The organism is Marinifilum caeruleilacunae, from assembly GCF_013141825.1.
Lineage (GTDB): Bacteria > Bacteroidota > Bacteroidia > Bacteroidales > Marinifilaceae > Marinifilum > Marinifilum caeruleilacunae.
In genome coordinates this window covers 1-51,098 of the sequence record NZ_RZNH01000039.1, presented here as the reverse complement: position 1 = coordinate 51,098, position 51,098 = coordinate 1, and the positions used below count along the sequence as shown (strand labels likewise).

General features: G+C 37.1%; 42 protein-coding genes. 17 read left to right on the top strand and 25 right to left on the bottom strand.

Annotated elements, in window-relative coordinates; all coding sequences use genetic code 11:
- Positions 1-908: 908 nt before the first annotated feature.
- The 5 genes from ELS83_RS18205 to ELS83_RS18185 form a co-directional block, all read right to left on the bottom strand.
- The gene (locus ELS83_RS18205) at positions 909-1,337 is read right to left on the bottom strand and encodes an endonuclease domain-containing protein (RefSeq protein ID WP_216616675.1); all 429 of its coding nucleotides are present in this window, start codon (positions 1,335-1,337) and stop codon (positions 909-911) included.
- A gap of 302 nt (positions 1,338-1,639) precedes the next feature.
- Positions 1,640-4,093: a helix-turn-helix domain-containing protein gene (locus tag ELS83_RS22485; protein WP_171596974.1), complete on the bottom strand. Its 2,454-nt coding sequence runs from the start codon at positions 4,091-4,093 to the stop codon at positions 1,640-1,642.
- Positions 4,094-4,258: 165 nt separating this feature from the next.
- On the bottom strand, positions 4,259-4,903 hold the full coding sequence (locus tag ELS83_RS18195; protein WP_171596973.1) for a response regulator transcription factor: 645 nt from the start codon (positions 4,901-4,903) through the stop codon (positions 4,259-4,261).
- 6 nt (positions 4,904-4,909) lie between these two features.
- Entirely contained in the window at positions 4,910-7,633 is a 2,724-nt protein-coding gene (locus ELS83_RS18190; RefSeq protein WP_171596972.1) for a sensor histidine kinase, read from the bottom strand.
- A gap of 164 nt (positions 7,634-7,797) precedes the next feature.
- Complete coding sequence (locus ELS83_RS18185; RefSeq protein ID WP_171596971.1) at positions 7,798-9,438, bottom strand: dipeptidyl-peptidase 3 family protein; 1,641 nt, start codon at positions 9,436-9,438, stop codon at positions 7,798-7,800.
- Positions 9,439-9,626: 188 nt separating this feature from the next.
- On the opposite strand from ELS83_RS18185, the gene ELS83_RS18180 reads away from it, so the two are divergent.
- On the top strand, positions 9,627-10,820 hold the full coding sequence (locus tag ELS83_RS18180; RefSeq protein WP_171596970.1) for a C1 family peptidase: 1,194 nt from the start codon (positions 9,627-9,629) through the stop codon (positions 10,818-10,820).
- 149 nt (positions 10,821-10,969) lie between these two features.
- On the opposite strand, the gene ELS83_RS18175 is transcribed toward ELS83_RS18180, so the two are convergent.
- A complete protein-coding gene (locus tag ELS83_RS18175) occupies positions 10,970-12,580 on the bottom strand; it encodes a SulP family inorganic anion transporter (RefSeq protein ID WP_171596969.1) in 1,611 nt (536 codons plus the stop codon).
- Positions 12,581-12,863: 283 nt separating this feature from the next.
- Between ELS83_RS18175 and ELS83_RS18170 the strand changes: the two genes are divergently transcribed.
- On the top strand, positions 12,864-13,130 hold the full coding sequence (locus ELS83_RS18170) for a hypothetical protein (RefSeq protein ID WP_171596968.1): 267 nt from the start codon (positions 12,864-12,866) through the stop codon (positions 13,128-13,130).
- Here ELS83_RS18170 and dxs read toward each other — a convergent pair.
- Complete coding sequence (gene dxs, locus ELS83_RS18165; protein ID WP_171596967.1) at positions 13,127-15,040, bottom strand: 1-deoxy-D-xylulose-5-phosphate synthase; 1,914 nt, start codon at positions 15,038-15,040, stop codon at positions 13,127-13,129. The two genes, ELS83_RS18170 and dxs, sit on opposite strands and share 4 nt — an antisense overlap.
- 321 nt (positions 15,041-15,361) lie before the next feature.
- Between dxs and ELS83_RS18160 the strand changes: the two genes are divergently transcribed.
- The 7 genes from ELS83_RS18160 to ELS83_RS18130 all read left to right on the top strand — a co-directional run bounded on the left by ELS83_RS18160 (position 15,362) and on the right by ELS83_RS18130 (position 22,157).
- The gene (locus tag ELS83_RS18160) at positions 15,362-16,372 is read left to right on the top strand and encodes an OmpA family protein (RefSeq protein ID WP_171596966.1); all 1,011 of its coding nucleotides are present in this window, start codon (positions 15,362-15,364) and stop codon (positions 16,370-16,372) included.
- Between the two features lie 58 nt (positions 16,373-16,430).
- Positions 16,431-16,778, top strand: coding sequence for a four helix bundle protein (locus ELS83_RS18155; protein ID WP_171596965.1), 348 nt, complete (start codon positions 16,431-16,433; stop codon positions 16,776-16,778).
- A 200-nt stretch (positions 16,779-16,978) separates the two neighbouring features.
- On the top strand, positions 16,979-17,767 hold the full coding sequence (locus tag ELS83_RS18150; RefSeq protein WP_171596964.1) for a BtpA/SgcQ family protein: 789 nt from the start codon (positions 16,979-16,981) through the stop codon (positions 17,765-17,767).
- Positions 17,768-17,999: 232 nt separating this feature from the next.
- Entirely contained in the window at positions 18,000-18,374 is a 375-nt protein-coding gene (locus ELS83_RS18145) for a BlaI/MecI/CopY family transcriptional regulator (protein WP_171596963.1), read from the top strand.
- 3 nt (positions 18,375-18,377) lie between these two features.
- A complete protein-coding gene (locus ELS83_RS18140) occupies positions 18,378-19,661 on the top strand; it encodes a M56 family metallopeptidase (RefSeq protein WP_171596962.1) in 1,284 nt (427 codons plus the stop codon).
- Between the two features lie 224 nt (positions 19,662-19,885).
- Positions 19,886-20,584, top strand: a complete 699-nt coding sequence (locus tag ELS83_RS18135) for a hypothetical protein (protein ID WP_171596961.1) — start codon at positions 19,886-19,888, stop codon at positions 20,582-20,584.
- 1,240 nt (positions 20,585-21,824) lie between these two features.
- Positions 21,825-22,157: a hypothetical protein gene (locus ELS83_RS18130; RefSeq protein ID WP_171596960.1), complete on the top strand. Its 333-nt coding sequence runs from the start codon at positions 21,825-21,827 to the stop codon at positions 22,155-22,157.
- A gap of 107 nt (positions 22,158-22,264) precedes the next feature.
- Here ELS83_RS18130 and frr read toward each other — a convergent pair whose 3' ends face one another.
- From frr to rplM, 6 genes are all read right to left on the bottom strand, one after another.
- Positions 22,265-22,828 (bottom strand): ribosome recycling factor, encoded by a 564-nt coding sequence (gene frr, locus ELS83_RS18125; protein WP_171596959.1) that lies wholly within the window; start codon positions 22,826-22,828, stop codon positions 22,265-22,267.
- A 171-nt stretch (positions 22,829-22,999) separates the two neighbouring features.
- Complete coding sequence (gene pyrH, locus ELS83_RS18120) at positions 23,000-23,710, bottom strand: UMP kinase (protein WP_171596958.1); 711 nt, start codon at positions 23,708-23,710, stop codon at positions 23,000-23,002.
- Between the two features lie 174 nt (positions 23,711-23,884).
- Complete coding sequence (tsf, locus tag ELS83_RS18115; RefSeq protein WP_171596957.1) at positions 23,885-24,709, bottom strand: translation elongation factor Ts; 825 nt, start codon at positions 24,707-24,709, stop codon at positions 23,885-23,887.
- Positions 24,710-24,742: 33 nt separating this feature from the next.
- Positions 24,743-25,558, bottom strand: coding sequence for a 30S ribosomal protein S2 (rpsB, locus tag ELS83_RS18110; RefSeq protein ID WP_171596956.1), 816 nt, complete (start codon positions 25,556-25,558; stop codon positions 24,743-24,745).
- A gap of 102 nt (positions 25,559-25,660) precedes the next feature.
- Complete coding sequence (rpsI, locus tag ELS83_RS18105) at positions 25,661-26,047, bottom strand: 30S ribosomal protein S9 (protein WP_171596955.1); 387 nt, start codon at positions 26,045-26,047, stop codon at positions 25,661-25,663.
- Between the two features lie 5 nt (positions 26,048-26,052).
- Positions 26,053-26,508, bottom strand: coding sequence for a 50S ribosomal protein L13 (gene rplM, locus ELS83_RS18100; protein WP_171596954.1), 456 nt, complete (start codon positions 26,506-26,508; stop codon positions 26,053-26,055).
- Positions 26,509-26,934: 426 nt separating this feature from the next.
- On the opposite strand from rplM, the gene ELS83_RS18095 reads away from it, so the two are divergent.
- Positions 26,935-27,447 carry a DNA-3-methyladenine glycosylase gene (locus ELS83_RS18095; protein ID WP_171596953.1) on the top strand — a complete coding sequence of 171 codons (513 nt, stop codon included), beginning with the start codon at positions 26,935-26,937 and terminating at the stop codon, positions 27,445-27,447.
- 3 nt (positions 27,448-27,450) lie between these two features.
- On the opposite strand, the gene ELS83_RS18090 is transcribed toward ELS83_RS18095, so the two are convergent.
- Complete coding sequence (locus tag ELS83_RS18090; RefSeq protein WP_171596952.1) at positions 27,451-28,584, bottom strand: hypothetical protein; 1,134 nt, start codon at positions 28,582-28,584, stop codon at positions 27,451-27,453.
- A gap of 307 nt (positions 28,585-28,891) precedes the next feature.
- On the opposite strand from ELS83_RS18090, the gene ELS83_RS18085 reads away from it, so the two are divergent.
- A complete protein-coding gene (locus ELS83_RS18085; protein WP_171596951.1) occupies positions 28,892-31,828 on the top strand; it encodes a M16 family metallopeptidase in 2,937 nt (978 codons plus the stop codon).
- A 109-nt stretch (positions 31,829-31,937) separates the two neighbouring features.
- Here ELS83_RS18085 and ELS83_RS18080 read toward each other — a convergent pair whose 3' ends face one another.
- The 6 genes from ELS83_RS18080 to ELS83_RS18055 form a co-directional block, all read right to left on the bottom strand.
- Positions 31,938-32,834 carry an alpha/beta hydrolase family protein gene (locus ELS83_RS18080; protein ID WP_171596950.1) on the bottom strand — a complete coding sequence of 299 codons (897 nt, stop codon included), beginning with the start codon at positions 32,832-32,834 and terminating at the stop codon, positions 31,938-31,940.
- Positions 32,835-32,981: 147 nt separating this feature from the next.
- The gene (locus ELS83_RS18075) at positions 32,982-33,179 is read right to left on the bottom strand and encodes a PspC domain-containing protein (protein ID WP_171596949.1); all 198 of its coding nucleotides are present in this window, start codon (positions 33,177-33,179) and stop codon (positions 32,982-32,984) included.
- Positions 33,180-33,193: 14 nt separating this feature from the next.
- Positions 33,194-33,688: a DUF4252 domain-containing protein gene (locus ELS83_RS18070; protein WP_171596948.1), complete on the bottom strand. Its 495-nt coding sequence runs from the start codon at positions 33,686-33,688 to the stop codon at positions 33,194-33,196.
- Between the two features lie 91 nt (positions 33,689-33,779).
- Complete coding sequence (locus ELS83_RS18065) at positions 33,780-35,357, bottom strand: PspC domain-containing protein (protein ID WP_171596947.1); 1,578 nt, start codon at positions 35,355-35,357, stop codon at positions 33,780-33,782.
- A 20-nt stretch (positions 35,358-35,377) separates the two neighbouring features.
- Positions 35,378-35,701, bottom strand: a complete 324-nt coding sequence (locus tag ELS83_RS18060; protein WP_110363638.1) for a PadR family transcriptional regulator — start codon at positions 35,699-35,701, stop codon at positions 35,378-35,380.
- Positions 35,702-35,722: 21 nt separating this feature from the next.
- Positions 35,723-36,145, bottom strand: a complete 423-nt coding sequence (locus tag ELS83_RS18055; protein WP_171596946.1) for a hypothetical protein — start codon at positions 36,143-36,145, stop codon at positions 35,723-35,725.
- Between the two features lie 207 nt (positions 36,146-36,352).
- Between ELS83_RS18055 and ELS83_RS18050 the strand changes: the two genes are divergently transcribed.
- The gene (locus tag ELS83_RS18050; RefSeq protein ID WP_171596945.1) at positions 36,353-36,574 is read left to right on the top strand and encodes a ferredoxin; all 222 of its coding nucleotides are present in this window, start codon (positions 36,353-36,355) and stop codon (positions 36,572-36,574) included.
- Between the two features lie 80 nt (positions 36,575-36,654).
- Here ELS83_RS18050 and typA read toward each other — a convergent pair whose 3' ends face one another.
- A complete protein-coding gene (gene typA, locus ELS83_RS18045; RefSeq protein ID WP_171596944.1) occupies positions 36,655-38,454 on the bottom strand; it encodes a translational GTPase TypA in 1,800 nt (599 codons plus the stop codon).
- 745 nt (positions 38,455-39,199) lie between these two features.
- On the opposite strand from typA, the gene ELS83_RS18040 reads away from it, so the two are divergent.
- Together ELS83_RS18040 and ELS83_RS18035 are read left to right on the top strand one after the other, a co-directional pair.
- The gene (locus ELS83_RS18040) at positions 39,200-41,752 is read left to right on the top strand and encodes a TonB-dependent receptor (protein WP_249414495.1); all 2,553 of its coding nucleotides are present in this window, start codon (positions 39,200-39,202) and stop codon (positions 41,750-41,752) included.
- A 32-nt stretch (positions 41,753-41,784) separates the two neighbouring features.
- On the top strand, positions 41,785-43,029 hold the full coding sequence (locus tag ELS83_RS18035; protein WP_171596943.1) for a hypothetical protein: 1,245 nt from the start codon (positions 41,785-41,787) through the stop codon (positions 43,027-43,029).
- A gap of 431 nt (positions 43,030-43,460) precedes the next feature.
- Here the strand turns inward: ELS83_RS18035 and ELS83_RS18030 are convergent, their stop codons facing one another.
- The 4 genes from ELS83_RS18030 to ELS83_RS18015 form a co-directional block, all read right to left on the bottom strand.
- On the bottom strand, positions 43,461-45,176 hold the full coding sequence (locus ELS83_RS18030) for an endonuclease (RefSeq protein ID WP_171596942.1): 1,716 nt from the start codon (positions 45,174-45,176) through the stop codon (positions 43,461-43,463).
- 230 nt (positions 45,177-45,406) lie between these two features.
- A complete protein-coding gene (locus ELS83_RS18025; protein ID WP_171596941.1) occupies positions 45,407-46,846 on the bottom strand; it encodes an MFS transporter in 1,440 nt (479 codons plus the stop codon).
- 30 nt (positions 46,847-46,876) lie between these two features.
- Positions 46,877-47,620: a phosphatase PAP2 family protein gene (locus tag ELS83_RS22600; RefSeq protein WP_171596940.1), complete on the bottom strand. Its 744-nt coding sequence runs from the start codon at positions 47,618-47,620 to the stop codon at positions 46,877-46,879.
- Between the two features lie 112 nt (positions 47,621-47,732).
- Positions 47,733-48,653: a helix-turn-helix domain-containing protein gene (locus ELS83_RS18015; RefSeq protein WP_171596939.1), complete on the bottom strand. Its 921-nt coding sequence runs from the start codon at positions 48,651-48,653 to the stop codon at positions 47,733-47,735.
- Between the two features lie 298 nt (positions 48,654-48,951).
- Here ELS83_RS18015 and ELS83_RS18010 point away from each other — a divergent pair, with 298 nt between their 5' ends.
- From ELS83_RS18010 to ELS83_RS18000, 3 genes are all read left to right on the top strand, one after another.
- Positions 48,952-49,479, top strand: coding sequence for a DJ-1/PfpI family protein (locus ELS83_RS18010; protein WP_171596938.1), 528 nt, complete (start codon positions 48,952-48,954; stop codon positions 49,477-49,479).
- A gap of 8 nt (positions 49,480-49,487) precedes the next feature.
- Entirely contained in the window at positions 49,488-50,024 is a 537-nt protein-coding gene (locus ELS83_RS18005) for a nuclear transport factor 2 family protein (RefSeq protein WP_171596937.1), read from the top strand.
- Positions 50,025-50,155: 131 nt separating this feature from the next.
- The gene (locus tag ELS83_RS18000) at positions 50,156-50,929 is read left to right on the top strand and encodes an SPL family radical SAM protein (protein WP_171596936.1); all 774 of its coding nucleotides are present in this window, start codon (positions 50,156-50,158) and stop codon (positions 50,927-50,929) included.
- Positions 50,930-51,098: the final 169 nt, after the last annotated feature.

Sequence of the window (51,098 nt, the reverse complement as noted above, 5' to 3'; positions counted from 1 at the left end):
TTTTGGTACTATTTTATATCACCCCTTCGCCTGTCGGCACTTCCCCTAAAAGGGGAAGTATAAATGTTTAATTTTGCGGAAAATTACGGGTTGTTTCCCTTGAAGGGAAACTGTCGATAGACTAAAGGGTGGTTTTGTATCCATCGTTATCGATGCGGTGAAGACTGGTTTTGGAAACTTAAATGACTTAAACAATTCATACTTCGGTGCTCTGTACCTCATTAAAAAAAATTGGCCTATGTTTCTATAAATACTTCGCAGCTCTGCTGCTTCGCCAGGGAAGAGTTAAGGTGCGTAGCACCACAGTATTTATAGCAAGATTAATTGAAGAGAAGCGAGGTACAGCGTACCGAAGGATAAGACGGTATAAATGCCCCAGGTTAAAATCCAAGGCACAAGAAAAATTCTGCACAAAGCATTTCCTTTTCGCACAGCTAAAGCTTATAACGGATTATAAGAAAAGAAAAATCCCGAACTCAAAAGCTCGGGATTTTCTTCTAACCACTATTTACTAACCTAAATCTAATTCTATGAAACGAGAAAGAAAATTGAATTTTAAAAAATGAATAATTGAAAATTTAATTTTCTTTCGGCTTCCATATCACCTTGATATGATAATCATTTCGATATGAAAAAACTTTTTCTGTTTTGTACATTACAAATGTAGCTTAGAAATGTGCAAAATGGTCTGAACAAAAGTTAAGGAAGCTTAAAAGGTGGGGTTTTGGTACTATTTTATATCACCCTTTCGCCTGTCGGCACTTCCCCTTGGAGGGGAAGCCTTTGAATTAAGGTATGCAGAAAAATATGAGTTGTTTCCCTTAAAGGGAAACTGTCGAAAGACTAAAGGGTGAATTGGATAATTCATTTTTCTAAACCTAAAATTAAGCTTAGCGAAAATAAGTTTTCTATTTTCGTATCTCTCTTTTGAAAATAGGATCATTGTCTTCGCGCTTGAAATGACTTGTAATTTTTTCCAGTACTTTATTAAGCTCTTTTAGTTCTTTATTTTTAATTCTTAGTACTGTGATTCCCATATTCTTTAGAATTTCATCGCGATTATGATCTTTTGCTTTTTGAAAATCATGGATTTTTCCATCTAATTCAATGGCTAGTTGTTCGTCTTTGCAGTAAAAATCAGGTATAAAGAAAAAGTATTCATTGACATTCGAATCATAAACAATTGCATGTTGCCTCAGAAACTTCCGTCCTTTTAGTTGTCGCCTTCTAATATGTCTCCAAAGTACTTGTTCCGCAGGGGTAACTCTTTTTCTAAGTTTTTGCTTAATTTTTTTAATTTCTGCGTACTTCATAATGGAAGAAACTGTATTCATCATTCTTAATGATTCGAATATTTTCAGGTTGATTTTTCCCTGTGAGTGAAACTGCCGACAAACTATATGGTGATTAATCAGCCAATGACATTAAAGAAATGAAGAAAAATTAATAGAATTATTATGAAACCAAAACCTAGAAATCCATTATCTGATCTCTTCGATATTTCTATGTAAGAAGGTAATTTCTCTTTACGAAATATTGAGCGAATAACTTCCACGCTATATCTTATGATTCCTCCTAATAATTTTTTTAAAAAATAATCCATAATATTGCTTTCAACCCTATTTGAAAAATCACTCACTTACTCTTTCGAATTCCTCAAAAAAGCCTGCACATATCTCAGTTCTGCATAAGTGTATTTGCTTCCTAAGGCTTCCTTAACGGGATTTATGGTGTCGGTACCATGAACTTTAAATTGTTTTTTGATGTTTTCAATTTTATCAGATTCAACAAAATCTTTTAAATCGAGCATGCCCAGGCCAACGTAATGTGCCAGATGCGATTCTATAGTAGTTTGCGAAAGATTACGAAGTGCGGAAATTTCCCTTACATTTTTTCCTTCCTTAAACATATCGTAAGTCACTTCTTTTGTATTGGGCTTTTTGACTTTTACTTCGGGTTCTGGTGCAAAATTAAGCATGCCCAAACCTTTTTCCTGCCTATATTCCATTACTAACTTTATTACATCAGCTCCATATCGTTCTATTTTCTTTTTACCAAATCCTTTTACCGATTTAAGCTGTTCAGCTGAGCATGGCAACATGTTGGCAATATCGACCAAACTTCGTTGCGATGCAATCATGTATGCAGGGGCACTCATCTTTTCCGAAAGTTCTTTTCTCCAGTTTTTTAGTTTTCGAAGTAAGGCGGCATGTTCCACGTTTTCATCTACCACATCGCGTTTTCTTTTTGCTCTGAACGAGTATTTTTCGAGATGTGCCTTGGCCCTGATATCCAAATAGGAATCCAGCTTGAAGCCTTCGAAACAGGCTTTTATACAAGTAAGTTTTACCGATGTTAGTTCGTACAATTGTTTGATGTATTCAGCAATGACTTTTTCAATGGCTTGATTATCGGTATCCAGTGAATAATCATTAAGAACTGAAAATACGTGTTTGTCTAATTTATCAGCAAAATACTTACATCCTTTGCTGATTCTTTCCTGTGCTTCCTTATTATCATCTAATTTTTCGTTGCCAAAGCAGTAATTTTTTAAGCTTGGCACAAACTTATCGCCAACAGTAAGAATATCGGTTTGGAAATCGGCAAAACCGGTTTTGATCTTTTCTGGCAGATTTCCCTGGAAAGCTTTCAGGTTATCCTGCAGTTGCCTGTTTAAATTTCGGTAAATCCTATTGATATCGGAATAGGAAAACAACTCCTCCAGCAGCTGAAATTGGAATTGTCTTCTTGCAATTTCCAACTGTTCCTGTTTGGGAGGATTATTCTCGATATATTGGGTAAACTGAGAAACAGAACGATCGCAAATCATTCCACTTTCGCTTAATTTTGATTTGAGTACCAATCCTTCCAAAGACTTGCAGCGGCTTAAGGCGACATAAACCTGGCCGTGGGCAAAGGCGGCATTGGCATCGATAATCGCCTTCTCGAAAGTTAAACCCTGACTTTTATGAATGGTAATGGCCCAGGCCAATTTTAAGGGATATTGGGTAAATTGGCCAACAACATCTTCCTGAATTTCTTTCGAATCCTGGTTGATGCTGTATTTTATACTTTGCCACTCTTCCGGGTGAACTTCAATCTCGGAATCGCTGCCATCGCATTGTACCAAAATGGCATCTTCATTGAAACCTGTTACGCTTCCAATTTTACCATTGTAAAATAGCTTTTCAGGCGAACTGTCGTTTTTTACAAACATTACCTGGGCTCCAACTTTCAGTTTCAAATCCTGATCGGTAGGATAGGAATACTCTGGAAATTGTCCGTCGATTATCGCACTAAAGGATTCTGTTTTACTATTGAGTTTCCCCAACTTTTCATCATTAATTTTTTGTGCCCTGGCATTGTGTGTAGTCAGTGTTATGTAACCCTCTTCCTGATTTGGGTCAAAATTGGGGAGGTATCTTTTTTCCAACTCCATGAATGAAGAGCGGGATAGTTGGTTGTTTCTGATTTCATTAAGAATTTTGATAAAATCCTGATCTTTTTGGCGGTATACATGCTTTAATTCGATACTAATGTGTTGGCAGGATCGAAAAGCACGACTGCTGAAGAAAAACGCAGTTTCGTAATGCTGACTCAATAAACTCCACTCTTCGTTTTTAACAACAGGAGGGAGCTGCTGCAAGTCACCAATCATTAAAACCTGCACTCCTCCAAATGGCAAGTTCCGATTTTTGAATTTGCGCAAAACTTCATCAATTCCGTCCAATAAATCGGCTCGAACCATACTAATTTCATCAATAATCAGGAGGTCTAGAGATTTAATCAGGTTGATTTTTTCCTTCCTGTACTTTCGTACCGAGGCTTCATTAGCATTTGCTTTTTCGTTTAGGATCTGCCCGGGTAGAATTGGACCAAATGGCAACTGAAAAAAGGAATGAATGGTTACTCCACCAGCATTTATGGCAGCAACACCAGTTGGTGCAACTACTACCATTCGTTTAGGCAATTCGGTCTGAAGCTGTCTAAGAAATGTTGTTTTACCAGTACCAGCCTTTCCGGTCAGGAAAATGGTTGTATTGGTATTTCTTACAAATTGGTGCGCGAGTTTGAGTTGTGAATTTGATTCCATTTGATACAATTCTTTAGAACAGGAAGATACCATATCCCGCAAGGAAAATTACGGTATGATCCTTTTATGCATTTTTAAAATGGTTAAGAAGAGAAGTGTTTTGAATGGTAATTGCTTTTAAAAATACAAAACATAATTCACTTTAAGCCACGAATTGTCCTTTATTTAATCAATTTCAACAATTTTATTTTTAACGGCGTACATTACCAGCGAAGTAGAGTTTTTACAACCCGTTTTACTCAATAGGTTCGCACGGTGGCGATCTACTGTTCTATGGCTGATAAAAAGTTGTTCGGCAATTTCTGCATTGCTGAATCCATCGCAAATCAATTTTAAGACTTCCAGTTCACGTGTGGAAAGTTTTACGGCATCGGTTCTTAATTTTTGTAGCCTCTTTTGATCTAGTATATCTACCAATAGCTCTTGCGAAAAGTACGATTTTCCGGCAATTACAGCTTCGATGGCAGCGATCAGCTCATCGGCATCCGAATTTTTCAGGAGAAAACCTTTTACACCGGCGTCCAGCATTTGGTCGTAATATTCTTCTTCACCGTGCATCGAAAGAACAATCACCTTTAGGTCGGGATATTTTTCCATGGCAATTCGAGTGGCTTCAATGCCATTCATTTCGGGCATGTTGATATCCATTAAGGCAATATCGATGGGCTCATTTTCTGCCATTTCCAGAAACTCTTTTCCGTTCGAGGCTTCATCAATTACTTGGATATTTGGGATATTGCTTAACAGGAAGCGCAATCCGCTTCGAAACATCTTGTGATCATCAACAATTATTACCTTATTATCTTCCATTTCGAATTATAAATTTATTTCAACAACGGCCATCATGCCACCGCGTTCTGGATTACTTTTAATTTTATGCGTTCCGTTTAAGGATCTAATGCGACTTAAAACATTGTAAAGTCCCATTCCACTAGAGGTTCCTGCATTAATTTTTTTCGAATCAAAGCCAATGCCATCATCAATGTAAATTAATGATAATAAATTGCCTTCGAGTGCAAGGTTAATTTCAATATTAGTGGCTTTGGCATGTTTAATCGTATTGTTGATTAACTCGGTTACCACTCTAAAAATAACAACTTCTACCTGGTGATTCAAGCGCACGTTCATGTTTTCGGCATAAAAACTAATGTTTATGGCCTGCGAAACATTAATCTTATTGGTAAATGATTGAATTGCTTTTTCCAGGCCAAAATCATTTAAAATATGAGGGCTCAGGTTGTTCGATATTTCTTTAATGCTTACCAACGCCTCGTTTACGGCATCTAATGATGCGGTAATGATATTCTCTTTATCGTTGTCTGTTTTTACTTTTCCCAAAGAAGAAAGGTAGAGATTAATGCTCGATAGTAATGGACCAATGGAATCGTGCAGATCGGTAGCAAATCGTTTACGTTCGCTCTCTTCGGTATTAATTACTGCATTTAGAATTTTACGTTCGGTTTCCTGTCTTTTACTGATATCGGTACCAACCGAAAGAATTAATTTACTATCCTGAAGTTCAATTAAGCTCAGGTGAATTTCTACAGGAAATGTGCTTCCATCTTTTCTTCTTTGCACCGACTCGAAAGAAATCGAAGGGTTGGAAGAACTTAATTTTTTACGATAAGAGTGCAGTTCTGAACTACTGTGATTCATATCGATTTCACTGTAATTTAGCTCAAGCAATTCACTTTGCTTATAGCCCAACCATTTGCATGCGGCCGAGTTGGCATCAAGTATGGTGCCATCGGTATTGTAAATCAGGATTTCGTCTGATGCCTGTTCAATTAATGAGCGCCAGCGTTTTTCCGATACCCTGAGTTTTTGCTCTTCTTCCCTGATTTTTTCTTCGGCAATTTTACGCTGATTGATATCGATAAGCGTTCCAACCATATTTAATGGACTACCATCTTCTGCATAATCCAGAATTTTTCCTTTGGCTTTAAACCACATCCACGATTTTTCTTTATCGCAAATTCTAAATTCAATGACAAACATTTCGCTTTTGCCCATTCGGTTTTGTTTGTCTTTTTGTTTGATGATAATAAGATCTTCAGGGTGAATAAGTTTACAAAGTAAATCTCGCGTATCTTTTGCGGTAATGGAATGGTATCCAAGTTTGTCCCAAATGATTTTACTGATAAAAATTTTACCGGTTTTAAAATTGTGTTCCCAAACTCCATCCGAATTGGAATCGAGCATGTGCAATAACCTGTCGCGGCTGCTTTTTAGCTCTTCGTTGGCATGTTCAAGGTTTTCGGTTCTTTCTTTTACCAGTTCCAAAAGGTTATGCCTGTGATGCTCAAGCTCCCTGTTTTGTTTCACAATTTGCTCGGTTTGCAATTCCAGTTTTTCATTGGCGAAAATAATTTCCTTGGTACGCTCGGCTACTCTTCGGTCAAGTTCTTCATTAATTTTCTTCAATCGCCTTTCGTTACGTTCGCGTTTAATAGTGGTGTAGCGAAGAATAAAAACAATTACAATAATGAAAATCCCAATAACAACCAGTGAAGTTTGGTATTGCTTAATAATAGAAGGTGGCTGATTGCTGATAAAACTACCGCTAGGCAATTGTTTTGGCAAGATTTTGAAGCGTTTCATCTGCTCAAAATCGAACTTGAATTGATTGTATCCCCGGCGAATAATCGGAATTTGTGAAGCATTCTTTCCACTTAAAATTCGCAAGGCCGATTTGGCAGATAGTTCTCCTTGTTTATAGCCACTCGTTATCATTCCACCTACAATGCCTTCGTTAAAGTAAAACTCCCAGCTACTGTAAATGGGCAAATCGGTGGCTTCACGAATAATTTCGATATTCTCCTGGTAAGAGATGTAATTCCCTTCTTTGTCGCGACTAAAATTAATCAGGTAGATGATACTTTCCGAATCGAGGTTTTCCACCTGGAAAATCAATTCATCAATGGATAAATTTTCCAGGAAAATGAGCTTGGCATTTGTCTCGATCTCCGACCAAAAATCACGAATGTTATTTCGATTTAGTATGGCCGATTTGGTCTGATTGTCGTTAATTACCACCAATTGTTTTGTATTGGGATGCAATTCAAGCGCAATTTCGATGGTTTTTCTGGAGTCAATCTCTTCGGTAACACCTGTGATCTGATCAATCCCTTGAATTAACTTGTTCTCAAACTGATCGATCCCACAAAAAACAATTGGAATTTTGTTGAAATATTCCTGGTAATAGGTTCTTGCAAAATCCAGGGCATTGTTATCGCAAACAATGATCACATCGAAAAGGTTTTTCTGGTGTTTTAAATCGTAAAGTTTTGCGAACTCAGCCAAATATTCAGCTTCCGAATGCCTTTTGGTATCCATGTATTCAAAGATGATTTCCACATCATCGTGCTTATCGAAAACGGATAAAATTCCGGCACTTACATTATCGGTCCAATTTAAGCCCTGGTGATAGGAGTGAAGAACCAGAACCTGCTTTTTCCTGGCAGAAGTTTTAAAACTGCATAAAATGATGGAAACACTAACGAGTAGTATTCCTAGTGATATTTTTCTTAACAAGTTCATTTTCTTCTGGTAATGTAGGCTTTAATTTAGCTGAATGTTTGGAAAGATACAAAGCTTAATCATGATTTACTATGCTGTAAAATACCCATTTTTAAGATCGATTATAAAAACAAAAGGCTGAATCAAATTTGATTCAGCCTTTTTGATGTATTTTTTTGTTTGGATTACAATCCTAACACTTGAGTTCCTTGTTTAAAGATCACATCTTTAGGAATACCAGCAGAGTTTACACGATCCAAATCGTTTTGAAGATCTTCACGGATAAATCCTCTCTCAGCAATCATTTGTTTTGCCAATTCGTAGTTGCCATCACCCTGAACAATAAGGATTTGTCTTCCCAATTCGTTCATAGCTGCTTTCATTTTTTCGAAATCAACCTTGTAAGTTCCGGTTTCTGGGTTTCTGGTGAAAGCACCTTGTTCTTCGAAGAAATAGAAACGCATCATGTTTGCTTTCCCGTGAGCACTTGCAGCTCCGAAACGAACCGAACGGAAAATACCAGCCATGAAAGTTACATAGTTATCCATTAGCTTGCTCTTGTCCATTTCGCCCCACTCAGCCATCTGAGTAATCATGTACAATCCTAAAATATCAGCTTTTCCTTCTTCAATAGAAGTATAGGTATCTTTTAGAGCCTTACGTACGCTTACTTTATCTTTTAAAGTGTAGTTAATGCCCAATCCGTGAGCTACTTCGTGGAACATTACATTTTCGAAGAAAGCATCGAAAGTAACGTTTTTACGCTGACTTTCGTCGATCAGTAAATCAGAAATTGGAAGTAAGATTTTGTCGAATTTTGCTTTCATAGCATTTTTCAACTGAAGCTTTCTACTTCCTTTTGCAGCGTGTACACGTGGATCGTTTGGTAGGTTAATAGCAATGTTCTTGCTACCTGCATTACAGTCACCTGCGTAATAAATTACGTCATAAGCATTCATATCTGCATTGGCATTTGCTTTTTCAGCTTTGTACTCAGCCGGTACAGGAAGACCTTCTTGTAAGCGTGGAAGTAAAGCAGCAAATTTCGATAATTTTTCGCTCCATGCTTTGTCTTTCACCAAAATCTGGCCAGAGTGAGAAGCTTTGTAACCATACAATGCATCTTCGTAGGTTTCGATTGGACCAACAACAAAATCAATGGTATTCGATTTCATGTCCATCCAAGCCAAATCAGAAGCCAAATAGTCATCTGTCAATAATGCTTCGGCACGTAGTTCAAGGTAGTTTTTCAAGCCAGCATCTTCGGCCAATTCAGCTGCTTTTCTTAGCAATTCAGCAGCTTTCTTAGTTTGTTCAGGATATACCTGGTGGTAGGGAGCAACTTTTAGTTTGCCATTTTCATCGCGAACAATCTTTGTATACCAGTCGGTTTTCATTTCATCCTCGATTGCCTCAAACTCCTCAGGAGTCATGTCTTTTGGATAAAAATTAGCACCTTTTGGTTTTGCATTAAATCCGTTAAGGAATGGCTTGTTGTCATCTAATCTGTCCCAAGGGCCATAGTTAATTTTTGAGTATGCAATTTCAGCAGGATCAGTTAGCTGAGAAAGAAATTCTGTTTTGTCTCCAATGGCATCTTTCCAGAATAATTCTTCCATGATATCAGCAACCTCAATTAAGATTGGAAGCATTTGCTTCTCTTTTTCGGTAAGGAGATTTAAGTCGGTGGTTAACTCGAATTCAGCATACTGATCTACCAGCTTCTGAGTAGGAGAAACCACAACTTCTTTCTTTTCTTTTTGATTACAAGCTGCAAGGCCAATAATAAGCCCCAATAGCAATGTAATAGATGCGATTTTTTTCATTTTTACAATGATATTTAGTTAGAAAATGTTGTTTTGGTTTTTGAAATAAGGGTAAAAGTCAATCGATTATATTTACCTTGCATGATCTTTCAAAACACTCAAAAATACAAGCAAAGAATTGTATTATCAAGATTTATGTATCTAAAGCATATAGTTTTGATTTTTTATAAACAACAAACAAAGCAATCATGAATGTAAAATTCGTAATTACCAGTTTGCTTGCAGTAAGCTTTATGCTGCCTGTAAGTGCAAAAAAGAAAAAGGAAGAGAAAAAGTCATACCAGTTTAGCATTGAAAAACAGTTGGATGCAACTCCGGTAAAAGATCAGCACCGTTCAGGTACTTGTTGGTCTTTTGCAACGGTTTCCTTTATCGAATCGGAATTGTTGAGAATGGGCAAGGGAGAGTTCGATTTGTCAGAAATGTTCATTGTGAACAGAAATTATCACCTAAGAGCAAAAGACTATGTACGTTTCCATGGCAAGAAAAGCTTTTCGGCCGGAGCCGAAGGATGGGATGCCATGAATGTGGTGAAACAATTTGGAATGATTCCTCAAGAGGCTTATACCGGAAACACCTTTGATGAAACTTTGCCGGTTCATGGAGAGATGGATGCAGTGCTGAAAGCCTACGTAGATGCTGTGGTAAAAAACAGGAACAGGAAACTCACACCGGTGTGGATGAAGGGATTCGATGGGATTTTGGATGCTTACCTGGGGAAAATTCCTGAGACTTTTACATACAAAGGAAAAGAGTACAGTCCAAAATCATTTGGTGCAGAATTGGGAATCAATCCCGATGATTACATCACCATTACATCTTATAATCATCATCCATTCTATGAGTCTTTTATTTTCGAAGGTCCTGATAACTGGTCTTTAGGAGAGGTTTACAACCTGCCAATGGATGAAATGATGGAATGCGTAGATCGAGCTATCGAAAATGGCTACAGCATTGCCTGGGGAAGCGATGTAAGCGAGAAAGGTTTTGCTTTTAGAAAAGGAGTTGCTGTGGTTCCTGATACTGAAGTAAAAAATATGGCTGGTTCGGAAATTTCGAAGTGGCAGAATATGAGCAGAGACGAAAAATCGGCATACGGAACCGAATATCCTGTAAAGGAGAAAGAAATTACGCAGGAAATGCGCCAAAAGGCTTTCGATAACTATCAATCGACCGAAGATCACCTGATGCACATGACTGGGATTGCAAAAGATCAAAACGGAACAAAATACTACCTGGTTAAAAATTCATGGGGAACCGATATGAACTCTTACGAAGGATATTTTTATGCTTCGAAGGCATTTGTACAGTACAAAACTGTTGGTTTACTGATGCACAAAGATGCAATACCTGCCGAGATTAAAAAGAAATTAGGATTATAGCCTTTTTGTAAATAAAATGAATTGAATGCGTTCCATTGGAGCGCATTTTTTGATACAAAAACACCTCCTCCCAGCGTGGGAAGGAGGTGAAAAAAAAGTCTGAGGAAAAAGACTTCCTCAAACAGGTATCTTTAATCGAACTTAGCTTATTACTCAATTTTTACTTTATCGGTAACAACGTAGTAACGAGGATCATCAATATCGCGTATGATTACTGTTCTTAAATGGTCATCGGCACGATGAAGCAATTTAATACAGTCTTCACTCAAATGTTTTAGCTTAATGGTTTTACCAGCATTTTCGTATTTCTTTACCAAATTGCTGATCGCCTCAATTCCTGAATGATCAGAAACTCTCGATTCAATAAAATCAATTTCAACTGATTCAGGATCGTTGGCAACATCGAACTTGTTCATAAAGGTAGTAATTGATCCGAAAAACAGAGGACCCCAAATTTCGTAAACTTTGGTTCCATCTTCTTTCATGGATTTACGAGCACGAATCCTTCTTGCATTTTCCCACGAGAATACCAATGCACTCACAATAACACCTACAAGTACGGCAATAGCCAAATCAAAAATCACGGTTAAACCGGATACCAAAATCAAAACAAATGCATCCGATTTTGGAATTTTATTTAAAATGCGGAAGCTCGACCAGGCGAAAGTTCCAATTACCACCATAAACATTACACCCACCAGGGCTGCAATAGGTACCATTTCGATATAGGAAGCTGCAAATAAAATAAATGCCAATAGAGTTAGGGCAGCAACGATTCCTGACAATCTACCTCGACCACCAGATTTCACGTTAATTAGTGATTGTCCGATCATTGCACATCCACCCATACCACCGAAAAATCCGGTTACGATATTGGCCGCACCCTGCGCCATACACTCACGGTTACCATTCCCACGACTGTTGGTAATCTCATCAAGCAAGTTCAAGGTCATCAGCGATTCAATCAAACCAATTGCAGCCAAAATACAGGCATAAGGAAGAACAAATGTAATGGTTTCCCAGTTTAAGGGAACCATATTAAACAGTTGAGACTGGAAAGTAGGCAAACCTCCTTTTAAGCCAGATCCACCACCATCTCTAATGAATGACCCTACCGTACTTACATCCAATCCACCAAAAATTACAATGGCCGAAACCACAACAATACCCGTTAAGGCTGCCGGAATTTTAGATGTTAATTTTGGCAGGAAGAACATAATTGCCATGGTTAGCATTACCAGGCCAATCATGGTATAAAGTTCGGTACCATGTAACCATACCGCTTCACCAGCTATTTTTTCGGTAAACATTCCCAATTGAGAAAGGAAAATAACAATTGCAAGACCATTTACGAATCCCATCATTACAGGATGAGGAATCAGACGAACGAACTTACCAAATTTGAATACACCGGCAAGAAACTGAATAACACCCGTAAGAACAATGGTTGCAAACAGGTAATTTAATCCCATATTTTCGACAGGAGTAGCCATGGCCATTCCCATTTCGTTACCTTCTTTTACAAGGCTAACCAATACTACGGCCATTGCACCGGTTGCACCCGAAATCATACCAGGACGACCACCAAATACCGAAGTAATTAATCCGATCATAAAGGCTGCATATAAACCTACCAAAGGATCTACACCTGCTACAAATGCAAACGCAACTGCCTCTGGCACCAAAGCCAAAGCAACGGTTAAACCGGATAAAATATCATCTTTAGAATTCTTAGCTTTCTTTTTGAAAAAATCTACCATGTTTTAAAACCTAAAATTTTGATTAAGGGCGCGAAATTAGGCTTTTTGTTTGAACTGGCATGCACTTTATATCAATAAATTGTAAATAATTTGAGCGAAAACGATGGAGAGACAATGAATTAAGATTTGAAGAGGCTAAGATTCAAAGCTTGTAGAAAATATTTTTTTCTGCTATTCCGAATTTCCTTAAATTGATATCAACAAAACAATCCTGATTTAAACACTCTTGCCCGTAAGGGAATATTGGATTTTAGATTGATAAAAATTGATTTATCAGTAAGAGATGAAAAGAGTAATTAAGGACTATAAAAGCATTGGAATGGATTTGTTACAATTGTTAATCAATTCTTTTCCTGATGGAATTTATGAAGACGATTTAATAAGCATTACAAAGCCAGACGGCAAGAAAATTAATGTGGTAGAATTGCGCACCGATGATACGGTTTATCTAATTAAAATGGACAAGGAAATGCAGTCGCAAATGGATTCATTTACAGGTGATTTTGAAGGTTTGGATCCTTATTCAGACGGATATAGGGATAATCCTTAGCTGCTCTGTTTGGCCAAAACCTGCTGTACAGTTGCAATAATGCCATTCTTGTCGTAACCGCATTCTTTGTAAAGCTCTTGTTGAGTTCCTTGCTCTACCCACTTGTCAGGAACTCCAAGACGTTTTATACTGCTTTGGTAGCCGTGATCGCTCATAAATTCCAATACTGCCGATCCCAATCCGCCTACAATACAACCATCTTCGAGTGTAATGATTTGTTTGTGCTTGGCAAATACTTCGTGAAGCAGATCTTCATCAATTGGCTTCAGATATCTCATGTCGTAATGCGCAATCGACATGCCTTCTTTTTCCAGTTCTTCGATGGCATCCATCGCCTCGGTACCAATGGCACCTATCGATAGGATGGCCAAATCTTCACCATCTTTAAGCTTTTGACCTTTACCAGGCGGCAAAATCTCAAAATCTTTTTTCCAATCGATATTTCGACCTTTTCCGCGAGGATAACGAATGGAAAACGCACCCATATTTTCCTGTTGAGCGGTAAACATGAGGTTACGCAACTCTATTTCGTTTAATGGAGCAGCAATGGTAAGGTTTGGAATGCAACGCATAAATGCAAGATCGTACACCCCATGATGGGTTGCACCATCGGCTCCAACCAATCCACCTCTATCCAAACAGAATACCACATTTACACCTTGTAAAGCCACATCGTGAATTACCTGGTCGTAAGCGCGTTGCATGAATGAAGAATAGATGGCACAGAAAGGTATTTTTCCCTGGGCAGCCAAACCGCCCGAGAATGTTACTGCATGCTGTTCTGCAATTCCCACATCGAATGCTCTTTCGGGCATGGCTTCCATCAACATATTCATTGAGCTACCGGTAGGCATTGCTGGGGTTATCCCAACAATTTTATCGTTGGATTTTGCCAGTTCTACCAAGCTTTCCCCAAAAACATCCTGAAATTTTGGAGGCTGGGGACCATTGTTTTTGGACTGGATAATCTCACCCGTTTCTTTATCGAATTTGCCCGGTGCATGCCAATAGGTCTGATCAATTTCGGCTTGTTTAAAACCTTTTCCTTTTTTTGTAATGCAATGCAGGATTTTTGGTCCTGGAATTTTTTGTAGGTCGTTTAAGACTTTCACCATGTGATTTACATCATGACCATCTACCGGACCAAAATATCTAAAGTTTAATGCTTCGAAAAGGTTACTTTGCTTTAGTAAAATGGTTTTAATTCCATTTTCTACCTTTTGAAACAGTTTTTGAGTGTTTGGATTAATTCTGTTGAACTTTCCAAGTATTCTCCATACATCGTTTTTAACCTTGTTATAGGTTTGCGATGTGGTGATATCCAAAAGATAATCGTTTAAACCACCTGTATTCGGATCGATGGCCATATTATTATCGTTCAGGATCACCAAAAGATCGGCATTGTTACAGGCAGCATTGTTCAATCCTTCGAATGCCAATCCTGCTGTCATAGATCCATCGCCAATAACTGCTACAGTTTTTCGATCAGTTTCACCTTTTAACTGGGCTGCAACTGCCATTCCTAAGGCAGCCGAAATAGAAGTTGATGAGTGTCCAACGGTAAAAGCATCATATTCACTTTCCTGTCTGTTTGGAAATCCACTAATTCCTTTGTACTGACGATTGGTGTGGAATGCATCTTTTCTTCCCGTAAGGATTTTATGACCATAAGCCTGGTGACCAACATCCCAAATTAGGTTATCGTATGGAGTATTTAAGACATAGTGGAGAGCAACGGTAAGTTCAATTACACCTAAGCTGGCTCCAAAGTGTCCAGGGTTATTCGATACTTGTTCGATAATCTCTTGTCGCAGTTCAGAACATACCTGAATCAAATCATCTTCAGAGATTTTTTTCAAATCTTCCGGATAATTAATCTGATCCAATAATTTTTTATCTGACTGCCCCATGTATGAATTTCCCCCTTTTTGTCGTTCTTAAATATTGCACGAAGATAGTAAGAAACTGTTTAAATTTTAATACATCATTTAATTATGCATGTTTTTCGTTCAAACAGCCTTAAATTTTCTCAATTTCATGATGCACATAGCTCTTGAAATTACATCGAATAGTTCAAAAGCCATCATAATTCTTTTTTTTGAATAAAATCTGAACTGTTTCTATCCAAAATTCCCGTGTATTCTTGGCATGGTATTCGTGTATAAAACGCTGTATTCTTATATTTGTTTACAGAAGCTATAGTTCCATTACTAATTAAAGTACAATTTATAATGTTCAAAAAATTAAGCCCATCAATATTCGCCTTACTACTGGCGATAAGTCTATTTTCTTGTGTGCCAACCCGTCAGTTTCAGGAATTGCAAAACAAACAGGCCAATTGCATGGAAGAATTGGAAATGCAAAAAGAAAAGAATTTGGAGTTGAGCGAAATGAATAACGAGCTCAATGGAAAGTTGGAAGTGCTAAATGGAAAATACGATCAAATTTTATCAGACACTGTCGCACTTTCGAGACGCTTGCAATCGGCTCGTGAACGATTAAGCAGGGCAGAAAGAAGCAATCGCGATTTATTGGATCAATTGGCAGGCATGCAGGCAGGTAATGCCAGGGAAACAAAAGCCTTGTTGGAACAGATTCGTAAAGCACAAAACGATTTACAATTGAGAGAGGATGAGGTTTTGACCCTTGAGAAGGAGATGGATGCCCGAAAAAGAAAACTGGATGCTTTGCATGCAGAACTGGGCAGGAGAGACCAGCGACTTCGTGAATTGGAATCGGCACTAAGAAGGAAAGATGAGGCTGTAAAAGCTCTAAAAGATAAGGTGATGAGTGCTTTAACTGGTTTTGAAGGCAATGGCTTGTCGATCAGTACCAGGAATGGAAAAGTATATGTTTCGATGGATGAGAAATTGTTGTTCAAATCGGGTTCGTACCAGGTTGATCAGCGTGGAGTTCAGGCTTTGGGACAATTGTCGAAAGTGCTGGCTCAAAACAAAGATATCAATGTAATGATTGAAGGACATACCGATAATGTTCCTTATAATGGCAGCGGTGTATTAAAAGACAATTGGGACCTGAGTGTGAAACGAGCCACTTCCATTGTCAGAATCATCATTCAAAACAAAGGAGTTGCACCCAAAAGACTTACTGTTGCAGGTCGCAGCAAATACATTCCGGTCGAAAGTAATTCTACTTCGCTTGGCAGAAGCAAAAATCGCCGAACAGAAATTATTCTGACACCAAAATTGGACGAGTTGTTTAAGATTTTGGAGAGTAATTAAATTGTAGCTTCAAGGCTCAAGCTTCTAGCTTCAATTGGGAAGTGCAAAAAGTTTAAGTATGAAGAATTTTAAGAAATTAACGGTTTGGCAAAAAAGTATGATTTTGGTGAAAAATGTTTATTCACTGGTAAACGTTTTGCCTAAAGAAGAGAAGTACGGATTAAAAAGTCAAATCACAAGATCTGCAATTTCTATCCCAAGTAATATTGCCGAAGGAAGTAGCAGATCAACTGATAAAGATTTTAAAAGATTCCTCGAAATTGCTCTCGGTTCTTCCTTTGAATTGGAAACGCAATTGTTGTTGGTGAAAGACTTAAAGTTATCTGATAAAGAAGTAGATGGCATTATAGAACTTGTTCTTGAAGTACAGAAAATGTTACAATCTTTAATAAAGAAACTCTATTAATAGAAAAGATCTTTGAAATAGCTGTGGGCTGTATGTTGACAGCTTTAAAAATGCATATAACTGATCAAACCAGTGAAGTTCAAAAAATGCTTCAGGCATTGATTGGTAAATTGAAATAATAAGCCAGATATTAGTTGCACAAGCGTTGCAAGCATGTTCTTGAAACTTGTAACTTGAGGCTTGAAGCTAAATTTAATATTATGAGTCTAAATAAATCCATCATCGGCATGGTGCATGTGCAAGCCTTGCCCGGAACACCAAATAGCAAGCACGATATTAGTGAAATTTGTGATATGGCAGTGCAGGAAGCCAAAACTTATGCCCAAGCAGGCCTTGATGCCATCATGATTGAGAACATGCACGATGTTCCTTATTTAAAAGGAGCGGTTGGACCCGAAATTACTGCAAGTATGGCTGTGGTGGCTAAAGCCATTCGTGAAGCGGTTGATTTGCCATTGGGGATACAAATTCTTGCCGGAGCAAACAAAGAAGCCCTGGCTGTGGCAAAAGCGGCAAATTTTCAATTTATCAGGGCCGAAGGATTCGTATTTGGTCATGTAGCTGATGAGGGCTACATTGACTCGTGCGCAGGTGAATTATTGCGTTACCGTAAGGCAATAGGGGCCGAAGAGGTTAAAATTTATACTGATATTAAAAAGAAACACAGTTCGCATGCCATTACTTCCGATGTGGATATTGACGAGACAGCAAAGGCAGCAGAATTCTTTTTGAGCGATGGTGTAATTGTAACGGGCTCTTCTACCGGCAAGGCGGTATATTTGCACGAACTGAAAAGTTTAAAGGACAAAGTAAACTTACCTGTTTTAATAGGATCGGGCGTTACCGCTGATAACCTGGCTGAATATTGGGAATATGCTTCGGGATTTATAGTAGGTTCGCATTTTAAGGAAGATGGATTTTGGAAGAATCCGATATCTGAAGAACGACTCAAATTGTTTATGGAACAGGTGAAGCACTTAAGAAAGTAAATCCATAGCACTTGATGATATGATAAAAAGTCTGAGGGAGAGATCTCTTGGACTTTTTGTTTTTTAGGTAGTGAATGTTTCTGATTTAGAGGGGATATATCTATTGTAACGAGAAAATTCGTTGAACAACGAGAAAAATAGTTAAGCAACGAGAAAAATAGTTGGCCGAACGAAAAAAATAGTTATATTTGATTTGTCAACTAGATTCATGGTAAATAAAAAAGGCAATGTAATGCATACAAAACGACTAACGAAACGGGAAGAGGATGTGATGAAAATATTGTGGAATGCCGGTAAGGGTTTCGTAAAGGACTTATTGAAAGAGCATCCGGAACCAAGGCCACATTACAATACTTTTAGCACCCTAATTCGCGGATTAGAGGAAAAAGGATTTGTAGCGCACAACTCCTATGGGAATACACACGAATATTATCCCGTGATCACTAGAGAGGAATATCGGAAGTTATTCATTAAAAATGTGGTATCGGACTATTTTGAGTCTTCCTACAAAAGTGTGGTTTCCTACTTTGTAAAGGAAGAAAAACTAAATGTTGATGACCTTAAGGAGCTCATTGATCTGATTGAAAAAAAAGAAGATAAAGAGTAAGCTATGATCGAAATGTTTTGGGAATATCAAATTAAAGGTGGAATTGTTCTGGCCATATCAGTTCTTTTATATGTGCTGGTATTATCGAACGACCATTTTTACAAACGCAACAGGTATTGGCTAATTGGTAGCCTTTTATTGCCATGGATTGTGCCATTGCTTGCCATGCCTGTATGGGTTAAAAAACTAATCTTTGCGAACGAAAGCGAATTTGCACCCGTGCAAAACCTGGTATTTGGAGCCCAAAACAATTCTGATGCACCTATGGTCGTAAATCAATTTTCCTTTTCAGCAGAACTATTGGGATTTGCTTTGTACGGATTGATTAGTTTAGTTTTCCTGCTTCGGCTTTTATATGGCTATCGGTCCATTTGGAGTCTGAAAAAGAAAGCTAAATCAAAATCCTATAAAGGCTTTTCGTTGGCTGTTTTGCCAGATTCAAATCTGGGGCCGTTCTCATTTTTCAGGACCATATTTATTTCTGAAGACTTAGAGGAAAGTAAAGACAGGCAACTGATTTTAGAGCACGAAAAAACCCATTGCGCCGATTGGCACTCTGTTGACCTTAGTTTAGTTGAATGCATGCTGATTTTTCAGTGGTGGAACCCTTTTGCATGGTGGTTACGAAGTTTAATTGCCAATAATCATGAATTTTGTGTTGACAACATCATGCTAAAGAGTGTGCCCGATCCGAAAGATTATCAATACTCCTTACTGCAGCTTGTGCGACAGCAGGGACAAAGTCACTTGGTTAATAATTACAATCAAAGTCTAACTAAAAAAAGAATTATAATGATGAACAAATTAGATAATCATAGAACCATAGATCGATTTAAAATTTTACTGCTACTGCCAATTTTGGCCTTTAGCATGTTGGCATTTACCAATCCAGAGCCAAAAGCTACGGATTCGATGGAAAAGAAAGCTGAAAAGACCATTTCGAGTAAATTGGATTTGCAAAAATATATTGCCAGAAGAGTGAAATATCCGCTAGTAGCGCAAGAGAGCCACACAGAAGCAAAAGTAATTGCTCTTGTTAAGGTGGGTGACGATGGAAAAGTAAAGGATGTGGTAATTGCAAAACGAAAGAAAAAGAGTGCGGTGAAAATTGAAGAGGTAGTAATTACCTCATACAAAACTGCGGGAACTAAACTGGCCGATAAGCAGAAAGGGATAAAAAGTCTGGAGAAAGAAACACTTCGAATTCTAAATGCCTTGCCGCAATTGACCAAGCAGGAATGGATTGGGCAGGAACTTCAGTTTCAACTTCAATTCAGATTGCAATAGAATAATTTAGAGATCAAATAGATTAAAAAGAGCTGCCAATAGGTAGCTCTTTTTTTGTGCATTTTTTTTCCAGGCTCAATCGGTCATTTTCAACAAAAAACTATTCACATGTCGATGCCAGCACCAGCTTTGTCGATGCTCAGCTATCGTTTGTCGATATCGCTTGTGAATCAGAATTGTACGATATAAATTATGAAACAATAATAATATTAAAGTCGAGAAATATGAAAAAGTTAAATTTATTACTCTTTTGTTTTGCATTGTTTTATGCTTGTGATGATCGTCAAACTGAAATAGAAAAGAAAGAAGATAATTCTTTGATAGAATATAAAGTAGTTGATTCATTTAAATTAAATAATGATGCTTTGCTAAAAGCAATTAGGCAAAAAGCTGATATGAATAATTGTATGTTTGTTTCATTAAATGAATATAGCACGAAATCTACTGAAGAGATTGTAACTTGGGATTTTGAGGATGCTACAATTTATGAATATGACAATTCGGATGTAAAAGCAATTTTGGTAGAAGGATGTGGAAGTTCTGCAAATAAATATACACTTGCCTCTTTAATAAATTCAGATAATAAGATTTCTGAAGAAAGTATTTTCATATCACAAGAATTTATTTCAAATCAGGAAGTTATAACGGGGATTTATAATGATAACTATGACCTCCTTTTTAAAATTCATATAAAAGATGAGGAGATACTTTCATTGACAACTTTTAATGATATTGAGAATTTGTCCAATACAAAAGGTTGGTTTGGAAGGTGGGGAAAATGTATTGGAAGAGCAATGGATAGAATGTCTAGTGGTACAGTTGCTGGTAGTGTTGAGGCAATGTTTTGTGTTGCATTTGGACCATCATGTGCGATCGGAACAAGTATAGGTTGTGCTGGAAGAGCAACTTTTTATAATTATTAAAATAAAGATCATGAACAATTACCTTTTTATCATTTTAACAGTATTGCCATTCGTATTAATAAATATGTTTGCAGGGATTATTCCTGTATATACAATGCTCTACTTTATTGTTCCTTATTTGATAATAATATTAGTTATAAGATTAAGGTTTTTAAAAATGAGTTGGAAAGATTTTTTTAAATGTTTCATACCCTTTACAGGTCTTACATATCTAAAAAAAATCTATTTGGATTAAGCTTTAGTCAGGAGATAGAATAAATCAAACAATGCAAGATACCTACGCTATTTGAATAAGTCGTGTAATGGTTTTAATTTCTTCATACAATTTGTACAGTGGTATTGAAAAGACGATTTCAAATTGCAAATATGCATACTCTCTCATTGTTGTGGTCTTATTTTTGGTTTGATATATTTTGAGTTAAAAGATAAACTAAAGTAGAAAACCATTTTTATGACCAGTATTCCTTGTACTTTGGTGTTGTCTTGTCTTCAGAAAAAATAATTAGGAGAGAAGGGGGCTGCTGCAGCTGTTTATTTTGCTTGTGCAGTCTCTTGTTTATAAAAATCTACATATTATGAAATACTTGTTTAACTATCGTCTAATAATTACTTTATTTCTGATAGGTTTCCTGTTGAAAATTTCAGCTATAATGGTTATTGCTCCAGAAAATATACACTATAAAATTTTAATTTCTATAGGATCTGCCTTTGATATTGTTGGATTGATTGTATTGTTCTCAAGAGAACAAAAGAAAAGTCTAGAAAGACAGTAAGTAAATATCCTAATGCCATTTTTATTAATAAAAAAAGCTGCCCTCTGGCAGCTTTTCCTCTATTATATGGTCATAATATCTTTCTCTTTTTCTGAGAGCATGGCGTCAATTTTTTACCGTAGTTGTCGGTCATATTTTGCATTTTTTTTTTGGACTAAAGTTAAACAAATGTCGATTCTGGCATCAGTTCTGTCCATATCGCTTGTGAATTGGATTTATTCCGTACAGTTTATTAACCCAATAGTATTTATTACTTTTAATAAAGATTACAAGATGCATGAAACGTATTTAAAAATTTGGCATTACTTATCGTTTGGATTGATTCTTTGGCTTCTAGGTGCATTTCATTTAAAATCCTACTTGTCGATTGGATGCTTGGTTTTCTATTTTCTGGGATTAATTGCCATGCTCTATAATCGGTTTTTTAAAAAAAGATGATAAGACTATAATAAAATAAATAATAGAAAATGATTGGATTCGAATTGAAATTAAATGGGGAAAAAACCTCTGCTTCAATAGAAGATGGTGTTTTGTCTTTAATAATTACCAAGCTAACAAACGAGCATGAAGATGCGATAAACCTTGATTTTTCGGGCTTGAATACAAAAGACCACGAACATATTTATTGGCTAAGTAAGCAGCTAAAAGATGGGGATGAACTCACCATTAAAATTAAAAACATTGAAGAGCTTTCAACTCCTGTAAAAATGAAGAAAATCCATAAGAAGTTAGAAAAGGATAGGAAGTTGGAAAACTACTACTCTTTAAAGAAATCATTAGAAGCAGAAGGTCTGATTTAATGGTTGGAATTACTTCCCATTATTCAATGATAGGAAACTAAGTTTAGGAAAGATAAAAGCCAATATAAAGCAAAAAAAAAAGCTGCCTACTGGCAGCTTTTTCTCTATTATATGGTCATAATATCTTTCTCTTTTTCTGAGAGCATAGCGTCAATTTTTTTACCGTAGTTGTCGGTCATATTTTGCACTTCTGCTTCAGCGTCTTTTTCAAGGTCTTCAGATAAACCTTCTTTAATCAATTTCTTCAACTCAACGTTGGTATCGCGGCGAGCATTACGAATACTTACTTTTGCATTTTCGCATTCTGCTTTCGATTGTTTTACCAAATCGCCACGGCGTTCCTCTGTTAAGGCAGGAATATTGATACGGATAATTTCACCGTTGTTATCAGGGTTGAAACCCAGGTTGGCATTCATAATGGCCTTTTCAATAGGAGAAATCATCGCTTTTTCCCAAGGCTGAACAGCAATTGTTCTTGGGTCTGGTACACTAACATTAGCAACCTGTGCCAATGGAGTCATACTACCATAGTAGTCTACCATAACACCGTTTAACATGCTTGGACTAGCTTTTCCAGCACGAATTTTAAGTAACTCTTTTTCAAGATGGTCAACTGCAGCTTCCATCTTTTCCTTTGCATCATCCAGATACATTTGAACTTCTTCGGTCATAGGAGAAAGATTTTATTGTAATTATTGATCAATGTATGTGTTTACAAAAATATAAATTTTTAGCTATTGGCTTTATGTGTTTCGCTCATAGTGCTCCATAAAACATGCTAAACGAATTTAACTTCTCTTAAAGATACTATTTTTATTTGCTAAGAGCCAATAGCTAAAAGCTTAATTATGAACTACAGTTCCAATGTTTTCTCCTTCGATTACTTTCTTTAGGTTACCTTTGGTATCCATATCAAATACAACAATGTTCAAGTCATTTTCTTTACACATGGTTGTGGCTGTAAGGTCCATAATACGCAGATTTTTGTTGTAAATCTCATCGAAAGTAATGCTTTCAAATTTGGTTGCTGTCGGATCTTTCTCAGGATCTGCAGTGTAAATACCATCTACACGAGTTCCTTTTAGCATGGCATCGGCTTCAATTTCGATACCTCGTAGCGATGAGCCTGTGTCGGTTGTGAAATATGGGTTTCCTGTTCCTGCCGAGAAAATGGTTACGTAACCTTCTTCCAGGTAATCAACAGCTTTTTGTTTCGAATAAAACTCTCCAATTGGTTCCATTCTAATGGCTGTAAGTACTCTCGATTTACATCCGATTGCATCCAGGGCAGAATTTAGGGCCAGACTGTTGATAACGGTTGCCATCATTCCCATTTGGTCTCCTTTTACACGATCGAAACCTTTGGCTGCTCCGCTTAAACCGCGAAAAATGTTACCACCGCCAATTACAATACCTACCTGGACGCCAAGTTCTGTAATTTCTTTAATTTGCTCTGCATAATCGTTTAATCGTTGCGAATCGATTCCGTATTGTTGTTCTCCCATTAACGATTCGCCGCTTAATTTTAAAAGTACTCTTTTGTATTTAGCCATTTTTTTATCAGCTGTAAGCTTCAGATTTCAATCCTCAAGCTTTGGTTATCTATTTATAGCTGTAAGCGTCAAGCCATCAGCTTCAAGCATTCTAAAGTTGTGAAAAATTATTGAAAAAGACACAAAAAAAGAGTTCCGAAATAGGAACTCTTTTTATATGTAATAATAATTGTATTAAGCATTTAGGGTGAAGCGCTTCATTTCAACCACAGTTAAATCTTTGTCAGCTTCAGTAAGGTACTGCTTAACAGTTTTCTTACCGTCCTTAACGAAGTCCTGGTTTAATAAAGTAACTTCTTTGAAGAATTTACCTAAACGACCTTGAGCAATTTTGTCAAGGATCTGCTCTGGCTTACCTTCAAGACGAGCTTTTTCTTTACCAATCTCTAGCTCTTTAGCTACAACGTCAGCAGGAACTGCATCTTCGTTAATCGCGATAGGAGCCATAGCTGCTGCTTGCATTGCAACGTCACGACCCATTTGATCTTCAACATCTTTGTTGAAACCGATCAAAGTAGCCAATTTGTTACCTGCGTGGATATAAGCAACTGCTGCTTCAGCTTCGATTTTATCGAAGAAGCTCAAATCAATTTTTTCACCGATCACACCTGTTTGTTCAGTAACTTGATCAGCGATAGTTCTACCATCCATTTCGATAGCTTTCAAAGCTTCAAGGTCAGCTGGCATGTTTGCCAATGCAAGATCAAGGATTTTACCTGCGAACTCAACGAAACCATCGTTCTTAGCAACGAAGTCAGTTTCACAGTTCAAAGTAATGATAGCACCTTTTTTCTTGTCTTCAGAAACTCTTGCTAATACAACACCTTCAGTTGCTTCTCTGTCGGCACGTTTGTTAGCAATTGCCATACCTTTTTTACGAATGATTTCTACTGCTGCGTCAAAATCTCCTTCTGCTTCAGTAAGAGCTTTTTTACAATCCATCATTCCTGCGCCAGTTGCTTTACGCAATTTGGCTACGTCTGCTGCTTTAATAGACATGATATTTAGAATTTTTTTATGTGAATAAATTAATTACTCCTTATCATTCTTTTCTGCTTCAGTAGCTGGAGCTTCTGGTGCAGCTGGAGCTTTTTCTTCTTTGGCTGCTGCCTTTTTGATTTTTGCTGATTTCTTATCTGCAGATTCTTTATCTTTCTCTACTTTTCTTTCAGCTAAACCGTCTTTAATTGCTCCGGTAACTTTATCAAGGATAATAGAAATTGAGTTAGAAGCATCATCGTTCGCTGGAATTACGAAATCAACACCTTCTGGGCTTGAGTTAGTATCTACCATAGCAAATACAGGAATACCCAAACGGTTAGCTTCTCTCACTGCGATGTATTCTTTCATTACATCAACTACAAACAAAGCTGCTGGTAATCTGGTCAGATCAGCAATAGAACCTAAGTTCTTTTCTAGCTTCGCTCTCTGACGAGAGATTTGTAGTTTTTCTCTTTTAGAAAGGTGGTTGAAAGTTCCATCAGCTTCCATTTTGTCAATAGAAGTCATTTTCTTTACTGCCTTTCTGATGGTAGGGAAGTTAGTTAACATACCACCTGGCCAACGCTCAGTTACATATGGCATGTTTACAGCACTTACTTTTTCTGAAACGATAGCTTTTGCTTGCTTTTTCGTTGCAACAAAAAGAATTTTTCTACCTGATTTAGCAATTTGTCTCAATGCTGCTGCAGCATCGTCAACTTTAACCGCTGTTTTGTGTAGGTCTATAATGTGAATTCCGTTACGCTCCATGAAAATGTAAGGAGCCATTTTAGGATTCCATTTTCTTGTTAAGTGACCGAAATGACATCCGGCTTCTAACAATTCTTCAAATGTAGTATTTGACATTTTTTTGTTTTTTTAATCGTTTACATTCATTTTATGGCAATTGTCAAGTAGTTCGAAAAACGAAGTCTCAACAATTTAGATACTAAACCTGCCACAAAAACATTAACGTTTACTAAATTGAAATCTTTTACGTGCTTTAGGCTGACCTGGCTTCTTACGCTCAACCTCACGAGGATCACGAGTCATGAAACCTGCAGCTCTTAGAGCTGGTTTCGATTCTTCATCAATTTTAACTAGAGCTCTAGCGATAGCCAAACGAAGTGCTTCTGCCTGACCTTTTACACCACCACCATCAAGGTTTACTTTGATGTCATACTTATCAGCAACCTCAAGAAGGTTTAATGGCTGAGTAACGATGTACTGTAGAGTTCCGGTAGTAAAGTACTCTTTAAGCTCTTTTTTATTGATGGTAATCTGACCCTTACCTTCGCTAACGTATACACGAGCAACTGCTGCTTTTCTACGTCCGATAGCATTAATTACTTCCATACCTCTTATTTAATAGTGTTTAAATCTAATTTCTTTGGCTGTTGTGCTTCGTGCTTGTGCTCACCACCTACATAAACATATAAGTTAGTGTAAAGCTTTCTACCTAAACGGTTTTTAGGAAGCATACCTTTAACAGCTTTTTCAATCAATCTCTCTGGGTGCTTAGCCATAAGGTCAGCAGGAGATTTAATTCTTTGTCCACCTGGATGTCCGGTGTAAGAGAAGAACTGACGGTCTGTCATCTTGTTTCCAGTCAAACGAACCTTTTCAGCATTAATAATAACCACGTTGTCTCCACAATCAACATGAGGAGTGTAGTTCGGCTTGTATTTACCTCTAAGTAGCTTAGCTACCTTAGAAGCAAGTCTACCCAACACTTCGTTTTCTGCATCGATAACAACCCACTCTTTGTTAGCGGTTGCTTCGTTAGCAGAAACAGTTTTGTAACTTAATGTATCCACTTCTAAAACTTTTAATAATTAATACTTTAATACAATTATTCCAATTTGGCTTGCAAAAGTACAAGAATCTCCCAAATACACCAATTTTTTTCTTGATTAATTGATGGATACTTAATCAGTTGTGGATAATCGGGATGATGTGGAGTGATTAAGTGTATCAAAAAATCAAAATTGATATATTACCCATTATTGAATTTGGTACTTGCTAAGGGTAGTCAAATCAACTTGTTGGGGAGGGATTCGTTCTCAAGAAAGCCCATCGTCACAATTTCACTGCAAAAGTATGAAATAATTTTTGCATCACCTGTAAGTTTTCGCCTTTTTTTGTGACAATTTCATTTCGTATGGCCTGATATGCAATTGCTAACCTGTTTTTAAATTGGATTTTTTTATTTTGCCGATGCTAATCCGAAGAATTCGATAAGTATGAGTACAAAATTAAAGGCAGATTTTTTTCAAAGAGACATTATGCTTGTGGCCGAAGAACTTCCTGGGAAGTTATTGGTGCGCAAAACTGATGATGGAAAAACCGAGACATACAGAATTACTGATATTGAAATGTATATTGGTGAAGAAGACCTGGCTTGTCATGCCTCTAAAGGCAGAACTGCAAGAACCGAGGTAATGTACGAAAGGGGTGGGTTGGTGTATGTGTATTTGATTTATGGGATGTATTGGTTACTGAATATTGTAACCGGTCTCAAAAATCAGCCTCAGGCCATTTTAATTCGCGGTGTAGAAAAGATTGATGGTCCTGGAAGAGTGGGACGTTCTTTACAATTGGACAAAAGCTTTTATGGCGAGGACTTAAGCAAATCCAATCGAATATGGATAGAGGATGATGGGAGCCCATCGGACTTTACCTGTCATCCTCGGATCAATATCGATTATGCTGGTGAAATCTGGAAAAAGAAACTTTTCAGGTATGTGCTGAAATGAGTACTACTTGTTCCACTTAACTTTCTTCAGGAAGAAATCGCCGTTTATTCTTAGATAAATGGCAGCCGCAAAATTTTCTTTGGAGTTTTTCAAATCGTAGTATACATCTAGTTTGCCACCAAAATGAATGCCATTGGCTACTTTATGCTCGTGGTAGTAATTTAATGTTGCTAATTCTCTTCTATTCTCAAAATAGCCAGGAGTATCGATGGCTACTGATTGAAATAGTTTTGACCCACGCGATGAAGCAAAATGATATCCGTTCCAGTAACCGAAATTCAGTTTTGATTTTTTGGTAGTGAAACCAACTTGCGGATAAATAGCATGTCCTTTATCAAACATGAATTCTTTTTCAGATGAGTTATCGACAAAGTAGTAGGCCATTGCTTTTGCATACCAGGATGTAATTCTTGAACCTTCCACCTGCTTTTTAAATGCAAGTCCAGAAGCATAGTTCCCAACGGTTTGAACCGATCCATCAGAACTGTCAATTTCCCCACCTCGATGGGTAAGGATTGCTTCCATCGGAATGGAAAGACTGTACTTGTCTGATGTATTTAGTTTCCAATCTCCAGATAGTCCGAAGGTAAATCTCTCCTGAAATGGATCATTTTCCAAGATGAACTGTTCCCAGTCGATCCAGGTTTGGAACTGTAATTTTTTGCTCTTGTAAAGAAACTGAAAACCATTTTCAGCAGTATTCATAAAATATCGTTCCGGCTCAAACATGGGTTCCGATAAGTCATGATTGTTATCCTGATTTAAGCTTCCCATGATAAATTCCATCTTGTCGGATGGTTTATAGATGGCAGAAAAGATAGCTTCGGTTTCGGTAAAATCTTCTCTTCCCGAATATTTTTGAAGGCGAACACCAGCTTCAATTCTAAAATTTGAAGAAGGGTAGTATACCAATTTCGGGGTAGCTACATATCCAATCCAGGTAGCACCATCAGAAAACTCTCCGTTGTATTCATTGTTTTTAACAAAGTTCAAATTCTCAAATCGAAGAAATAGCTTATTGCTGTCTGCTTTGCTAAACTCCTTGTAGTGTTGATAGGGAGTATCGATTTGGGCAAAAGAGAGATTGATGAATGCTGTAAGAAACAATATCAAAATCAGTGTACTTAATTTTTTCATCTGTTTGGTTTCGTTAATTCGTTGCAAAAATACAATTATCTCTGATCATCACTTGTTAATAATGTATAAAAAGTTTAAATCGAGTTTAAATAACGAAGGCTTTAGTTAAAAAATGTAAAAAATGATATGTAAATAATTCCGATTTCATAAATTTAACAGTTGATGAATTATAATTCAATGGAATTGTAAGGTCAATAAACTAAACCAAAACAGGTTATGCGGATCGCATGAGATTTGTTGTCTTCTGCGGATTGCGAGGTGTCGAATGTTGTGTGGTTGGCATAATCATTTAAAACCAAACAAACGTATGAAGAAAGTAAATGTTATTTACGCCTTTGTGCTTGGGGCAATTTTGTTTGCCTGTGCACCAAAGGAAAAGTATCAAACTGTTCAAAACACCGACGAAAATGGTTTTCGTTACGAAACGGTAACCAACGATCCAATGGGAGTGAGAATTTACACACTCGACAATGGATTGAAAGTCTACTTGTCGGTAAATCGTGATGCCCCACGAATTCAAACTTTTATCCCTGTAAAGGCTGGTTCTACTTACGACCCTGCTGAAACAACAGGTTTAGCTCACTACCTGGAGCATATGATGTTTAAGGGTACAGATGATTTCGGTACTGTAGATTGGCAAAGAGAAGAGGATTTGCTAAATGAAATCTCCAATTTATACGAAGAGCATAAATTGGCAGCAACAAAAGAGGGTAAGGCAAAGGTTTATGCGAAAATTGATAGTGTTTCGGCTTTGGCTTCGAAATTTGCTGTAGCCAATGAGTATGATAAGTTGGTATCATCCATTGGTGCGAAAGGAACAAATGCTTATACTACCTACGAACGAACTGTTTACATGAACGACATTCCTTCGAATGAACTTGAAAAATGGTTGAATATCGAAAAGGAAAGATTTAGCAAATTGGTTCTTCGTTTGTTCCATACCGAGCTGGAAACGGTTTACGAAGAATTTAACATGTCGCAGGATAATGATTTCAGAAAATTGAATTATGCTCTTATGTCTGGTTTGTACAAAAAACACCCTTACGGTACGCAGACTACATTAGGTAGAGCAGAGCATCTGAAAAATCCATCGATGGAAAATATTCACAAGTATTTCGATACTTATTATGTGCCAAACAATATGGCCATTGCCATGTCGGGAGATCTGGATTTTGAAGAAACCATTCAGCTGATTAATAAAACTTTTGGGCAGTTGGAATCAAAAGATGTTCCGAAATTTGTTGCTCCTGTTGAAGATCCAATCACAAAACCAATTGTAAAAGAAGTGTTTGGTCCCGATGCTGAAAGGTTATCAATGGCATTCAGATTTGATGGTATTGGTTCTGAAGATCAGAAATTTGTTACTCTTATTGATGGTATCCTAAACAATTCGAAAGCTGGATTAATGGATTTGAACTTAAATCAGAAACAAAAAGTATTGAGAGCCGGATGTTACCCAAGTTTTAATATTGACTATGGAATGCACGGATTTTATGGTGTTCCTCGCCAGGGACAGAAAATGGAAGAGGTAACAGAACTGATTCTTGGTGAAATTGAAAAAATTAAAAAAGGCGAGTTCGAAGATTGGATGCTTGAAGCTGTAATTAATGATTACCGTCTTGGTAAAATCAGGGGACAGGAATCTAACGGAAGAGCCCACGAATTTGCGGTAACATTTGCCAATAATGTGGCTTGGGCCGATAATTTGAAAATGCTTGATGAATTGGAAGGTGTGACCAAAGAGCAATTGGTTGAGTTTGCCAACAAGCACTACAATAATAATTATGTAGTAGTGTACAAGCGCAAAGGCGACGACAATAAAGTGGTTAAGGTTGAAAAGCCAGCCATTACACCGGTTAAAATTGATCGCAAGAAGCAATCGGAGTTTTACAAAGATCTTACTGCTAAGGAAACACCTGCATTGAAACCACTTTGGGTTGATTTCGAAAAAGAAATTCAGTCGGAAGAATTAAAGCCGGGTGTTACTTACGATTACCTGGAAAACAAATCGAACGAGTTGTTTAAGCTGATTTACATTTACGAAATGGGTAAGAATCATGACAAAATGTTGCCTATTGCTGTAAATTACCTGCCATATATCGGTACCGATAAATATTCAGCTGCCGAATTGCAGAAGGAGCTGTTTAAGTATGGTTTGTCCTTTGGTGTTCAGGCTGGCGACGACAGATGTTACGTATTCATTTCCGGATTGAAAAAATCTTTTGATAAAGGTGTGGAGTTGATGGAGCATGTATTGGCCAATGCCAAAGCCGATAAAGATTCCTACTCAAAATATGTTGATGGAATTATCAAAGAGCGTGCAGATAGCAAATTAAATAAAGATGAAATTTTGTGGGGTGCGATGTTTAACTACGCAAAATATGGAAAAAAATCGCCTTATACTGATATCCTGATGGAGAAAGAGTTGAGAGGTGTAAATCCTGATCATCTGACCGAAATGCTTTCGCAGCTAAAGGGTTACAAGCACAGAGTATTCTATTACGGATCTGATGCAAAACAGCAGGTTGCAGAAAATTTAAAGGTGAATCATCAGCTTGCTGAACAGCTGAAAGACATTCCGGAACCAACTCAATATCCAGAATTGGATTACAACAGGAATGAAATTTTCTTTGTTGACTATGATATGGTTCAGGCAAACATCATCATGTTGGCCAAGGATGAAAAACTGGATATGCAATTGATGCCTGAAATTAGGTTGTTTAATGAGTACTACGGCGGTAGCATGGCTTCCATCATTTTCCAGGAAATTCGCGAATCGAGAGCCTTGGCTTACTCAGCCTTCTCATCGTACAGAACGCCGGCAAAATTAGATGATTCGGGTTATTCATTCTCTTTTGTTGCCACAAGTACCGATAAGGTAAAAGATGCGACCGATGCGTTGCTTGAATTGCTAAACAAAATGCCTTACGAGGAAAAGCAGTTTAATGAAGCCAAATCGAACATGCTGAAGAAAATTCAGTCGGAGCGAATCACCAAAGAAAGAGTTTACTGGACCTACTTAAGTAACCTTAGAAAAGGGGTGAAGCACGATTATCGTAAAGATGTTTACGAGAAGGTACAGAATCAGAATATTGATGATTTGAACCAATTCTTTAAGAAGCATATAGCCAATAAAAACCATTGTTACCTGGTTGTTGGGAATAAAAAAGATATCAATATGAATGTACTTAAGAAATTAGGTAATGTTCATGAATTGAGTCTTGAGGAAGTATTTAATTATTAATTTGGGTTATATAGCTAGTTCTGTATAGAACTACTAAGTGCAGTTAACATTTGCTAACCTCATATATTATGAGGTTAGCAAATGTTTTTTTTGTGCTATAAATGCTAAGCTATTTTATGAAATCAACCAGATCGTTTAGATATAACTCACTTACTTTATCGGTTTTAGGATCGCGAATTGCATGTCCTCCATCAGGATAGACCTTAATCTTAAACCTGGAATCCAGCTTGTGTTCTTTCAGGCGCTCAATGCATTGTTCGACAGGAACATTTGTGTCATTTTCGCCAAGAGCAATAAACACAGGTTCCTCGACTTGTTTCCAAAATGGAATTGGATCGAACCCAGCGCTTGCCTTAACATGAGGCATTTTTAAAATTTTCTTTGATGTTATTGGTGCAATTTGTTTGGCAATAAATTCATAGGTATAGGGGGATATGTTGTAAATTTCTTCGTGCAGCAATTGTTCATTTGTTGTTACGGTCGATCCTGCCATTGATACAATAAAATCAATATCGTCCGATTTTGTTGCAGCAATTGGAGCGATCCATCCACCCTGGCTCATGCCAATCAATCCAATTTTAGTGTATTGCAAAGAGGTATCTTGTTTTAAATATTCAATGCAGGCAAGCGCATCATTCGCCAAGAGTTCAAAACTTACACCCAGCCATTCTCCTTCCGATTTTTCACAACCTCTTTTGTCGGGAAGCAAGACGGCTATTCCGTTTTCAGTTAAATGTTTGGCAACAGATAAGTACCAAACGCTATTTCTATGGCTTGGTCCTGAACCATGAATTAATACAGCTACAGGGTAGGATGATGTATTTTCAGGTAGCATTAGCATGCCTCCTAATTCGATATTTTCGGCGCTGTTTTTAAAAGAAATATCAGTGTATTGAAATTCTGATAAATCTGGGCCACGTAAAGGAAGATTGCCCTTCTTTTTGTAGATTAAAGGAAGCAAGAGAATCGTGATTATTATTGCAATAATGAGAGTTGTTTTTTTCATTTGATTAGATGTTTTTGGGGGTTATAAAAAAAGGCTTCTGTGCCAGTTAGCAACAGAAGCCTCATACTTATTTGAATACTTTTGGTAAAGCAGGTGAAAAAGACCAAACCCTTCTTCACCAAATTGGGGTAAAGATCGCATTCAAATTTAAACCGTTTCGCAGTTTGCATCTGGCAATACCATTGCAAGAATAAAGTAAACCAATAACATTAATGGATTAAATAATGTAAGGATTAAATATCCTGCCCTGATAATGACTGGATCTAGTTCCGGATTGATGTATTGAGAAATACCTCCGCAAACACCTGCTATCTTTTTATCTTTTGATCTGAATAATCGTTTCATATTATTTGTATTTTTTACTCTTCATCTTTGTCGATGCTGTAATGCGACAAAGTTTCCAATTCGTCCACATGAAAGTCTCCAAAAAATGAAATTAGTGATGTTCTGTGTTCGTTGTAATGAAGGATATGGAATTCGCTAAATCTTTTTCCTTTTCCTTTTGCAAAGAAATGAACATCGTCATCATCTTTATCTCTTTCTTCAATTAATACTTCTTTGTAAGCGTTTCCTTTCGAAAGCTGCGATACAACAATCTTTTTAAATTTCGATTCATCGCCGGTTTCGTGTTTAAAGCTTAAGAATTTAATGTTTTTGCAATCGCCGGTAACGTTCTTCTCCAATTCATCTTCGTCGATGTCAAAATCAAGATTTTTTAAAAATGATCCTGCAAAGCTAAAGCTGTTAAAACCATCGAGATTTGAGTATTTGGCGTGTAATTTTTCTCCTTTGGTTTGAGCCTGAGAAAGTAAAGGCAAAGCAAATGCAATTAGAATTACTAATAATTTTCTCATAATTTTTGTTTTAAAATGAACCATGTTTGCACCGATTTTTGTGTGTGATGAAAAAGGTATCGGTGCAAAACATGGATAGAACAACTATTTATTATTCAACTAGGCTTAAGCCTTCTTTTTTCATGATCCATTTTTCGCCAAGCATGTCGAAATCCCAGGTGTTGCTTACATTATCGATGTCGTGAATGACTCCTCTCATTGAATCATCCAGGTAAACTACTTTTCCTTCAGGCACCTTTAGGGTAACATGTAGTTTCTGGTTTCTCCATTTGGTATCGTCCGGCAGGATGAAGCTCTTGTCAAAAACCAATACCGAATCTCTTAAATTCCAACTGTATTTTATTTCCTGGGCATTATCGGCAGCAATGCTTGAGGTTTTGCCACGCGCACTTTTTTTTAGCTTGATTTCAAATTTATCGGAGTAGCTTTTTTCAATATCAAGGGTAACTTCACCAATTAAAAGTTCTTCGCCATCTTTTTTAATGATTTCGATACCTTCAATTTCCTCGCTGTCTTCGTACCAACCATCTTTTAATCTGTTATAAGTTTGAAGGTATAAGATGTTTTGATCCTGAGCTTCCAATAGAATGCTATCGGTGTATACCGTTTTCTTGTGCATGTATGCTTTCATTTGCGAGAAACTTAAAGCAACCAACAGGATAATACCTGCCAACCACACTGCCAGTGCACTAAAACCTATGGCTTTATTATTGGTTTTGAAATTGAAAAGTAATTTAATGCCTGCAAAAATCAACAGCATTAATGGAATGGCAATAACAATAAGTACTCCAATGGTAAATAGGGTAATGTTGGTGCCATCAAGAAATAGTTCAGGTAACATCATGCCCGAGAAATGGAAATCTGCAAATGGTCCAATAAATGTTCGAGCAAATATCAGTGAGCCAATAAAACTAATGAGTGATACGAAGCCTGCAAAAATGAATCCAATTCCAAGGAGAATAATAATCACTTTTAGTAAAAGGCGCAATGCCGATCCAAGGAAATCAATTACTCGGTCGAAACCATCTCTTACCTGGGGGCTACTTTTCTCCCTCATTTTATCAAAGCTATCCTTCACTTCCTTGTATTCATCCTTTATCGATTCCTCGATATTGGATATATTGACCTTTTTGCCTTTCATTTCAAGCTTTTGGCTGGTTGTAATGGCTTTAGGAACAACTATCCAAAGAATGATATAAAGAAGGAATGCAAAACCATAACCAAGGAAGAAGAAGAGCACAAACAGTAATCTAAAAACGACTACATCGATACCAAAATAGGCCGATAAACCACTTGCAACACCACCGAAAACTCTTTTGTCCGGATCGCGGTACAACCTGCGCTTCTTTTTACCATTCACAGTGGCTTGCGTTTGAGTTTGTGATTCCTCAGAAGTTTCTTCTGTGGTTTCAAAAATCTCCTCAGGTCGTCCCATAATGGTAATTACCTCTTCAACCATGTCAACATTTACGACCTGGTCTTTGCTACTTAATTTTTCCTGGAAAATCTCGGCAATTCTGGATTCGATATCAGAAATAATTTCTCTTCCTTCTTCGCCTGGGCCATAGTGGCTGTTGATCGTTCGCAGGTAATCTTGTAATTTCTCAAAAGCATCTTCATCGATGTGAAATATACTTCCGCTTATATTAATTGTTAATGTCTTTTTCATAGTGTTAACAGTTTTTGGACTTACTTTTTAATCGTATTTACGGCATCAACCAGTTCTTGCCACGAACCATCCAGTTCTTTTAAGAAATCGTTGCCTACTTCAGTACTTGTGTAATACTTTCTAGGAGGTCCTTGTGTCGACTCTTCCCATCTGTAGCTTAATAAACCAGCATTTTTAAGTCTGGTAAGTAAGGGATAAAGTGTCCCTTCCACTACAATCATCTTGGCCTCTTTTAGCTCCTTAATGATATCGGATGCATAAGCATCACTTTTAGAGAGAATGGAAAGAATACAATATTCCAGCACTCCTTTTCGCATTTGGGCTTTTGTATTTTCTATCTTCATACTTGGAATATTTTATACTGTTTATATTCTTGATCTGATATTTCCAGGAAAATTCCTGAAGTTTTTAGATCTTTTCTTTTTCGTAATTGTTGTTGTGTTTTGCTTTGTTGCAATTGAATCCTGGCAAACTTCACATTTTTCAGATCTTATGCTATCTGTTGATTCTTCAATTGAACTACTACTTGAACTTCCAGAAACAATGTCTTTACATACTTTAAGGTTCTCCTTAAAAATCAATATCCCATTATCCAAATAGCCTTTTTCATTTGTGATTTCGTCTTCAGGAGAATCTTCAGAATTGTTTGCCGAAGGAATCACATTTGCAACCGATATTAGAAATTGATCCATTTGTAAGATTTGAGCCTTAGACTCAATGGAGATGGTCATGACTGTAAGTAACAGTATTGTGATTCTCAATATTTTGTCTTTGAACAAGGATTTCATGATTACATTTTTAAATAATACTATCTCTAACCTATAAGTTTGTATTACAAATATACATAGAAAAAAAGGTAATATGCAATACATAGTACCATATTATTTGAAAATAAATCCTTAAAATGCTGGAAATCAACAATAAAAAATTTAAACTTTTTTTGTACTATATTTGGATTTCTTGAAAAAAATGAATTCAGGGTAGAGTTGAAAGGGATGAAAAAGGTATATCAGCGAAGGGAAAAATGCATAGGTTGTGCATATTGTGTGAGTATTGCGCCAGGATTTTGGGCGATGAACGAGAGAGATGGGAAATGTGATTTGCTAGGTTCACACCTTTTGAAGAAGGAGCATGTGCTCGAAATTTTTGAGGATGAGGTGGAGCAAAATAGGAAAGCTGCAGAGATTTGCCCAACTAATTGTATCAGGATAGAGTAGATTTTGTAATAAGTCAGGTGAATAAAAAAAGGAACCTTTTAAAAAGATTCCTTTTGATACTATATGAATTGAATGTTCAATTATTCTTTTGACGCTCTTTTTCTATCATGCTCCGACAGTAAGATTTTACGAAGTCTGATATTGTTTGGCGTTACTTCAACATATTCGTCACCCTGTATGTATTCCAAAGCCTCTTCCAAAGAGAAAATAATTGGAGGAGCAAGTTTTACCTTATCATCAGCTCCCGAAGAACGCATGTTGGTTAATTTCTTGGTTTTGGTCACATTCAGTACCAAATCGCCTGCACGATTGTTTTCTCCAACTACCTGACCAGCATAAATTTCAGTTTGTGGCGGTACGAAGAATCTTCCCCTGTCCTGAAGTTTATTTAATGCATAAGCAAATGTAGTTCCAGTTTCCATTGCAATTAAAGAACCATTTACACGTCCAGGAATTTCTCCTTTATGTGGCTGGTATTCGTGGAAACGGTGCGACATTACAGCTTCACCTGCTGTAGCGGTCAATATTTGGTTTCTCAAGCCAATAATTCCTCGCGAAGGAATATGGAATTCAAGGTGAACACGATCAGCCTTACGTTCCATGGTCAACATTTCACCTTTGCGCTGAGTAATTAGCTCGATTGCTTTTCCTGAAACATCTTCCGGAAGATCGATGTAAAGAATCTCGATTGGCTCACATTTTTCTCCGGCAATGTCTTTAATAATTACCTGTGGCTGGCCAACTTGTATTTCGTAGCCTTCACGACGCATGGTTTCAATAAGAACCGACAAGTGAAGTACACCACGTCCGAATACATTGTATGAATCGGCCGAATTGGTTGGAACAACTCTCAATGCAAGGTTCTTTTCAAGCTCAAGTTCCAAACGGTCGATCAAGTGACGAGAAGTTACGTATTTACCATCCTGTCCGTAGAACGGAGAGTTGTTAATGGTAAATAACATACTCATTGTTGGTTCGTCGATGGCGATTGGATCCAATGCTTCCGGATTTTCGATATCGCAAATTGAATCGCCAATATCAAAACCTTCAATACCTACTAAGGCACAAATTTCGCCCGACTCCACTTTCGAAACACGTTCTTTGCCCAATCCAGAGAAAACATGAAGTTCCTTAATTCTTGATTTTTTAATGCTGCCGTCTCTTTTGGCAAGACTCACATCCATGCCTTCGCGAAGTTCACCTCGGTGAACACGACCTACTGCAATACGACCTACGTAATTAGAGTAGTCTAAAGATGTAATCAGCATTTGAGGTGTTCCATCCAAAGTTTTTGGTTCAGGAATGTATTCAATAATTGCATCTAGAATTGCAGTAATATCGGTGGTAGGTTTTTTCCAGTCTTTCGACATCCAGCCTTCTTTTGCCGAACCGTAAATGGTTGGGAAATCAAGCTGTTCTTCTGTAGCTTCCAGGTTGAACATCAATTCAAACACCTGCTCCTGTACTTCTTCGGGGCGACAGTTTGGTTTGTCAACCTTGTTTACCACTACAACTGGTTTCAATCCCAATGCCAAAGCTTTGGACAATACAAAACGAGTTTGAGGCATGGTTCCTTCAAAGGCATCTACCAATAGAAGAACACCATCGGCCATATTTAATACACGCTCAACCTCTCCACCAAAATCGGAGTGACCAGGTGTATCAATAATATTAATTTTTACATCCTTGTATTCAAGAGATACGTTTTTCGATAAAATGGTAATACCTCTCTCTCTTTCCAGATCATTGTTATCCAGGATTAAATCGCCTGGATTTTCATTCTTTCTAAAAATGTTGCTGTGCATTATCATCTTATCAACCAAAGTTGTTTTTCCGTGGTCAACGTGAGCAATAATTGCAATGTTTCTTAGTTTCTTCATCTCGTATCTTCTTTATGACTCTCTGTCTTGCAAATCTGTCTAAATCATTAATCTCGGGATTTCCTATAGTAAAGTTTATCCCAGAAAAAGTCAAGATTCAATCTCATGTTTTTGAAATAATTGTGACTGAATCGATTGCGCTGTTAAAAATGCGGCTGCAAAAGTACGGTTTATTTTTGGGATTAAATCCTTTTGGAAGGAATAATTTATAAATGGCGAAAAGTACAACTTAACTTATTGCTTTATTAAAATTAACTTAACAGATCATGCTGGATATTCGCATAGATTTGCAGGTGTGAAAACAAGGGAATGTAATTTAGAATCAAATCAATTAAGGCTGCGATAAAAAGAAAAAACAGTACCTTCGCAGAATTATTGGCGAATTCGAGACTTTCATTGTTTTGTACATGAAGTGGAATTGCTTTTAAACTAAATGTTTGGGAGGTTTTTGATTGTGGAAATTGAATAAAAAATATTATCTTCCGAATCCTAATTTTTAAAAGTGATGAACTTATAATTCGATAAAATTTTACATGTTTTTTGAAAAAAATTGCCTCGATTTTTAATCATCTAAATATTTTTTCGACGAACATACTTTTTTATCGGATGAACCTTAAACAAATGATTGTTGATTATTTGTTAATAAGTTTTAAACGAACCATTTTTGTAATCCTTTTCTCCAAGGAAATGTGAGATGATTTTGTAGCAAGGTTGCTACACTATTACTAACCTAACAATTCGTTTTATGAAAAATGCTATGAGAAGTATTTTGACAATGGCGGCTGTGTTAATGCTGTCCGTTGCAGCTATTGCTCAAACCACCGTAAAAGGTGTGGTCGTAGACGGAGGTTCTGGTGAGAGTTTACCAGGAGCTTCAATTGTTGTACCAGGAACAACTTCGGGTACAGTTTCAGGTTTTGATGGCTCATTTGCTTTGCAAGTGCCTCAGGGAGCATCAAAAGTTGTTGTAAGTTTTGTTGGTTTCCTAGACAAGGAAATCGCTTTATCAGGAGCTCAGGATTTAGGTGAGATTAAGCTGGAATCTGATGCTGTTGGTTTGAATGAAGTAAGTGTTATGGCATCGGTTGTAACCGACCGTCAAACACCAGTAGCTGTTTCTACAATTAGCGCTGACATCATTGAGAACAAATTGGGATCTCAAGAGTATCCAGAGATTTTGAAAACTACTCCATCTATCTATACTTCGAAAGAAGGTGGTGGATTCGGTGATGCTTCTGTTTACGTTCGTGGTTTCGACTCAAACAACGTTGGAGTATTGATTAACGGTATTCCTGTTAACGATATGGAAAATGGTAAAGTATACTGGTCAAACTGGGCAGGTCTTTCTGATGTATCAAGAACAATGCAGGTTCAGCGTGGTTTAGGTGCTTCTAAATTAGGTCTTTCTTCAGTTGGTGGTACAATCAATATCCTTACAAAATCTACCGATGCTAAAAAAGGTGGTGTTGTAAAAACTGGTATTGGTAACGATGGTTACAGAAAACAATTGTTCTCTATCTCAACAGGTATGATGGATAATGGTTGGGCTGTTACTTTATTAGGTTCTCATACTTATGCTGATGGTTATATCAGAGGTACTGATTATGATGCTTGGTCTTACTATGCGAATGTATCTAAAAAGATCAACGATAAGCACACCATGTCTTTCATGATTACTGGTGCTCCACAATGGCACAACCAGCGTGGAACAAAACATACAATTGAGCAGTACAGAAACCACAAGCACGAAGAGAAATACAACTCTGACTACGGTATCCGTGAAGGTAAAGTTTACGGTGGTGGATATGGTTACAACTACTACCATAAGCCACAGGCTCAGTTGAACCACTACTGGAACATTAACGAAGAAACTTTGATGACAACTTCGGTATATGCTTCTGTTGGTTCTGGTGGAGGTCGTCGTGTATCAGGTGAACAATCAGGTTGGTTAAGAGTAGATAGTAAAACAGGTGAAGATGATCCTAATATTCTAAGAACTGCTGATGGTTTGCTAGATTTTGATGAAGTTTCTGCAAGAAATGCTACTTATACTGCTGAAGGATCTCAGGCAATTATTGGTAACTCGGTAAACAACCACTCATGGATTGGTTTGTTGTCTTCATTAACAATGACTAAACAAGCAATTACTTATACTGGTGGTCTTGATTTAAGATATTACAAAGGTGAGCACTACAGAGAAGTAGAAGATCTTTTAGGTGGTAAATTCTTCCTTGATGATTCAAATATTAATCGTGATGCTGACACTTGGTTGAAAAAAGGTGACAAGTACTCTTACCACAATGACGGTAAAGTATTGTATACTGGTCTTTTCGGTCAGGCAGAATATGCTGGTGACAATGTAACAGGTTTCGTATCTGCTGCTCTTTCAAGAAAATCATACAAGCGTGTTGATTACTTCCAGTATGCACCTGCAGAACAGGAAACTGACTGGGAGCACTTCTTCCCATGGAACGTAAAAGCTGGTGTTAGCTATAAGTTCAACTCTATTCACTCTGTATTTGGTAACGCTGGTTACGTACAAAGAACTCCATATTTCACAAATGTATTCTTGAACTATAAGAATGATGTGAACGACGATGTGAAGTACGAAAAAATCATTACTTCGGAGCTTGGTTACAAATACACTGCTTCTAATTTCGATGCAAAAGTTACATTGTATAGAACTCAGTGGAAAGACAGAGGATTAGTTCAGACAATTGGTAGAAGTAAAGTTAATATCAGTGGATTGAACCAATTGCACCAAGGTATTGAGTTTGAAGCTAGCTACAAGCCATCTAAGAAGTTAACTATTGATGCAATGTTCTCTCTAGGAGACTGGATTTACGAAGATGATGTAAATGCTGCTGTATTTAATGAGGAAACTAATGAATTAGAAGGTGAATTTAATGCAATCATTAAAGATGTTCACGTTGGTAACTCTGCTCAAATGACAGGATCTGTTTCAGTTAGATATGAAGTATTGCCTAAGCTTACAATTAGCGGAGACTACTTGTACTATGGCAAGCACTATGCTAACTTTGATGCTACAAAGCGTGGTTTGAACTCTGTTCCTGGTGATGCTTGGGAAATGCCAGATGTTGGTTTGGTTGACCTGGGTTTCAACTACAGATTTGAAATTGCTGGTTTAAAAGCTTCTATCTATGGTAACATGAACAACGTATTCGATACTGAATACATCTCAAAAGCTCAAGATGGTACTACTCACGTATCAAGCGATGCTTTGGTTTACTACGGATTTGGAAGAAATTGGTCAACAGGTTTAAAAGTTAAATTCTAATCTAACTTGGTTTAAACTTAAAAAATAGACAGATGAAAAAATTATTATATATCGCATCGCTATTCTCATTGGTATTTACCGCTTGTGATCCAATGGAGGATGTGTATGAAGAAGTGGATAAGGCAAATGCCGATAAATTAGAAGAAGAGAGATTTTTCTCTGACAAAACTCTTATTGAAAATGGTTACGAATTAACCGATGCTGACTATGCTTTGTCGTCTGACGAAGGTGTTCAGAACTATAAGAACTTCTCTAAATACGCTCCTGTTGCTGATTTCTTGCCTGAAATCCTTGACAATATGAAATTGTATGGTGAAGCAGGTGTAGAGTACACTGTAAAATACAAGTTCTACAGAGGAAGTCTTTCTTATATCTACGATTATTTAGATTATTTGGAAGAATTGGCAGAAATGGATTCTTACACCTTAACTACTGCTGATTATGACTCAATGGGTACAGGTGATGATGAGCCAGGAAAATACAATAACTTTTCTAGCTCAACTCCAGCAGAAGATTATTTACCAAACTTCCTTTTGGGTAAATTCCCAGATGCTGAAACAGGTGATGAGCTAGCTGTTACTTATAAGTACTACGATGGCGGTGTAAGCGAGATTACTGAATTTTGGGCATTCGACGGATCGGTATGGTCAGAATCAGATAAGCAAGCTCCTGAAGTTCCAAGTGATGTAACTGTATATGAATTGACTTCTTCAGATTATGATTCAATGGGAGAAGAAAGCGGTCAGCCAGGAAGATATAACAACTTCTCTGATTCAACTCCAGCAGAAAACTACTTGTCAACTTTCTTAGGTCAGAAATTCCCATATGCATTAGATGGTGCTAAATATGCAACCATTTACAAGCATTATGCAGGTGGTGGTGTTACTGAAACAAGAATGAAAGAGTACACTTTAACTGACGGAGAATGGGTAGAGTACCAAAGCACAATTGATGCAACTTCATTGGTAGCATACAAAAACAGAGCTTGGGTATTTGTTCCACCAATCAAAATGATTGAGTCTGACAAAACAGCTACGATTACTTACACTTTAACTGATGCAGATTACGAATTGGTTGGAAACGGTAGATACAGCAATTTCGATATTCGCGAAGGAAAAGATGAAGAGTCTATTGAAGTAAGAATTGAAAAAATCACCAAGATTTTGAAAGCAAACTTCGAAGTTGCAGTTGGCGATGTTTTCGCAGTAACTTACGATTACTACGATGGATCTAACGGTAGCGCTACAATTACTCTTGAAGCTGTAGAAGATTTATAATCTTTTATCCATAAAATACAGAACCCCGGATCATATCGATTCGGGGTTTTTTATGCTTTAATATTTCGATCTAAATCGTGTTATTGTCTTATCGAATGAATTGTTCAAGTTTTATATCTTTTTAAAGTCATTACGGACGTCGAAATTCTTTAAGTGGTTCTTCTGGAATCTAAGGGTAATAACAAATCAAGGCTGTAATTCAGGATGAATGAGAAGTCTATTGATCTACAAATTAATCATGATAATGATTTCATTCTTTGGTGATTCAATATAAGATACGAACAAAAGTGTTTCTGCCTATTTACAAAATGTGAGTATTGATATTGTAGCTGAGTTGAAGTAGTTAATCTTACTGGTTTTAGTGGGTACAGGAGCAAAAAAAAGACTGCTCCGTAAAGGAACAGTCTTTTGCATTTATAAAGTCTTAAAACTTATCTTTTCAATAGTTTTTTAGTTACCCTGTTGCCATCGTTCGAAATAAAGGTAACAAAGTACATTCCTTTTGGCAGGTTCGCAATCGAGATGCGAGTATCAGGAGATTTTACTTCCATAATGTTTCTTCCCGTAAGGTTGGTAATGTGAATAGAAACCACCTTATCCATATTGGTTAATTTGATTTCTCGTGTTGCCGGATTCGGGTAGAAAGAAGGGACACCTTTAGCATATAAATCATCAATGCCGGTAATTACCTCGCTTGTGAATGTCCATGCCGTATTGTCCGAAATACCTTCATAAGCAACTCCGTTTGCACTGATAAAAGCATTGTCGTCAATCAGAATATAGTATTCTGTTGCTCCTTCCAAATCGTCAGTGATATCAACACTTACCATATCACCGTTAAAAGTAACATCAGACGAAGATGCACTAATACTTTCAACTAAGCCTGAGTTGTTGTATACATCAATATTACCATCGCCAGCCTGTACATCTTTGTCGAAAGTCAATTCCAAATCTGTTGAAATGGAAATGCCATTGCTGTCATCTTCAGGACTAAAATCAACCAAGTCAGGAGCAGTGTAAGTCGCTGTAAAGGTCCAGAATTCTTTATCTGTAATGCCATCGTATGTGTTTGAGTAAGCATCGGTAATTGCACCATTATCGATTAATACATAGTACTTAACACCCTCTTCTAGCATTGCTTCAGGATTAATTCGTACTTTGTTGCCCGAAAATGTTACTCTGTTCGAAGTTACATCTAACGACTCAAATTCAACATCAGAATCATAATTGTAAATACGAACTGTTCCCATGCCTTCTTTCACCTCTTCGTTAAAGCTAATGGTTAAATTGCTTGTAAGCGATACTGAAGTAGCTCCGTTTTCAGGTAAAAGATCATTAAATATAGGACTGCTGGAATCTGTTCCCGTCCAAATGTTTACCCATTCAGGATGATCAACAAAAGGGTTTCTATTGCCTTGAATTTCGTAAATTTTTTCGTTTCGTGCACGTTCGGCATCATCCACAGGATCCTGAGTATTCCACTCTATCAGGCTTGATAATTTTCCATGAACAGGCTTTCCGCTTCTGTAATCTGCCATATCATCAGTAACAGATAAGTTCGGTTCGCCATTTTCTCCTTTATACCTTACGGCCATATAGAAAATGATTCTGGCAATGTCACCTTTAACTTCATCGCGCGGTTCCCATGAATCGTCATCGTACTTACATTCTGTAGCTTCGTCGTGAGGCGTGCCACCATTGTCGAAAAATTTATTGCTTCTATCGGTATTTACACTTCCATCGCAAGGACGAAGCGCATGCACATCTGTTGCTGCCCCCGGATCGTCATAAGGATCGCCCAAACCATAGGATTTCGCCCAAATGTGTTCACGATTCCAATCGCTCGAAGACTTTGCTTCACTGCGTCCGGTGTAAATTAAAATTACATTGTCTGCATTGGCTGGATCTTGATCTGCTTCTTTTAAAGCTTCCCAAACATTGTACTCGTCGCCGGCCTGTTTTGTGGTGTAAGGAATAACCGTTTGCTCTTTAATAATTTCGTACAAAGCAAATTTTAATTCACCACCAGTTTTTCCAGTAGCAGACTGGTAATATTCATCAACACTTACTTGTGCAAACAGAATGCTGCTCCACAAAAGTAGTGCATGAAGAATGAAAAGAGATTTTACGCGTAAAAGTTTTGTCATATAGTATGCCTTATCAAATTTGTAATGTTTTGGTTGATAGCATAAAATGGTTGTGGTTGTATATACTACGAACAAATCACAGAAAAGTGACTGTTGTTGCACGGAATATTGAGGCCAAATTATGAAATATCTGCTAGATAGCCTTATTTTTCAATAATATTTTGATGAAAATGGCAAAAAAAATCCCGCCATAGCGGGATTAAGAAATATTAAATTTTATTTGAAGTCAATTAAGACTTTTTATTCAGTAATAATTTATCGTAAAAATAAAGTGCAATTACAGCGAATAAACCAATTGCTAAAATTACATACCAGATACTGCCTGGATGATAAGTGTTCCACAGGAATTGGGTTAATTCGGTTTGATTCATGCCCATTAATTCACCAGCTCGATTGAAATATTCGGTTGCCGAGAAATCTTTCGAAATGGCTGGAATGTCCAAGCCTCTTTTCTCAACCTCTGTTACCAGGAGATTTACCTTATCGGACATGCTACCATACACATTACCGGAAATAATACCACCAAGTGTACTACCTGCAAATACTGGCAAGAATGAACAGCCCATGTACAAACCTACCTTATCTTTTGGTGCAATTCTACCAATATACTCTGTAATTTTCGGAGAGCTAGCCATTTCACCCACCGAGAAGATGAAAATTGCTACAATCACGAACAATACATTTTGTGTGTATAATGTAAGTGCCATCCCAATGGTACAAACTAAAATTCCACCCATCATTGCCTTTAATGGCTTTAATTTCATCACGATAGATGAAATAATAATTTGGAATATAATGATGAACATGGCATCGAAATTCACAATGAACTCTGAATCCATTTGTCCATCTTTACCATAGGTTTCGGTAACCGCTGGCATAAAACCTTCAAAGAAGTTGTAAATTGAAGAGGTGTCTACCCATTGGGTAATGAATACCGGTAAGGTAAAAAACAATTGATAATACATGCTCCAAAATGCGGCAACAAGAAGAAGGAATATTACGAATTTAAAATCGCTAAGTGCTGTTCCGATATTTCTGAATACATTTCCGATTGCCTGGCCCAATGACTCTTGTTTAATCTCTCTTTCGGGTTCTTTATAGAAAAGAATCAAGATAAAGTTGACTAAAATTACAGCTGCAGAAATGTAGAAAACGGTAGTGTATCCGCTATCTTTATAAGCAAGGGTTACCAAAGGACCAATAAATGCACCAACATTAACCATCATGTAAAAAATTCCAAACCCAATAGATGAGGTTTCTTCGTCGGTAGTTTTGGCAACAGTTGCCGAAATAATTGGTTTAAAAAGTGCAGCACCTAATGCCAAATACAAATACATGGCAAAAACGCCTGCAAAGGTGTTGAATAATGGCAATGCAATAAAAGCGGTACTGTATACCACAAAGGAAATGCCCAATACCTTTTTATATCCATATTTATCTGCAATTGCACCTGTAATTACTGGAAGAAAGTACAAAATACCTGTACCTACACCCATGATGATCCCTTTTTGTGCCTGCGATAATCCAAGGGCTCCTATATCGGTCGAACCAGTAAGGTAATTGGCAAATAACATGAAAAAGCCGTACCAGGCCCATCTTTCGAAAAGCTCAATTGTGTTTGCTACCCAAAAGGTTCTTGGGAATTTTTTAAATACTTTAACGATACTCATTACTTTTATTTTTTTGGTTGTGTTAGTTGCTTAAAATTTAATTACAATTCCATTTCCATTGAAGATCACCCTTTGGTTCTTCCGCTTGTGAAAATAAAGGCCTGCAAAATAGCCAATTCCTCCACCCAAAACAACATCTGAGAACCAGTGTCGGTTTCGATACATTCTGGCCAAACTTACCGATGCTGGAATTACGTATATCCACTTGCTGTATTCTTCGGCAAATGGAGTGAACACAGACCATGCCACAAATGCATGACCCGAGGGAAAAGATTTACTATTGTTGTCTTTTCCTCCAAAAGCATCGAAATGCATATTGCCATGCATTTGATCGGGGCGTGAACGTCCTGCCAAAATCTTGATGCTTTCGGTTAATATGGCTCCTGTAGCCAATGCTTTGGCTGAGTTTAATGCGGTGTTCGAAAGGCGTTCATCTTTAATAATTGTGCCAATGGCCCAGGTGGCTACTATCGATGGTGCTATTATTTTCTTTTCACCAAATTCATTGAAAAAATCGGTATACTTTTCCGCAGCTGAACTTTGATTGTCTTTGATTCTGTCATTTGCCCATTCATCAATTAAGAATGCGCCTCCTAATAAACCACCAAAAACAATGAGGTTTTTGCTGCTAAACACTTCTTTGCCCAAACCGGGATTTAGGATGTTTCGGGAGTTTTTAAAATAAGGAATAGAATCTTTCTGATTCAATTCAAATGCCTTCGATTGTATGGATATCAGCAGAAGCAATATGAGTGGTAAAAGCTTATTTTTCACAGGTTAAATTTTAGAATCCAACAAAAATAAAAGATTTTTTGAATAGGAGGGAGGACTTATGCAAAAAGCCACCCGAATTGGATGGCTTTTAATTGTATCAGATAGAGGTTTATTATTCTGCCTGTTGGATGTATTCCCTTGGACTCATGCCAGTTTTCTTTTTAAAGAGCTTGCTAAAATAAGGAGCATGTTCGAAGCCCAAATCAAAGGCAACCTGGCTAATTCCACCTACCGAATTTAGCAGGTCAGTCTTGGCTTTTTCTATCACAAAAAAATGGATGTGATCAAGTGCATTTCGGCCTGTTTCTTTCCGGAGAAGGTCGCTTAAATAGTTGGGCGACATTTGAAGTTCTTCCCCGCAGTATTTCACACTTGGTATGCCTAGTTCCAATTGTTTGTTCTGATTGTAATAGTCCTTTAAAAGCTTTTCGAAACGACTTACAACATCTTTATTAAGATTCGTTCGGGTATAGAATTGTCGATCGTAATATCGTTTACTGTAGTCAAGCAATAATTTCAAATTTGTAATGATTAGTTCATTACTGTGTTTGTCTATAATGTGAGTGTACTCTTGTTCGATGGTTTGAACGATATTGAGAATAAACTTTTTCTCTTTATCTGAAAGAAAAAGAGCTTCGTTAGCATCATAGGAAAAGAATGAATATTCATCAATTTTATCACCCAATTCTGTTTTTCGAATCAAATCGGGATGAAAGCTTAAGGACCAACCTTTATCGTTATAATTTTTGTATGATCCATCGCTGTAAAATACTTGCCCGGGTTTTAAAAAAATAAGAGATCCCTCCTGAAAATCATATGAACTTCGACCATAACCTAACTTTCCTTCGGCATTTTCTTCAAGAACGATCTGGTACAATTCGAGAACATATTTTTTATCAAGCGAATTGCAGCACGATTTGCCTGGTTTGCTTAGGTCAAAATAATCGATGGAAATTAAAGGGTGGGAGGGTTTATTGGTGCCCATTAATTCGTTAAGCTGTGTAATTGTTTTGATGAAAACGATATCTCTCATGACTTGTACTTCTTTCCTTATTATACAAATGTATTGAATTCTTCCAACTTAAAATTGATTGATTTTACTGATTTCCTGATACAGATTACAGAATTGGCATATCTCTGTTTTCTTGAAGTTTTATCTAAGTCTCAGCTGTTTCATACGCATCTGTAATCTGTATCTGACAAACTATGATCTGTATAAGTTCAAGGGCAGGATAGACTCTAATTTTGCTCATACAATCAAAAACAGTGAATGTGTAGTTTTTTTGATGTTGGTATATAATGAATTAGAACATAACAAAGGAGTAAAAAAAATGGCAAAAAGAGTAGCGATTCTAGTGGTGAACCCTGTAAATGGGATGGGACTGTTTCAGTACCTGGAATCATTTTATGAAAAAGGGATTTCTTACAAAACTTTTGCAGTGGCAAAATCAACGAAAGTAAAAACCAATTCGGGCATAACATTCGAAACCGATGATATTGTTGCAAACCTTAAGGAGCAGGTTGAAGAATTTGATGCATTGGTTTTTGCATGTGGAGATGCAATGCCAAAGTATTTGCAGGAAGGAGGAAATGACTGTTACGATGAGATGTTAGAGCTGATGAAAAGTTTTAGCGATAAAGGTAAAATTATGGCTGGTCATTGTGTGGCTGGACTTCTTTTTGATGGATTAGAAGCAGCCAAAGGAAGTACCATTGCGCTCCACCCTTACATTAAGGATATGGTGAAAAATGTTAAGGGTAGTAGTCAGGAAATTGAGGTAGACAGAAATTACTACACTGCTCAAACGGAGAAATCTTTGCATTTGTTACTACCCAAATTAGTTGAAATATTAAATTAATTATGAAAATGAAAGCACATATGAAACAAATCGTTGTGGCAGTTTTTGCACTAATGCTAAGTGTATCTGCATACGCAAAAAAAGAAAATTCAAAAGAAACATTTAATGGTAAAACACTTGTTGAATTATCAGACGAGAGAAGAACAAAACCACTTGCAGATCATAATGGAGACGAGCATTTGTTGCTATTCTTAGAGCGAGAAATTATGCGTTTGTTTGAGGAAGGTAATCTTGATAAAGCATTTACTTATCTGACAGAAAATGCTATGGTAAATCCTCCCGGAGTAGAAGCTATTTTTGGAAGAGAAAACCAAAAGATGATGTTTAAGGAGCTACTTACAATGGAAGGTTTTGAATTAAGCTGGGAGCCAATACAAGCACATGTAGGCGAAGGAGCAAAAATGGGATATGTATACGGATTGGTACGATGGAAAATGCCAAATGAGAAGGTAAAGCTTGGAAAATATATCTCAATTTATGTGAAGAAAGATGGGAAATGGTTGAATGAAGTGGAGATGCGAAATATTATCGCAGAAGAGAAATAGCAGAGATTAAAAATTTCTTTTAAATAAACCTTAGCCAGTGCGATAAAAATTGCACTGGCTAAGTTATTTTTATAAATAGTTTTGGAGTTGGTTGAATCTTCAAGAAATAAAATTGCTAAAGGTAAATTATAATGCAAACAGTCGAATATCGAAAATCTGATATCCTGGTAACAGAAAAAACTGCCAGAAGTATCCTTTCCAATTCAAAAGTTCATACTTATGCATTAAATGCTTATAACGGGTGTGAGCATGCTTGCTCTTATTGTTATGCCAGGTTCATGATGAAGTACACAAAGCATGAGGAGCCTTGGGGACAATTTGTAGATGTAAAAACAAATGCTGCAGAATTATTAAAAAAAGAAGTTCTAAAGAAACAAAAAGGGAAGGTGTGGATTAGTGGCACTTGCGACCCATATCAGCCACTAGAAAAGGAATATGAAATTACCAGGGCTTGTTTGCAGGTTTTGGCAGAGAAGGATTGGCCTGTTATTATTCAAACTCGCTCTCCTCTGGTTTTGCGAGATCTGGATCTGTTTCAACAATTCACTAAAATCGAAATTGGATTATCTATACCAACGGGGAACGATCGTGTAAGAGAAATTTTTGAGCCATCGGCACCTGTAATTGATGAGAGAATTAAGGCTTTGAAAGAATTGCATGTTGCCGGACTAAGAACTTATGCCATGATTGCTCCTCTTCTTCCAAGAACCGAAAACCTGGTAACAAGTTTGGAAGGAGTGGTTGATTATATCATAGTAGATAAGTTGAATTATCATTATGCCGATCATATTTTTAAGAAGCTAAATAGAGAGCAGTATCTGAGAAAGGAATACTTCAGGCAAGCGGCAAATTGCATTCAGGCCGAATGTAAGAAACGCAGTATTGAATGTCGTATTGTATTCTAAAATCATGATACGAAAAAAGCCGACACTGTCCCACAAAGTGTGTAAATGAAATTTTAGAGGGTTAGGCGTTGAGCCTGACCCTTTCTTCAAATATAGTTAAAAACTGATTTAAGATCACTCCCCAGTTTCTGATTGGCATCGTCCATTTCTTTGTAGCTTCCCTTGTAGC

Excerpts from the sequence above, each read along its gene's own strand:
- ELS83_RS18205 (WP_216616675.1), bottom strand. The coding sequence starts at position 1,337 with ATGATGAATACAGTTTCTTCCATTATGAAGTACGCAGAAATTAAAAAA.
- ELS83_RS22485 (WP_171596974.1), bottom strand. The coding sequence starts at position 4,093 with ATGGAATCAAATTCACAACTCAAACTCGCGCACCAATTTGTAAGAAAT.
- ELS83_RS18195 (WP_171596973.1), bottom strand. The coding sequence starts at position 4,903 with ATGGAAGATAATAAGGTAATAATTGTTGATGATCACAAGATGTTTCGA.
- ELS83_RS18190 (WP_171596972.1), bottom strand. The coding sequence starts at position 7,633 with ATGAACTTGTTAAGAAAAATATCACTAGGAATACTACTCGTTAGTGTT.
- ELS83_RS18185 (WP_171596971.1), bottom strand. The coding sequence starts at position 9,438 with ATGAAAAAAATCGCATCTATTACATTGCTATTGGGGCTTATTATTGGC.
- ELS83_RS18180 (WP_171596970.1), top strand. The coding sequence starts at position 9,627 with ATGAATGTAAAATTCGTAATTACCAGTTTGCTTGCAGTAAGCTTTATG.
- ELS83_RS18175 (WP_171596969.1), bottom strand. The coding sequence starts at position 12,580 with ATGGTAGATTTTTTCAAAAAGAAAGCTAAGAATTCTAAAGATGATATT.
- ELS83_RS18170 (WP_171596968.1), top strand. The coding sequence starts at position 12,864 with ATGAAAAGAGTAATTAAGGACTATAAAAGCATTGGAATGGATTTGTTA.
- dxs (WP_171596967.1), bottom strand. The coding sequence starts at position 15,040 with ATGGGGCAGTCAGATAAAAAATTATTGGATCAGATTAATTATCCGGAA.
- ELS83_RS18160 (WP_171596966.1), top strand. The coding sequence starts at position 15,362 with ATGTTCAAAAAATTAAGCCCATCAATATTCGCCTTACTACTGGCGATA.
- ELS83_RS18155 (WP_171596965.1), top strand. The coding sequence starts at position 16,431 with ATGAAGAATTTTAAGAAATTAACGGTTTGGCAAAAAAGTATGATTTTG.
- ELS83_RS18150 (WP_171596964.1), top strand. The coding sequence starts at position 16,979 with ATGAGTCTAAATAAATCCATCATCGGCATGGTGCATGTGCAAGCCTTG.
- ELS83_RS18145 (WP_171596963.1), top strand. The coding sequence starts at position 18,000 with ATGCATACAAAACGACTAACGAAACGGGAAGAGGATGTGATGAAAATA.
- ELS83_RS18140 (WP_171596962.1), top strand. The coding sequence starts at position 18,378 with ATGATCGAAATGTTTTGGGAATATCAAATTAAAGGTGGAATTGTTCTG.
- ELS83_RS18135 (WP_171596961.1), top strand. The coding sequence starts at position 19,886 with ATGAAAAAGTTAAATTTATTACTCTTTTGTTTTGCATTGTTTTATGCT.
- ELS83_RS18130 (WP_171596960.1), top strand. The coding sequence starts at position 21,825 with ATGATTGGATTCGAATTGAAATTAAATGGGGAAAAAACCTCTGCTTCA.
- frr (WP_171596959.1), bottom strand. The coding sequence starts at position 22,828 with ATGACCGAAGAAGTTCAAATGTATCTGGATGATGCAAAGGAAAAGATG.
- pyrH (WP_171596958.1), bottom strand. The coding sequence starts at position 23,710 with ATGGCTAAATACAAAAGAGTACTTTTAAAATTAAGCGGCGAATCGTTA.
- tsf (WP_171596957.1), bottom strand. The coding sequence starts at position 24,709 with ATGTCTATTAAAGCAGCAGACGTAGCCAAATTGCGTAAAGCAACTGGC.
- rpsB (WP_171596956.1), bottom strand. The coding sequence starts at position 25,558 with ATGTCAAATACTACATTTGAAGAATTGTTAGAAGCCGGATGTCATTTC.
- rpsI (WP_171596955.1), bottom strand. The coding sequence starts at position 26,047 with ATGGAAGTAATTAATGCTATCGGACGTAGAAAAGCAGCAGTTGCTCGT.
- ELS83_RS18095 (WP_171596953.1), top strand. The coding sequence starts at position 26,935 with ATGAGTACAAAATTAAAGGCAGATTTTTTTCAAAGAGACATTATGCTT.
- ELS83_RS18090 (WP_171596952.1), bottom strand. The coding sequence starts at position 28,584 with ATGAAAAAATTAAGTACACTGATTTTGATATTGTTTCTTACAGCATTC.
- ELS83_RS18085 (WP_171596951.1), top strand. The coding sequence starts at position 28,892 with ATGAAGAAAGTAAATGTTATTTACGCCTTTGTGCTTGGGGCAATTTTG.
- ELS83_RS18080 (WP_171596950.1), bottom strand. The coding sequence starts at position 32,834 with ATGAAAAAAACAACTCTCATTATTGCAATAATAATCACGATTCTCTTG.
- ELS83_RS18075 (WP_171596949.1), bottom strand. The coding sequence starts at position 33,179 with ATGAAACGATTATTCAGATCAAAAGATAAAAAGATAGCAGGTGTTTGC.
- ELS83_RS18070 (WP_171596948.1), bottom strand. The coding sequence starts at position 33,688 with ATGAGAAAATTATTAGTAATTCTAATTGCATTTGCTTTGCCTTTACTT.
- ELS83_RS18065 (WP_171596947.1), bottom strand. The coding sequence starts at position 35,357 with ATGAAAAAGACATTAACAATTAATATAAGCGGAAGTATATTTCACATC.
- ELS83_RS18060 (WP_110363638.1), bottom strand. The coding sequence starts at position 35,701 with ATGAAGATAGAAAATACAAAAGCCCAAATGCGAAAAGGAGTGCTGGAA.
- ELS83_RS18055 (WP_171596946.1), bottom strand. The coding sequence starts at position 36,145 with ATGAAATCCTTGTTCAAAGACAAAATATTGAGAATCACAATACTGTTA.
- ELS83_RS18050 (WP_171596945.1), top strand. The coding sequence starts at position 36,353 with ATGAAAAAGGTATATCAGCGAAGGGAAAAATGCATAGGTTGTGCATAT.
- typA (WP_171596944.1), bottom strand. The coding sequence starts at position 38,454 with ATGAAGAAACTAAGAAACATTGCAATTATTGCTCACGTTGACCACGGA.
- ELS83_RS18040 (WP_249414495.1), top strand. The coding sequence starts at position 39,200 with ATGAAAAATGCTATGAGAAGTATTTTGACAATGGCGGCTGTGTTAATG.
- ELS83_RS18035 (WP_171596943.1), top strand. The coding sequence starts at position 41,785 with ATGAAAAAATTATTATATATCGCATCGCTATTCTCATTGGTATTTACC.
- ELS83_RS18030 (WP_171596942.1), bottom strand. The coding sequence starts at position 45,176 with ATGACAAAACTTTTACGCGTAAAATCTCTTTTCATTCTTCATGCACTA.
- ELS83_RS18025 (WP_171596941.1), bottom strand. The coding sequence starts at position 46,846 with ATGAGTATCGTTAAAGTATTTAAAAAATTCCCAAGAACCTTTTGGGTA.
- ELS83_RS18015 (WP_171596939.1), bottom strand. The coding sequence starts at position 48,653 with ATGAGAGATATCGTTTTCATCAAAACAATTACACAGCTTAACGAATTA.
- ELS83_RS18010 (WP_171596938.1), top strand. The coding sequence starts at position 48,952 with ATGGCAAAAAGAGTAGCGATTCTAGTGGTGAACCCTGTAAATGGGATG.
- ELS83_RS18005 (WP_171596937.1), top strand. The coding sequence starts at position 49,488 with ATGAAAGCACATATGAAACAAATCGTTGTGGCAGTTTTTGCACTAATG.
- ELS83_RS18000 (WP_171596936.1), top strand. The coding sequence starts at position 50,156 with ATGCAAACAGTCGAATATCGAAAATCTGATATCCTGGTAACAGAAAAA.